General features: G+C 54.6%; 51 protein-coding genes, 2 pseudogenes and 2 riboswitches. Of the genes and pseudogenes, 22 read left to right on the forward strand and 31 right to left on the reverse strand.

Translation table 11 applies throughout. From position 1 onward, the window contains the following. Positions 1 to 259: 259 nt before the first annotated feature. From AC3WQH_RS19135 to AC3WQH_RS19145, 3 genes are all read right to left on the reverse strand, one after another. Positions 260 to 1,906, reverse strand: coding sequence for a peptide ABC transporter substrate-binding protein (locus tag AC3WQH_RS19135; protein WP_005835494.1), 1,647 nt, complete (start codon positions 1,904 to 1,906; stop codon positions 260 to 262). Between the two features lie 432 nt (positions 1,907 to 2,338). Continuing rightward, positions 2,339 to 3,964, reverse strand: coding sequence for a peptide ABC transporter substrate-binding protein (locus tag AC3WQH_RS19140; RefSeq protein ID WP_007776885.1), 1,626 nt, complete (start codon positions 3,962 to 3,964; stop codon positions 2,339 to 2,341). 281 nt (positions 3,965 to 4,245) lie between these two features. After that, a complete protein-coding gene (locus AC3WQH_RS19145; protein ID WP_122953223.1) occupies positions 4,246 to 5,052 on the reverse strand; it encodes a helix-turn-helix domain-containing protein in 807 nt (268 codons plus the stop codon). A 117-nt stretch (positions 5,053 to 5,169) separates the two neighbouring features. Here AC3WQH_RS19145 and AC3WQH_RS19150 point away from each other — a divergent pair, with 117 nt between their 5' ends. After that, a complete protein-coding gene (locus tag AC3WQH_RS19150; RefSeq protein ID WP_005835528.1) occupies positions 5,170 to 5,619 on the forward strand; it encodes an SRPBCC family protein in 450 nt (149 codons plus the stop codon). A gap of 71 nt (positions 5,620 to 5,690) precedes the next feature. Here the strand turns inward: AC3WQH_RS19150 and AC3WQH_RS19155 are convergent, their stop codons facing one another. From AC3WQH_RS19155 to AC3WQH_RS19185, 7 genes are all read right to left on the reverse strand, one after another. After that, the gene (locus AC3WQH_RS19155) at positions 5,691 to 7,337 is read right to left on the reverse strand and encodes a peptide ABC transporter substrate-binding protein (protein ID WP_122953221.1); all 1,647 of its coding nucleotides are present in this window, start codon (positions 7,335 to 7,337) and stop codon (positions 5,691 to 5,693) included. Between the two features lie 189 nt (positions 7,338 to 7,526). Continuing rightward, a complete protein-coding gene (locus AC3WQH_RS19160) occupies positions 7,527 to 8,366 on the reverse strand; it encodes a MetQ/NlpA family ABC transporter substrate-binding protein (protein WP_005835530.1) in 840 nt (279 codons plus the stop codon). Positions 8,367 to 8,425: 59 nt separating this feature from the next. Continuing rightward, positions 8,426 to 9,091 (reverse strand): methionine ABC transporter permease, encoded by a 666-nt coding sequence (locus AC3WQH_RS19165; RefSeq protein WP_005835531.1) that lies wholly within the window; start codon positions 9,089 to 9,091, stop codon positions 8,426 to 8,428. After that, entirely contained in the window at positions 9,092 to 10,105 is a 1,014-nt protein-coding gene (locus AC3WQH_RS19170) for a methionine ABC transporter ATP-binding protein (protein WP_005835532.1), read from the reverse strand. Positions 10,106 to 10,204: 99 nt separating this feature from the next. Continuing rightward, positions 10,205 to 10,322, reverse strand: a riboswitch (SAM riboswitch). A 105-nt stretch (positions 10,323 to 10,427) separates the two neighbouring features. Then, on the reverse strand, positions 10,428 to 10,691 hold the full coding sequence (locus tag AC3WQH_RS19175) for a hypothetical protein (protein ID WP_025845724.1): 264 nt from the start codon (positions 10,689 to 10,691) through the stop codon (positions 10,428 to 10,430). A 145-nt stretch (positions 10,692 to 10,836) separates the two neighbouring features. Continuing rightward, complete coding sequence (locus AC3WQH_RS19180) at positions 10,837 to 10,986, reverse strand: hypothetical protein (protein WP_005835534.1); 150 nt, start codon at positions 10,984 to 10,986, stop codon at positions 10,837 to 10,839. A 65-nt stretch (positions 10,987 to 11,051) separates the two neighbouring features. Continuing rightward, positions 11,052 to 12,059, reverse strand: coding sequence for an LCP family protein (locus AC3WQH_RS19185; protein WP_005835535.1), 1,008 nt, complete (start codon positions 12,057 to 12,059; stop codon positions 11,052 to 11,054). A 189-nt stretch (positions 12,060 to 12,248) separates the two neighbouring features. Between AC3WQH_RS19185 and AC3WQH_RS19190 the strand changes: the two genes are divergently transcribed. After that, the gene (locus tag AC3WQH_RS19190) at positions 12,249 to 12,422 is read left to right on the forward strand and encodes a hypothetical protein (RefSeq protein ID WP_286085932.1); all 174 of its coding nucleotides are present in this window, start codon (positions 12,249 to 12,251) and stop codon (positions 12,420 to 12,422) included. A gap of 12 nt (positions 12,423 to 12,434) precedes the next feature. Continuing rightward, complete coding sequence (locus tag AC3WQH_RS19195; protein ID WP_290426669.1) at positions 12,435 to 12,839, forward strand: MFS transporter; 405 nt, start codon at positions 12,435 to 12,437, stop codon at positions 12,837 to 12,839. A 129-nt stretch (positions 12,840 to 12,968) separates the two neighbouring features. On the opposite strand, the gene AC3WQH_RS19200 is transcribed toward AC3WQH_RS19195, so the two are convergent. From AC3WQH_RS19200 to AC3WQH_RS19215, 4 genes are all read right to left on the reverse strand, one after another. Next, positions 12,969 to 13,841, reverse strand: coding sequence for an aldo/keto reductase (locus AC3WQH_RS19200; RefSeq protein WP_007776867.1), 873 nt, complete (start codon positions 13,839 to 13,841; stop codon positions 12,969 to 12,971). 81 nt (positions 13,842 to 13,922) lie between these two features. Next, complete coding sequence (locus tag AC3WQH_RS19205; protein WP_005835537.1) at positions 13,923 to 14,351, reverse strand: BrxA/BrxB family bacilliredoxin; 429 nt, start codon at positions 14,349 to 14,351, stop codon at positions 13,923 to 13,925. Positions 14,352 to 14,439: 88 nt separating this feature from the next. Then, positions 14,440 to 16,110, reverse strand: a complete 1,671-nt coding sequence (rnjA, locus tag AC3WQH_RS19210; protein WP_035316672.1) for a ribonuclease J1 — start codon at positions 16,108 to 16,110, stop codon at positions 14,440 to 14,442. A gap of 98 nt (positions 16,111 to 16,208) precedes the next feature. Next, complete coding sequence (locus AC3WQH_RS19215; RefSeq protein ID WP_007776861.1) at positions 16,209 to 16,985, reverse strand: hypothetical protein; 777 nt, start codon at positions 16,983 to 16,985, stop codon at positions 16,209 to 16,211. 110 nt (positions 16,986 to 17,095) lie between these two features. On the opposite strand from AC3WQH_RS19215, the gene AC3WQH_RS19220 reads away from it, so the two are divergent. Continuing rightward, positions 17,096 to 17,434 (forward strand): YqzG/YhdC family protein, encoded by a 339-nt coding sequence (locus AC3WQH_RS19220; RefSeq protein WP_005835540.1) that lies wholly within the window; start codon positions 17,096 to 17,098, stop codon positions 17,432 to 17,434. On the opposite strand, the gene AC3WQH_RS19225 is transcribed toward AC3WQH_RS19220, so the two are convergent. Together AC3WQH_RS19225 and AC3WQH_RS19230 are read right to left on the reverse strand one after the other, a co-directional pair. Continuing rightward, complete coding sequence (locus tag AC3WQH_RS19225) at positions 17,435 to 18,058, reverse strand: SCO family protein (RefSeq protein ID WP_005835541.1); 624 nt, start codon at positions 18,056 to 18,058, stop codon at positions 17,435 to 17,437. A 125-nt stretch (positions 18,059 to 18,183) separates the two neighbouring features. Next, positions 18,184 to 18,495, reverse strand: coding sequence for a rhodanese-like domain-containing protein (locus tag AC3WQH_RS19230; RefSeq protein ID WP_005835542.1), 312 nt, complete (start codon positions 18,493 to 18,495; stop codon positions 18,184 to 18,186). A 494-nt stretch (positions 18,496 to 18,989) separates the two neighbouring features. After that, positions 18,990 to 19,098: riboswitch (SAM riboswitch) on the forward strand. Positions 19,099 to 19,187: 89 nt separating this feature from the next. Here AC3WQH_RS19230 and AC3WQH_RS19235 point away from each other — a divergent pair. From AC3WQH_RS19235 to AC3WQH_RS19295, 13 genes and pseudogenes are all read left to right on the forward strand, one after another. Continuing rightward, the gene (locus AC3WQH_RS19235; protein WP_492332207.1) at positions 19,188 to 20,492 is read left to right on the forward strand and encodes a homocysteine synthase; all 1,305 of its coding nucleotides are present in this window, start codon (positions 19,188 to 19,190) and stop codon (positions 20,490 to 20,492) included. A gap of 234 nt (positions 20,493 to 20,726) precedes the next feature. Further along, on the forward strand, positions 20,727 to 21,782 hold the full coding sequence (locus AC3WQH_RS19240; RefSeq protein ID WP_005835546.1) for an ArsR/SmtB family transcription factor: 1,056 nt from the start codon (positions 20,727 to 20,729) through the stop codon (positions 21,780 to 21,782). Next, positions 21,782 to 22,093 (forward strand): annotated as a pseudogene (locus AC3WQH_RS19245) (MFS transporter); the annotation flags it as partial. The gene AC3WQH_RS19240 and the pseudogene AC3WQH_RS19245, both read left to right, overlap by 1 nt. 109 nt (positions 22,094 to 22,202) lie before the next feature. Next, entirely contained in the window at positions 22,203 to 23,009 is an 807-nt protein-coding gene (locus AC3WQH_RS19250; RefSeq protein ID WP_492332208.1) for an MFS transporter, read from the forward strand. 50 nt (positions 23,010 to 23,059) lie between these two features. Continuing rightward, positions 23,060 to 23,998 (forward strand): AAA family ATPase, encoded by a 939-nt coding sequence (locus AC3WQH_RS19255; protein WP_007776845.1) that lies wholly within the window; start codon positions 23,060 to 23,062, stop codon positions 23,996 to 23,998. Between the two features lie 4 nt (positions 23,999 to 24,002). Continuing rightward, the gene (locus tag AC3WQH_RS19260; RefSeq protein ID WP_005835549.1) at positions 24,003 to 25,193 is read left to right on the forward strand and encodes a DUF58 domain-containing protein; all 1,191 of its coding nucleotides are present in this window, start codon (positions 24,003 to 24,005) and stop codon (positions 25,191 to 25,193) included. Positions 25,194 to 25,204: 11 nt separating this feature from the next. Further along, on the forward strand, positions 25,205 to 26,539 hold the full coding sequence (locus tag AC3WQH_RS19265; protein ID WP_286085933.1) for a DUF4129 domain-containing protein: 1,335 nt from the start codon (positions 25,205 to 25,207) through the stop codon (positions 26,537 to 26,539). Between the two features lie 155 nt (positions 26,540 to 26,694). Beyond that, on the forward strand, positions 26,695 to 27,786 hold the full coding sequence (locus tag AC3WQH_RS19270) for an ArsR/SmtB family transcription factor (protein WP_005835551.1): 1,092 nt from the start codon (positions 26,695 to 26,697) through the stop codon (positions 27,784 to 27,786). Between the two features lies 1 nt (position 27,787). Next, entirely contained in the window at positions 27,788 to 28,597 is an 810-nt protein-coding gene (locus tag AC3WQH_RS19275) for an ABC transporter permease (RefSeq protein WP_007776835.1), read from the forward strand. A gap of 16 nt (positions 28,598 to 28,613) precedes the next feature. Continuing rightward, the gene (locus tag AC3WQH_RS19280; protein ID WP_007776833.1) at positions 28,614 to 29,600 is read left to right on the forward strand and encodes an ABC transporter ATP-binding protein; all 987 of its coding nucleotides are present in this window, start codon (positions 28,614 to 28,616) and stop codon (positions 29,598 to 29,600) included. Then, on the forward strand, positions 29,597 to 30,412 hold the full coding sequence (locus tag AC3WQH_RS19285) for an ABC transporter permease (RefSeq protein WP_197187075.1): 816 nt from the start codon (positions 29,597 to 29,599) through the stop codon (positions 30,410 to 30,412). Before AC3WQH_RS19280 ends, AC3WQH_RS19285 begins: the two co-directional genes overlap by 4 nt. Positions 30,413 to 30,577: 165 nt before the next feature. Next, a complete protein-coding gene (locus AC3WQH_RS19290) occupies positions 30,578 to 30,883 on the forward strand; it encodes a hypothetical protein (protein ID WP_005835555.1) in 306 nt (101 codons plus the stop codon). 113 nt (positions 30,884 to 30,996) lie between these two features. Continuing rightward, positions 30,997 to 31,125 carry a putative holin-like toxin gene (locus tag AC3WQH_RS19295; protein WP_206740896.1) on the forward strand — a complete coding sequence of 43 codons (129 nt, stop codon included), beginning with the start codon at positions 30,997 to 30,999 and terminating at the stop codon, positions 31,123 to 31,125. A 374-nt stretch (positions 31,126 to 31,499) separates the two neighbouring features. On the opposite strand, the gene pdxR is transcribed toward AC3WQH_RS19295, so the two are convergent. The 6 genes and pseudogenes from pdxR to AC3WQH_RS19325 all read right to left on the reverse strand — a co-directional run bounded on the left by pdxR (position 31,500) and on the right by AC3WQH_RS19325 (position 38,494). Next, entirely contained in the window at positions 31,500 to 32,879 is a 1,380-nt protein-coding gene (gene pdxR / locus AC3WQH_RS19300; protein WP_005835559.1) for a MocR-like pyridoxine biosynthesis transcription factor PdxR, read from the reverse strand. 69 nt (positions 32,880 to 32,948) lie between these two features. Beyond that, a pseudogene (locus AC3WQH_RS19305) lies at positions 32,949 to 34,028 on the reverse strand (MFS transporter); the annotation flags it as partial. Positions 34,029 to 34,064: 36 nt separating this feature from the next. Next, positions 34,065 to 34,652: a TetR/AcrR family transcriptional regulator gene (locus tag AC3WQH_RS19310; RefSeq protein WP_025845752.1), complete on the reverse strand. Its 588-nt coding sequence runs from the start codon at positions 34,650 to 34,652 to the stop codon at positions 34,065 to 34,067. Between the two features lie 158 nt (positions 34,653 to 34,810). Continuing rightward, positions 34,811 to 35,839, reverse strand: a complete 1,029-nt coding sequence (locus AC3WQH_RS19315; protein ID WP_005834020.1) for an NADH:flavin oxidoreductase/NADH oxidase — start codon at positions 35,837 to 35,839, stop codon at positions 34,811 to 34,813. A 510-nt stretch (positions 35,840 to 36,349) separates the two neighbouring features. Then, positions 36,350 to 37,453, reverse strand: a complete 1,104-nt coding sequence (locus AC3WQH_RS19320) for a citrate synthase/methylcitrate synthase (RefSeq protein WP_026558284.1) — start codon at positions 37,451 to 37,453, stop codon at positions 36,350 to 36,352. 123 nt (positions 37,454 to 37,576) lie between these two features. Further along, positions 37,577 to 38,494 carry a LysR family transcriptional regulator gene (locus AC3WQH_RS19325; RefSeq protein ID WP_005834015.1) on the reverse strand — a complete coding sequence of 306 codons (918 nt, stop codon included), beginning with the start codon at positions 38,492 to 38,494 and terminating at the stop codon, positions 37,577 to 37,579. Between the two features lie 287 nt (positions 38,495 to 38,781). Here AC3WQH_RS19325 and AC3WQH_RS19330 point away from each other — a divergent pair, with 287 nt between their 5' ends. Beyond that, positions 38,782 to 40,428 carry a DUF6583 family protein gene (locus tag AC3WQH_RS19330; protein WP_005834013.1) on the forward strand — a complete coding sequence of 549 codons (1,647 nt, stop codon included), beginning with the start codon at positions 38,782 to 38,784 and terminating at the stop codon, positions 40,426 to 40,428. A gap of 53 nt (positions 40,429 to 40,481) precedes the next feature. Here AC3WQH_RS19330 and AC3WQH_RS19335 read toward each other — a convergent pair whose 3' ends face one another. The 4 genes from AC3WQH_RS19335 to AC3WQH_RS19350 all read right to left on the reverse strand — a co-directional run bounded on the left by AC3WQH_RS19335 (position 40,482) and on the right by AC3WQH_RS19350 (position 43,322). After that, positions 40,482 to 40,928: a metal-dependent hydrolase gene (locus AC3WQH_RS19335; protein ID WP_237716571.1), complete on the reverse strand. Its 447-nt coding sequence runs from the start codon at positions 40,926 to 40,928 to the stop codon at positions 40,482 to 40,484. 51 nt (positions 40,929 to 40,979) lie between these two features. After that, on the reverse strand, positions 40,980 to 41,342 hold the full coding sequence (locus AC3WQH_RS19340) for a cupin domain-containing protein (RefSeq protein WP_005834010.1): 363 nt from the start codon (positions 41,340 to 41,342) through the stop codon (positions 40,980 to 40,982). A gap of 157 nt (positions 41,343 to 41,499) precedes the next feature. Then, entirely contained in the window at positions 41,500 to 42,072 is a 573-nt protein-coding gene (locus AC3WQH_RS19345) for a periplasmic substrate-binding domain-containing protein (RefSeq protein WP_327953338.1), read from the reverse strand. Continuing rightward, on the reverse strand, positions 42,057 to 43,322 hold the full coding sequence (locus tag AC3WQH_RS19350) for an ABC transporter substrate-binding protein (RefSeq protein WP_492332209.1): 1,266 nt from the start codon (positions 43,320 to 43,322) through the stop codon (positions 42,057 to 42,059). The genes AC3WQH_RS19345 and AC3WQH_RS19350 overlap by 16 nt, the downstream gene beginning before the upstream one ends. A gap of 102 nt (positions 43,323 to 43,424) precedes the next feature. On the opposite strand from AC3WQH_RS19350, the gene AC3WQH_RS19355 reads away from it, so the two are divergent. Then, entirely contained in the window at positions 43,425 to 44,672 is a 1,248-nt protein-coding gene (locus AC3WQH_RS19355; protein WP_448792478.1) for an MFS transporter, read from the forward strand. Between the two features lie 221 nt (positions 44,673 to 44,893). Here the strand turns inward: AC3WQH_RS19355 and AC3WQH_RS19360 are convergent, their stop codons facing one another. From AC3WQH_RS19360 to AC3WQH_RS19380, 5 genes are all read right to left on the reverse strand, one after another. After that, the gene (locus tag AC3WQH_RS19360; RefSeq protein ID WP_429776663.1) at positions 44,894 to 46,582 is read right to left on the reverse strand and encodes a methyl-accepting chemotaxis protein; all 1,689 of its coding nucleotides are present in this window, start codon (positions 46,580 to 46,582) and stop codon (positions 44,894 to 44,896) included. A gap of 187 nt (positions 46,583 to 46,769) precedes the next feature. Beyond that, the gene (gene clpP / locus AC3WQH_RS19365; protein WP_025845767.1) at positions 46,770 to 47,351 is read right to left on the reverse strand and encodes an ATP-dependent Clp endopeptidase proteolytic subunit ClpP; all 582 of its coding nucleotides are present in this window, start codon (positions 47,349 to 47,351) and stop codon (positions 46,770 to 46,772) included. Between the two features lie 40 nt (positions 47,352 to 47,391). Continuing rightward, positions 47,392 to 47,655, reverse strand: a complete 264-nt coding sequence (locus AC3WQH_RS19370) for a hypothetical protein (RefSeq protein ID WP_026558292.1) — start codon at positions 47,653 to 47,655, stop codon at positions 47,392 to 47,394. Then, positions 47,652 to 48,245 carry a helix-turn-helix domain-containing protein gene (locus tag AC3WQH_RS19375; RefSeq protein WP_197187082.1) on the reverse strand — a complete coding sequence of 198 codons (594 nt, stop codon included), beginning with the start codon at positions 48,243 to 48,245 and terminating at the stop codon, positions 47,652 to 47,654. Before AC3WQH_RS19375 ends, AC3WQH_RS19370 begins: the two co-directional genes overlap by 4 nt. A gap of 156 nt (positions 48,246 to 48,401) precedes the next feature. Further along, positions 48,402 to 49,169, reverse strand: a complete 768-nt coding sequence (locus tag AC3WQH_RS19380; protein WP_492332210.1) for an MBL fold metallo-hydrolase — start codon at positions 49,167 to 49,169, stop codon at positions 48,402 to 48,404. 122 nt (positions 49,170 to 49,291) lie between these two features. Here AC3WQH_RS19380 and AC3WQH_RS19385 point away from each other — a divergent pair, with 122 nt between their 5' ends. From AC3WQH_RS19385 to AC3WQH_RS19395, 3 genes are all read left to right on the forward strand, one after another. Further along, entirely contained in the window at positions 49,292 to 49,705 is a 414-nt protein-coding gene (locus AC3WQH_RS19385; RefSeq protein WP_026558294.1) for an Lrp/AsnC family transcriptional regulator, read from the forward strand. Between the two features lie 98 nt (positions 49,706 to 49,803). Further along, entirely contained in the window at positions 49,804 to 50,091 is a 288-nt protein-coding gene (locus tag AC3WQH_RS19390) for a hypothetical protein (protein WP_007780905.1), read from the forward strand. Positions 50,092 to 50,117: 26 nt separating this feature from the next. Further along, a complete protein-coding gene (locus AC3WQH_RS19395; protein ID WP_005833986.1) occupies positions 50,118 to 50,252 on the forward strand; it encodes a hypothetical protein in 135 nt (44 codons plus the stop codon). Positions 50,253 to 50,374: the final 122 nt, after the last annotated feature.

A 50,374-nucleotide genomic window follows, 5' to 3' on the forward strand; every position in this document is an offset into this window, starting at 1 on the left:
GATGGTCAGGACAACTTTCACGATAGAGGAACATCTACGTTTTTTCAATGTCTAGCACGGGTTATGGTGATGAATCAGAAAAAGGGATTTTTGGATGTTTTTTCTTTTAGTTAGTTTTGATGCAACTCGACTAGGAAAAAAATGGTTCGCCCCTTTTCGGGTGAGAATTTTCAGCCCCGATCAACACCCGCTTTTCAAACAAAAAAGAAGAGAAGCGTCAAAAACGCCCCTCTTCCTTAAATCGGTTGCTTTGCTTCTATTATTGTTTGATGTCAGCGTATTTGTAGTCAACAGCACCCAGACCGTCGATGATTACGCCGTCAACCTTGTCGTTTTTCACCCAAGATTGCGTGTAGAAGTAGATTGGCATGACTGGCATTTCATCCATCAGGATTTGCTCAGCTTCAGCCAGGATCGCTTTCCGTTTTTCCGGATCTGTTTCCAGAGCGGATTGGTTCAGCAGCTCTTTGTACTTCGGATTTTCCCAACGAGTATCGTTGTTTCCGCCGTCTTTTTCCTTGAACATTTCCAGGAAGTTGATCGGATCGTTGAAGTCACCCAGCCAACCAGCGCGAGCTACTTGGTATTTACCTTGGTGTACGTCATCCAGGTATACTTTCCACTCTTTGTTTTCCAGCTTCACGTCTACACCGAGGTTTTTCTTCCATTGGTCTTGGATTGCTTCTGCGATCTTTTTGTGACCTTCGGAAGTGTTGTAGGACAGAGTCAGAGTTGGCAGCTTGCTGATGCCAGCTTCTTTCATACCTTCTTCCAGCAATTTTTTCGCTGTTTCGAGGTCTTTGTCCTTGAAGTAGCCATCTTTGTTCAGAGCCATGCTCGGTGGTACATAACCGGTTGCTGGCAACTGACCTGCCTGGAGGATGTTGTCGATCAGGCTTTGACGGTCGATCGCGTAAGCAAACGCTTTACGGATTTTCGCGTTGTTGAATGGCGCTTTTTCTGTGTTGAAGCGGTAGAAGTAAGTACCCGCGATTGGTTGGGTTGTCATTTTTCCAGACTCTTTCAGAGCAGGAATCGCGTCAGTTGGCAATGCGGAAGTTGGAGCACCTGCCCAATCCAGCTCGCCGTTTTCAAACATGGACAGCTCAGTGTTCTCATCCTCTACCATGGAGAACTCGATTTTGTCCAGTTTTACGTTGTCTTTATCCCAGTAGTTCTCGTTTTTCACGACAACCAGTTTGCTCTTGTGTTCCCATGTTTCCATTTTGAATGGACCGTTACCCACGATTGTTTTCGCGTCAGTAGCCCATTTGTCGTTGGCTTCAACTGTTTTTTGGTGAACCGGGAAGTATGTTTTGAACGCTACCAGCTCCAGGAAGAACGGAGTTGGGTTTGTCAGTTCCACTTCCAGTGTTTTGTCGTCGAGCGCTTTTACGCCAACGTCTTCTACTTTACCAGTACCTTTGTTGAATGCTTCCGCACCCTTCACATAGTACAGTTGGTAAGCGTAGTTGGAAGCTGTTTTCGGATCGAGCGCGCGTTTCCAGGCGAATTCGAAGTCTTTCGCTGTTACAGGATCGCCGTTGCTCCATTTTGCATCGCGAATTTTGAATGTATATTTTTTACCGTCTTCAGATACGGTATAGCTTTCTGCTGCTGCTTCATGCACTTTGTTGTCTTTGCCTACGCGAGTCAGACCTTCGAAGGTAGCAGTGATGATTGTGCTGGAAGTAGTGTCTTCCGCGATACCTGGGTCTGCTGTTGGCGGCTCGGAGTGCAGGTTCAATTTCAGTACTTTTGGTCCCGCTGCTGGTGCAGTGGTTTCTGTTTTATTGCCTGCTGCGTTGTTATCTGCTGGCGCTGCTTGGTTGCCGCCGCCGCATCCTGCGAGTGCCGCACCAAGAACGAGGATAGAACTCATTGCTACGAAAACATTCTTTTTCATACAAGTAATCCCCCTTTTCTAAATCTTTTTTCAATATACATGCTTTTATATTATTTTTAAATATGTTTTAGAATGATTTAATAAATTTTTATTTATTTATAAAGATGATTAATGATTTATAAAAAATAATTTATTGATAAAACTCGATGGAAAATGATTCTCGTTAGTATAGACAGCTTGAAAATGTTGATTTATCGCGGTTTTCTCCATGGACCTCCCACCTTTTTCTTTGCTGCACACAAGATTACCATGAGACAGCGTCAGTGAGAGGCTTGTCCCACGCCTCGTTTGAATTTTACAAATATTTATAGTTGCGAACAGCTCTCCTCCCCATTTTGTTGATAGATGAAGAATCTCCCATCCTTTGCGCTTTATTTTTCGCAAAAAAAAGAAGGGCTATTCGCCCTTCTTCTTATCGTTCGCTTGGCTTTCTTATTTAATGTCTGCCCATTTCCAGTCTACGAAGCCGAGACCGTCGAGCACAACGCCTTGTACTTTGTCGCTCTTCACATAGGAATGCGTGTAGTAGTAAATTGGCGCGGCTGGCATTTCGTCCATGAGCAGCGCTTCCGCTTGCGCCAGGATTTGTTTGCGTTTTTCCGGGTCTTTTTCCACCGCGGATTGGTTCAGCAGCTCTTGATACTTGGGATTTTCCCAGTTGGTATCGTTGTTGCTGCCTTTTTTCAGTTTGAACAGATCCAGGAAGGTGTACGGATCGTTGTAGTCGCCAGTCCAGCTAGAGCGAGCGATCTGGAACTTGCCTTGGTGCAGGTCGTCCAGGAATACTTTCCACTCTTTGTTTTCCAGCTTCACTTCTACGCCGAGCGCTTTTTTCCATTGGTCTTGGATAGCTTCCGCGATTTTCTTGTGACCTTCGGACGTATTATAGGAAAGAGTCAGAGTTGGCAGCTTGGTGATGCCTTCTTCCTTCATCCCTTCCTCCAGCAGTTTTTTCGCTGTTTCCACGTCGCCGTCCTTGAAGTACGGGCTAGTTGCCACAGCCATTGTTGGAGGTACCAGACCCATTGCCGGCTCCTGGTTCGCTTGCGTTACGTTGTCGATGATCGTTTTGCGGTCAATCGCATAAGCGAACGCTTTACGGATTTTCGCGTTGTTGAACGGCGGTTTCTCCGTGTTGAATTTGTACAGGTACGTACCCGCAATCGCACGGGTTTGCATTTTGCCGGACTCTTTCAGTGCCGGGATTGCATCTGTTGGGAGTGCGCTTGTAGGAGCACCTGCCCAATCGAGGTCGCCGTTGTCAAACATGGATAGCTCGGTGTTTTCATCCTCTACCATGGAGAAGTCGATCTTGTCCAGTTTTACAGCATCTTTATCCCAGTAGTTTTCGTTTTTCGCGAGAATGAGCTTGCTCTTATGCTCCCAAGTCTCGATCTTGAACGGACCGTTACCTACGTGCGTTTTGGCGTCACCCGCCCAGTTTTGTGTGGATTCGACCACTTTTTGGTTCACCGGGTAGTAGGTGTAGAAAGCAGTCAGCTCCAGGAAGAACGGAGTCGGGTTTTTCAACGTAACAACCAATGTTTTGTCATCGGTTGCTTTCACGCCCACATCTTCTGCTTTCGCTTTTCCGGTGTTGTACTCCTCAGCGTTTTTCAGGTAGTACAATTGGTAAGCATAAGTGGAGCCGAGCTTCGGATCGAGCGCTCGCTTCCACGCGTATTCAAAGTCTTTCGCTGTTACCGGGTCACCGTTGCTCCATTTGCTGTCGCGCAGGTGGAATGTATAAGTAAGTCCATCTTCAGAAACGTCGATTTTTTCCGCTACGGATTCATGCGGTTTGCCATCTTCACCGATACGAGTCAAACCATCAAAAGTCGCACGCAAAACAGCACCGGATGTGGAATCTTCAGCCAAGCCAGGGTCAGCCGTCGGCGGCTCACTCTTCATGTTCATGCGCAGAACTTTTGGACCGCTAGTTTGTTCACTTCCAGCAGAATTTCCTTGCTCTCCTGCTTTCTCGCCGCCGCCACAGCCAGCCAGCGCCGCACTCAGAACCAGGATGGAACTCATCGCTGCAAATACGCTTTTTTTCATTAGTGTTGACCCCCTTTGTATGTGTAACACTCCATGGAAAGCTACTTCAACAAATATACTGCATTTTTAGTAATATTGAAGACATTTTAAGCAAGTTTAATTATGTTTTATCCAAAGATCAAATTATATTAAGGGAAATAAATTCACATTCTTCATTACATGAAGTATGCCTCGCACAAGAAAAACTATGCAAATCTTAGGAGTATCGCCGCTCACCGAGGCAAAACAAAAAGCCCCCTCCCATCGCGAAAAAGCGACGTCACAGGGGACTTTGTTTACAATTATAAAGTTTGGGTCTGCCGGTATTCTTGCGGCGATACACCGACAATCGCCCGGAAGTCGCGGATAAAATGCGAGTGGTCGTAGTAGCCGAGCGCGATGGACAAGTCCAGCCAGTCGCTGACGGCTCCCTGGTCGATCATCTGCGCCGCTTCGTGCAGTCGGTAGCGCTGGATTACCGATTTCGGACTGACGCCAACATAGCGGTCAAACAAGCGCTGCATCGTCCGGATGCTCATTCCGGACAGTCGGCTCGCATCCTCTACCTTCAGCACCGTCCGATCTGCCTGAATCAAGCCGACCAGCTCGCTTACTCTCTTTACATTCGGATCGCGCTCCGGCAGACGCTCGCCCAAAAACGCTTCGATGCGGCGAACCATCTGGGCGTCTTCCGGCATGGCAAGCATCTCGGCTTCCAGCGGGGCTGTCTCCACCTGAAACACTTCTTCCAACGTAGTAACCGTGCCGTACAACTGTGAAACCGGCTTTTGCCAAAATGGATAAAAGCCGCCTGGTTTGAACTTCACTCCGAACACATGGCCTTGGCCAGCCAGCAAATGCGAGGACGTGGACAAAGCGACACCGAATATGCCTGTGGCGCCCTCTTCAAACACCAGATTCACATTGGGGTGGGCCAAAACGGTTTGGGAGTAAGGAGCTTGCCCGCGCAAATCCCACCTGACCACCCAGTAATGCTGGACGAAGTAACCGACGTCGCCGCCTGGTTCATACCTTTGCAGCGAAAACTTTTTTCCGCCAAGCATGGCATGCAGCACACCTTTTGGCAGCATGTCCTGCTTTTTTTCCATAGCGCCGCCTCCTGTCGCATTTTTACAATACGCCCCTCCATTATCTGCCTATACTAAGAGTAGTAGCAACAGCAAACGATTACAATTTGAAAATGAATGGAAACAGGAGGCACTGCTATGGAACTGCGTTTCGATTTTTACATCGGGGCCACCCCGGAGCACGTCTGGCACGTTCTTACCTCGGAAGAAGGAGTCAAGCATACGTTTTTTGGCTCTGTCATCCGCTCTACTTTTCAGGTAGGGGACGATCTCGCTTATGTCGGTCCCGGAAATGATGGCGACGAAACTGTCCATGTGTACGGCAAGGTTTTGGCGTTTGAGCCGCAGCAAACCTTCAGCTTCCTGGAACATCCCGGCCCTTCGTACCACGCCAACCACGCCGAGCTTCAATCGCGCGTAACTTTCCAATTGGAGCCTGTTGGCGGATGCACGCGGCTGACGCTGATTAACGACCAGTGGACCGAAGATCACCCTTCCTTCGCCAACGCGAGCAACCATTGGCCGATGATTCTCTCCAACATCAAAACATATGCAGAAACCGGAAAAACGTTGGATTTTGGCTATTAATTCCGGGCAAAAAGGAAGGAAAACCCCAGCAGCGAGCTGCCTCGGCACTTCGCCTCTGGGGTTTTTGCCTGTTACTCGACCATTTCCGCCCACTTCAGATCAATAAAGCCCAGTCCGTCCACTTGCACGCCTTTTACCTTATCACTCTGCACCCAGACATCCACGTCCGTAAACAGCGGGATTACAGGCATGGCATCCATGAAAATTTGCTCGGCTTCCGCAAAAAGCTGCTTGCGCTTCTCCGGATCGCTCTCCATGGCCGACTGTTGCAGCAGCTCCTTGTAGCGCGCGTTCTCCCAGCCTGTGTCGTTGTTTCCGGTCTTCGCATCGCGGAACATCTCCAGGTAGTTGATCGGATCGTTAAAATCGGCATTCCAGCCCAAACGGCCAATCTCGTAATTCAGTTCATGCAAATCTTGCAAATGCACCTTAAATTCCTTGATCGCCAGCTTCACGTCGATGCCAAGGTTGCGCTTCCACTGGTCCTGCATGGCTTCGGCGATTTTTTTGTGGCGGTCTGTCGGGTTGTACGACATGGTGATGGTCGGAAACTGACTCAGCCCCAACTCCTGCATGCCTTCCGCCAGCAGCTTTTTCGCTGTCTCCACGTCGTTGTCGCGGAAGTAGCCCTCCGGCTTGATAATCATGGATTGCGGCAGCATCCCCATCGTAGGCACCTGGCCGACCTGTGTGATGTTGTCCACGATGCTTTGGCGATCAACCGCATAAGCGAGTGCTTTGCGAATTTTTACGTTTTGCAGCACTCCTTTGGTGGTATTGATTTTGTACCAATACATCGTCGCCTTTGGATGAACGACGAGTTTGCCTGCTTCTTTCAGGGACGGAATCGCATCGGTTGGCAGGCCGCCAAGCGGTTGACCCGCCCAGTCCAGCTCGCCGTTTTCAAACATGGACAGCGCTGTGTTATCATCCTCAATCATGGCAAACTCGATCCGGTCCAGCTTGACAGCGTCTTTGTCCCAATAGTTTTCGTTCTTCTCCAAAACGATCTTGCTCTTGTGCTCCCAGCCCGTCATCTTGAATGGCCCGTTGCTCACGTGTGTTGCTGCTTCATTCGCCCAGTTCGGATTGGCCTCTACGACCTTTTTGTCTACAGGATAATACGTGTAAAATGCCGTCAGTTCCAGGAAGAACGGTGTCGGGTTTTCCAATGTTACTTCCAGCGTCTTGTCATCCAGAGCTTTTACCCCCAGCTCGTCTGCTTGCGCCTTGCCTGTGTGTACTTTTTCCGCATTTTTGATGTAGTAGAGCTGATACGCATACTCGGCTCCCAGCTTTGGATCGAGGACGCGTTTCCAGGCAAATTCAAAGTCGTGCGCCGTCACCGGATCGCCGTTGCTCCACTTGGAGTCGCGAATCGTGAACGTGTACACCCGTTTGTCGTCGGATATTTTCACATCAGACGCAACCGAGTTCATCGGCTTCGCGTCTTTGTCCAGCCTGGTCAAGCCGTCAAAAGTGGCACGGACGATCGCCCCTGAGGTAGTGTCCTTGGCGAGCCCAGGGTCTGCCGTCGATGGCTCGCTGGTCAGATTGGCCCGAAACACTTGCGGCTTTGTGCTGGCAGGCGCGCCAGACGAAGCCTCACCCGCAGGAGCAGCAGCAGGTGCAGTCGAAGTCGGACTGCCTCCACAGCCTGCCAAAAGACTTCCGACCACCAATGTCAGGCCGACAAACATTTTGAATGTTCCCTTCATCAGAATTTTCCCCCTTATCAAATTTTTTCTATCGCCACCACAATATACTCGACGACAGATTTCTTGAAAATGGGGTTCGGTGATATTTAATTAAATTTTATGAATATTCATTCTTTTGTAAACAGAAATAAACCCAACAGCCTTAAAGGGCCAATTGGGTTTATTTGTTGATCCATCAATTACTTTTCCTTAGAATGCCGGGATGATGGAACCTTTGTATTCGTCTTCAATGAATTTTTTCACTTCAGGGGAGTTCAGTTCCTTCGCCAGCTTTTGGATGGCTTCGGAGTCTTTGTTGTCAGGACGAGCTACCAGGAAGTTCGCATATGGAGATTCCTTGTCTTCGATGAACAGAGCGTCTTTGGTTGGCACGAGCTTCGCTTCGAGCGCGTAGTTGGTGTTAATCAGCGCCAGGTCCACTTCTTCCAGAACGCGCGGCAGCATCGCTGCTTCAACCTCTTTGAACTTCAGGTTTTTCTTGTTTTCCACAATGTCTTTCACAGTTCCGCTGATGCCAGCGCCTTCTTTGAGCTTGATGACGCCGTTTTTCTCCAGGAGAGCGAGGGCGCGGCCGCTATTGGTCGGGTCGTTTGGCAGCGCGATAGTTGCGCCTTCCGCCAGTTCGTCAACCGATTTCACTTTTTTGCTGTAAGCGCCAAATGGCTCGATGTGAACCGCAACTACAGGTTGCAGATCCATGTTTTGTCCTTTATTGAAGTCTTCCAGGTAAGGCTTGTGCTGGAAGAAGTTTGCGTCGAGTTGTTTTTCGTTGAGCTGTACGTTTGGTTGTACGTAGTCGGTGAACTCTTGTACTTCCAGGTTTACGCCTTGTTCTTTCAGTTTTGGTGCGATGTGCTTCAGGATTGCTGCGTGTGGAACCGGAGAAGCGCCTACTTTCAATGTCACTTCTTGTTGTCCGCCTTGTGCGCCGCCTTCGGCTGGAGCTGGAGCAGTCTCCGTTTTGCCTCCGCACGCTGCCAAAGAAAATGCCAATACGGTAGAAAGTACAGATACGACTAGCTTTTTCATAAATGATTTCCCCCTACTTTTTTTGATCTTTGTACTTGCAAACTTCTATGGGAAAGACCTTACTTGCGGCTGAAACGCAATACCAGGCGATCACCCAGCGACTGTAAGATCTGCACCAACACGAGCAAAATGACGACAGTGACAATCATGACATCGGTCTGGAAGCGCTGATAACCGTAACGGATAGCCAAGTCGCCCAGACCGCCGCCGCCGATTACCCCGGACATGGCCGTGTAGGACACGAGCGCAACGGTCGTAATCGTAATTCCGGCCACCAGTCCCGGACGAGACTCTGGCAGCAGGACGTTCCAGATGATTTGCCAATTGGACGCCCCCATCGACTGGGCGGCCTCAATGACTCCGCGATCTACCTCGCGCAGAGAGGTTTCCACCAGCCGCGCAAAAAACGGGGCGGCCCCGATCACGAGCGGCGGAATCGCTCCGAGTACGCCGAGCGAAGTGCCGACGATCAGTTTCGTGACCGGAATCAGCAAGATCATCAGAATGATGAACGGCACGGAACGCAATACGTTGACGATGAATGAAGCAACCGAGTAAAACGCCTTGTTTTGCAGCAACTGTCCACGTGAAGTAAGGAATAAAATGATTCCCAGCGGCAAGCCGATCAGGATCGTAAACAACGTGGAGAAACCCAGCATCGTCAGTGTGTCTAGTGTACCCTCAGCGATCTCCGACCAATCCACATTTTCCATTGTCCAGTCCATCTATATCACCTCTACTTCCAAGCCACGCTGACGCAACGTCTCGATGGTTTTTTCGTTTTGACGGACATCGCCTTCCAGTTCGACGACCAGTTGGCCGTACGGCGTATCCTTCATGCGGGAAATCGTTCCCTGCAAAATGCTGAATACTGTGCCTGTCTCCTGCATCGTCTGGAACAAAATCGGCTGGTACGTCTTTTCTCCCAGGAAGGTGACGCGCGCAATCGTGCGGTTCCCCGCTGCTTTTTCGTGCGCGACAGCTTCGCGCAGCTCGGTGGAATCTGCCACCTGCTCGACAAATTCCTGCGTAGTCGGATGCTGCGGCTTGAGGAACACGTCCAGCACCTCACCCGACTCGACGATTTTTCCGCCGTCGATCACGCCTACGCGGTCGCAAATGGAGCGGATGACGTGCATCTCGTGCGTAATCAGCACGATGGTCAATCCCAGCTTGCGGTTGATGTCCAAAAGCAGCGCCAAAATCGAGTTGGTCGTCTGCGGATCGAGCGCCGAGGTCGCTTCGTCACACAGCAGCACTTTCGGATCGTTTGCCAGCGCCCGCGCGATGCCGACGCGCTGCTTCTGGCCGCCGGACAACTGGGACGGGTATTTGTCCCGGTGCGCTTCCAGCCCTACCAGCTTGAGCAGATCGTCCACTTTTTTCTGAATCTCCGCCTTCGGACGCTTGGCCAGCTTGAGCGGAAACGCGACATTTTCCCCGACGGTGGACGAGGACAGCAGGTTGAAGTGCTGGAAAATCATCCCGATCTCGCGGCGCTTTTCCTGCAGCTTGACGTCGTCGAGCTTGGTCAGGTCGACCCCATCGACGATGACTTGTCCCGACGTAGGGCGCTCCAGCAGGTTGATGCAGCGGATCAAGGTACTTTTCCCCGCCCCGGAATGGCCGATAATCCCGTAAATTTCCCCTTTATCTATAGAAAGATCAATCCCGAGCAACGCCGGAATCGTCTTGCCCTGCACTTGATAGCTTTTATGCAAATTTTTCAATTGAATCAACGCATCCACCTCCCAGCAAAATCCTTGTGAAAAACGTAAAAACCCCTTTTTCATAAACGAAAAAGGGGCTGCAACGCATGTATACGTTCGCATCCACCCTTCTCATCTATCAAGATCCAACCAATCTTGTAGGAATTGGCACCGCGACGTCCATTTCAAAAAATGAACCGGTTGCCGGGCTTCATCGGGCCTGTCCCTCCGCCTCTCTTGATAAGAAAGATTTCCACGTATATTATGTTCGTTTTTCATATTTTCATGATACAAACCGGATTATATCCTTTTTGAAAATATCCCGTCAATAGCAATCACAGGAAAAACTTTTTTAATCCATTACTCCGTTGCGAATGATGGTGGCATTGACGTGAAAATGAAACGTCGCTTTCTCAAGGATTCTCGCCTTCAAGCGTATGCGAATATCGAACACCGGCGGCGATACTTGCTCCAGCTTGATTCGGGCGTTGCTGGAAATCGTGTCAAAAGCAAGGTGCACCATATCCTTGGGATTGCCGCGGTTCTTGTCGGTCTTCCCGAAAATTTGCGCCGGGACGGACGTGTCGTAGCTGCCAATCCGGAATTTCCCGTGCACGAGCTTGATGAGAAACGCTTCCTTGGGCGATAGCCTTCGAGCAGGCGCTGAATCGCCTCCTGGGTGTGATAGACCCGATTGCTCCCGGCTCCCCCGAGCTGCCGCTCCACTTCCCCTATGCTTGCCTCAGCCAGACAAATTTCTCTCAGCTTCGGGATGAGCTCGCTGTAAACGACTTGGCATCCGCCATGCTGGTCAAAAAATACAGCCGCATGCGGCCGTCCGGCTCGTCGATATGTTCCGTTCGCAAGTCCCCTGTATGGGAAAACCATTTACGCGCAATCTCCTGGTCCATTCCCCTCACCCCCATACATAGCAAATCATGGTTAGTCTGCCCGAAAACACAAAAAAACAGCACGCTCAATTTGGCGTGCTGTTTTCGTTGCTATCGGTCGTGCTATTCGTTTGCGAAACCGCTTCTTCTGCTGGCGGTTCCAGCTTTTCCTTGATAAAAGACTGGATCTGGTCGACATCCGGAATGAGCACCGCGCCTGCCCGATGGGATTCGCGGAACATCCCCATTGGCGGCAATTGGTAGTTGCCTGGCTCCGCGGTGTTTAATTTCAGCCCAAGCGCAGACAGCCTCAGCATATCCATGGAACTGATATTCGTCTGGATATACGGCGTCACTTCTTTCAGGATGGACGGCAATTGAATCAAGGTCGTGCCGCTCTTCATCTGGCTCACCACAGCCGTCAGCAGCTTGCGCTGACGCTCTGTGCGCGTGTAGTCCGATGTGGCGTCATGGCGAAAACGAACGTATTGCAGAGCCTTGTTGCCATCCAGTTGCTGCAGTCCCTTTTTCAAATTGATGTCGTAGATGCCTTTATCGGTCGGGTCGTGATAGTACATATTTTTTTCCACATCAATCTCGACACCACCGACAGAGTCAATCAAAGCCTTGAAGCCTTCAAAGTCGGTGATGACGTAGCGGTCCACCGGAAGCCCTGTAAACTGGCTGACGGTCTTCATCGCCAGTTCCGGTCCGCCCTCCACGATCGCCGAGTTGATGCGCGAGCTGCCGTTCCCCGGAATGTCTACGTACGTGTCGCGCAAAATGGAAAATACGTCGTAGCGCTTGGAGGCCGGGTCGATACTGACGAGCATCATCGAGTCCGAACGGGGGAGCCCGTTATTTTTCATTCCCCTGCGGTCCACACCCATCAACAGGATGTTCACCCGCTCTTCGCCATCCCATTCCGGAATCTCCGCCGCTTTCGTCGCGGCACCGCCATCCGGCGGGGCTGGCCGAATGACATTCGGCTCTTGAATATTGTGAGCAAACTGATAAAAAGAGTATCCGTAATAACCTGCTGTCGCGGCAATCGCGACAAACATCAGGAGCAACACCCGTTTCCACATTCGCATAAAGAACTACTCCACCTTTTATTCTCTGTATCACATGAACTCATCTCACCACTTGTTTAGTATACTCGAATCTATAGGATGTGGAGCAGCCTTTATTTGGGTGCTTTTCACTTTTTATATTTTTATGTTTGCAATGTTTAAAATATTCGTTATACTACAAGCAACACAATCCCAAAGGGGTGACCGGCCGTGATTTCTCCCACTTCCTTTTTGCAGCGGTATCCACGAGTAGCCCTGTTCTTCCTGGTTGCGAGCTTCATCAACTCTTCCGGCAGCGCTTTCATGTTGCCGCTTACCACTTTGTACGTACATACGATTTTGCAACGCTCCATGACCGAGGCAGGCTTTGTGCTGATGGTTTAATCGCTGGCAGGAATTGTGGGGCAGTTCGTCGGCGGGACGCTTTTTCACCGCCTGGGCGCCAAACGGCTGATTGTCGGGGCCTTGCTGGTTCAAGGACTCATCCAGTTGTCGATTCCGCTCACGAATAGCTGGCTTGTTTACATCGCGCTGATGACCGGGCTTGGCTTTACCTTCAACCTGTCGTTCCCGGCGATTCAGGCGTTCATCGGCTTTCGCTGGAAAGAGCAGCGCCGAGAGCTGTTCAACATCGTATATGTCGCGAACAACCTGGGAATGGCCATCGGCACCTCGCTGGCCGGGGTCATTGCCACTTCCTGCGGCGAGCAGGAACGCAGCATGGAGGTGTCAATACTGCCGCCCGGATCGAGCGCCACGGCCGAACGGCCACAGCCTGCCACGCTCCAGCCTGCTTCGTGAAATCGCTCTGCCATCGACCTGCCCAATCCTCGCGTAGCTCCGGTTATGACCACCAGCTTGTTTCCAGCCACGCTCTAAAAAACAAAAAGAAAGCCCCTTCCAGAAAATCAGAAGAGACTTTCGCTTTTGTCAAAAAGACAGCTCCGGCAACTGATACCATTCGCCAGCCATCCATTCGCGCGCCTTCCAGCGCAGCACGTCCGGGCGCACCAGCGGCATGATCTGTTGAAACAGCTCCACGCGTTCGATGTCCGTCATCGGCACGAAGGCGTTGGCCGCGGCCAAGTCCGCTTCCAGCTCGTCCATTCTGCTCACGCCGAGGATCGCCGTCGAAACGGGGAGACTCCACGTATAGCGCAGCGCTTGCTCTGTCCACGGAGCCAGCTTGCCCAGCCCCATCACTTTCATGCCGATGACCGCGACGCCTTTTTCCACCGCTTGCGGAACGAAATCGTGCGCAAAGCTGTAGATGAAATGATCGAGAGCAGACAAAGCGACGAGGGCGCTGTCAAAAGGAAAGCGGCGAATCGCTTCTGCCAGCAGGCGCGGGTCTGTGTGCCCGCTGATGCTGATTTTGCGGATCAAGCCTTGCTCTCGCGCTTCCAGCATCGCTTCCAGCGCGCCTCCTTTTGCAAAAATCGCCTCCAGATCGTGCGGCTGCATGATGTTGTGCATCCGCCACTCGTCGACGTAATCGGTCTGCAGCCGCTTCAAGCTGCCCTCCAAATCTTTCAGGGCCAGGTCGCGCGTGCGTCCTCCCGTCTTCGTCGCGATCCACACGCGGTCGCGCAAGCCTGCAAGCCCCAGTCCTACCCGTGTCTCCGACTGTCCAGCGCTGTATGTAGGGGCTGTATCAAAGTAATTGACTCCTGCTTCTACGGCGCGCCGAATGATGGCGATTGCCTGCTCCTCGGTGCAATCGTGCTCGTCCACAATTCGCTGGGCGCCGAAGCCGAGCAAAGAGACTTGATGCGGATCTCGTCCAAACGATCGGGTCTGCATGCTGCGGGCAGCTCCTTTCAGGTTCATCGGGATGTGAAACAAGACGCCCGTTCGCGAGCGTCTTGTCATGGCCATGCTAGCTTATTTGTACGTGTCGTAAGCGGTAGTCAACAGGTTGGAGATCGTTTGCAGGTCGTTGTTCTCAATCTGATGACGCTCGATCATCGTCATGATTTTGCCGTCCTTCATGATCGCAAAAGACGGGGAAGATGGCGCGTAGCCTTCAAAGTACTCGCGGGCTTTCGCTGTCGCTTCCTTGTCTTGTCCTGCAAATACAGTGTAAATGTTGTCTGGCTTGGTGGAATGGTTCAAGGAATGAACCACTGCCGGACGAGCCAGCCCTGCCGCGCAGCCGCAAACCGAGTTTACGACTACCAGCGTCAGACCTTTTGCGTTTGGCAGCGTCTGCTCAACCTCTTCTGCTGTGCGCAGCTCTACAAATCCGTTGCGCGTCAGTTCGTCGCGCATCGGTTGAATTACTTGGCTCATATATGCTTCATAAGACATCATGGGGCAACCTCTCCTTTGTATCACGTATCCATTTACGTATTATTATAACCCGATCGCGTCCCCGGGAGAACGAAGAAGTGCTCCAGTCCTACACTTCCATCAAAATGGTGAGAATCATCGGATTGCGGCCCGTCTTTTCGTAAATAAAAGGCTTGATGACTTCGTTGATCTGGGACTTCAACTCCGACCATTCCTTGATCTTCTTGTCCAACGCTTCCTGGAGGCGCTGGCGAACCAACAGCGTCGCTTCCTGGATGAGCGATTCCGAACCGCGCACGTACACAAAGCCGCGGCTGACAATGTCAGGTCCGGTGAGAATCTTGAAGTTTTTCATATCGAGGCTGACGACCACGACCATCAGGCCATCCTCTGCCAAATGCTTGCGGTCGCGCAGGACGATGTTGCCCACGTCGCCGATGCCGCTGCCGTCGATCAGGACGATGCCGGCGTGAACTTTGCTGAGCCATGCCTTTTCGCGGTTGCAGTTCAGCACCTCGCCGTTGTCCATGAGGAAAATGTTGCTCTCCTCAATTCCTACCTGCTGCGCCAGCTTCGCGTGCGTCTTCAACATCCGGTACTCCCCGTGAATCGGGATAAAGTACTTGGGACGAATGAAGTTGAGCATGAGCTTCAACTCCTCGCTGCTGCCGTGACCGGACGCGTGAATGTCAAACACGTGGCTGAGCACGACGTTCGCGCCCGCGCGGTACAGCTTGTCAATCGTCCTGCTGACATTGATCGTGTTGCCTGGAATCGGGGAAGCCGAGATAATGACGGTATCCTCCGGGTAGATCGACACGGTCCGGTGCGATCCGGAAGCGATTCGGGTCAATGCCGCCATCGGCTCGCCTTGGCTTCCGGTGCAAATAATCAGCACCTGATTGTCGGCGTAGTTGTCAATGTGCTTGATATCAATCAGCATGCCCTCCGGCATCTGGATGTAGCCCAGTTCTTGTCCGATCAGGAACACTTTTTCCATGCTGCGGCCAATCACCGCTACTTTGCGATTGCACTGCTCGGCAGCGTCTACTACTTGCTGCAGGCGATGCACGTTGGACGCGAATGTCGCCAGGATGATCCGCCCGCGCGCTTTGCGCACCACGTCGAGAATCCCTTCGCCAACGGTGCGCTCCGACATGGTGAAGCCGTAGCGCTCGCTGTTCGTACTGTCAGAGAGCAGCGCCAAAACGTCGCCGCTCGCCCCGATTTTCGCAATCTTGCCGTACTCGGTCGTCTGTCCGACTGGCGTCATATCGAATTTGAAGTCACCTGTATGAATGACCATCCCTTCCGGCGTATGAATCACAACCCCGAACGAATCCGGAATGCTGTGATTCGTGCGGAAAAAGGACGCTTTCAGGCGGTTGAAGGGGATTTCCGTATCTTCTGAGATCGGAATCATCTTCACGTCATTTTGCATGCGATGCTCTTCCAGCTTCGCCTTGACCAAGCCCAGGGTCAGACGACCACCGTAGATCGGCACGTTAATTTGCTTGAAAATATAAGGAATCGCTCCGATGTGATCCTCATGTCCGTGCGTTAACAAAAGTGCTTTAATCTTGTGCTGGTTGTCCACCAAATAGGAAATATCGGGGATGACCAGATCAATACCGAACATTTCATTCTCGGGGAACTTCACCCCGCAGTCAATGATGATAATTTCGTCCTCATACTCGACGCAATACATATTTTTTCCGATCTCGCCGAGGCCGCCCATCGCGAAAATCTTAACGTCGCTCAAACTCTTTCCTCCTAACATCATCGTGCATGATTTTGGGAACCCGAACCAAGCATGCCATTCTTATTGTAACACAACGCGAGGCGTTCGTTTCATCCAGTCTTGACAATTCGACACATTCATCTTCGGTCAATAATAGAAAACTGATACGCAATCGCCGCTACTCTCTCATCCGTGACCGTACTGACCCGCTCCCAAAAGTTTTCTTCCATGTTTGTATCTTCTGTCCATACCGGCGCGATTTCCCCCGCAGCGAGCTTGAGCGGCAACGCCTGTTTGTCTTCGATGACGGCCCCACTTTCGTTTTGCAGGCGAACCAAAAGCTCAATGCCCAGCGGCTGCCCCGACTGGTTCCGGACCAAAATCAGGCTGTCGTAAGGTTGGCCAGCACACCTTTTCAGACAGTCCCTTTTGCTGTAGACGAGCGTGACGTCAATCGGCTTATTGCTCGACGCCTGCACGGGCACGGCCTGCCACTTGTTTTTTACACTCTGCACAACCGAGACGTACTCCACCTTCGACATAAACGGCCCCATGCCTAAAAAAGCCCCGGCAAACAGGAGAAACAGACCAGACGACGTGGCGAGAAACAACAGATTCATTTTCCAGAACGGTTTGCGCATCACAAAGAAAAAGACGAGGTACATAATAAAAAACACGAAGACGAGGAACAGGCAAAAATAAAGAAACAGCTCCAGATCGGCTTTGGTCGGAAGCACCGGAATGCCGTACTGTACTTGCCAATACACGTTGGCAGCGAGGCAGCCTCCGTAAATCAGCAGCGCTGACACGACAGGCGGCCACCATTTTTTCCAGAAGCCGCTCCGGCGAGAGCGCAGCGCAAAAATCGCCAGGATGAGCGGAACACCAAATAAGGGAATGAGCAAGTAGTACATGAAATCCCCCGCTTTCCAAATTGTAAATATTTTCTACGAATGACATGAAAAAAAGGCTTCAAAATAGAGGGCAAGCTTGTTTTCCAATACAAAAAAGGGGGTCTTACGCCATGCAAGCCTCTGTATCCGTTCGCCTCGCGCGAAGCGTCCTGACCGCCATCGCAGCAAGCCTGCTGTTATTCTTCTTCCAGTATGCCCCTGCCTGCGCCCAGCCGCCATATGCCAAATGGGGCAGATTGGCGATGCAGGAGACGATGAAAAAATATCCGCATGCCCAGATCGTCGACTACCTGCACGTCGGGCGCACAGCAAAAACGCCCACCACGTCAGAGGAGACGTTCAAACTCTTGCTCCAGGAGGGCAATCGCAGGTGGGCGTTACTCGTGCATATTGAATTTGAAAATCAAACCGAGCATGTCGTGCAGATCACGTACGAGGAATCAGCCTGATTAGTCCGCAAGCTGCTCCATTTCCTTCAGCATCTGCTCCATGTCCATGTCGGCTGCCATGCCGTAGGCGCGGCGCATGTTTCCATCGCCATCGACGAGGAACATGCGGGCGGTATGGGCAAAGGAACCGTCAGGCTGCTTCAATACGGCAATCCCGAAATCCTTCGTCACCTTTTCCACCGCCTGGGCATCGCCGCGCAAAAACTTCCAGCCGCTCTGATCCGCCTTGAACTTCGCCGCGTACTGCTGCAACACTTCTGGCGTGTCGAAATCCGGGTCAAAGGTGATGGAAATGAACTCGACCTTGTCGCCGAACAGCTTTTTCTCCTTGAGCTGCTCTTGCAGCTTGGACATGTTGTACGTCGTCGCCGGGCAAATGTCAGGGCAGTTGGTGAACATGAACTCGACCAGCCGCACCTTGCCTTTGCCTTCCGAAAACGTAAACGAAGTGCCGTCACTGTTGTCCAACGTAAAATCGGCAATCGGCTTCATCACGGGAATCGGCTCTTTTGCCATGTATTTGTAGCCCAACACGCCTACAATCGCGAGGATAATCACGCCTGCGAGCACCGTAAACCAATGGCGCTGCAACGCGGATCCTTGTTGCTGTGCTCCCTCACTCACGATTTTCTTCCTCCCCTGCTTCTCTCATGCGTCCGCCGCTATACCGCGTAAAAGCGCATGTTTCTTTTTGTGTGGAAAACGTCTCGGCGTTGCCAGTGCGGTCGTGACCGTATGGACCGTACGGCTTACACTTCCTTCTCGCCAGGCCAAGCCAGCATGCCGCCGACCATATTGGCAGCGTCAAAGCCAAGCTCACACAAATATTCGGTCGCTCTGTGGCTGCGCGCACCGCTGCGGCACACCATGACGACCGGGATCTCCTTGTCCAGCTCGTCGATGCGATGCGGCAAAAAGCCGAGCGGAATCAGCTTGGCTTCTTTGATATGGCCTTCGTTCCACTCCTCCACCTCACGCACGTCAATCACCTGAAGCTTTTCGTTGGCCGCGAGCTTTTCCAGCAGCTCCTGCGGGGTAATTTCCTTCACGCCATGGCTCATCGCGTATGTTCCTCCTATATGTACAATCGTTTGGTCGTTTTCTGCCACTCCCATCATATCATAGGGCCATGCCATTTTCTAACGACGCGGGCGGCGAAAGCGCGGAGATATAGGGACAAATTTGTGACAGTGTGAGGGTGGGTTTGTTTTTGGACAGGGAGATGGTTGGTCGGTACAGGCGGGTGACACATTTACAAAAATAACCATTCTATATATGAAGACTACTATACAAAACAGCATTCTCTTTTTGGTTTGGAAAAAGGCGGGTGCAAGAAACGCAGAGCACCCTTGGAGTGCGGGGCATCAGCCTGCAAACCACGTCAACAAGGCGTATCACACAGGTACTTTGGACGTCATGGGAAACAGCATGAACGGGTGAGCATGAACAAATCTCTCAACGCCTCAATCCCACCAAATCCAACCTGATAACTCATTATTGATTATTGACAGCGAAGTGTGGTTTTTCATACAATTATGACAACAACTGAAGCAACAGTTCATCAAGAGCGGTGGAGGGACAGGCCCTGTGAAACCCGGCAACCAGCAAGCGTGCCTTGCGCGGTGCTAATTCCTGCAGAATCCATAGATTCTGAGAGATGAGTGCACACCCGTGTATAGCCGGAGCCTTCTTCTCCTCAGAGGAATGCTCCGTTTTTTTATCCCTAATCCCCATATATAAAGGAGAGATAAGCATGTCTGACCAGCAACAATGGAAACCGGAAACCCTCGCTGTACATGGTGGACAAGAAGTAGATCCCGTAACAGGCTCGCGCGCCGTTCCGATCTATCAGACGACTTCCTACGTCTTCCGCGACACGGAGCACGCCGCCAACCTGTTTGGCTTAAAAGAGTTCGGCAACATTTACACCCGCATCATGAATCCGACCCAGGACGCCTTTGAAAAGCGCGTGGCACTCCTGGAAGGCGGCGTCGGTGCTCTGGCAACTTCCTCTGGTCAGGCAGCGATCACCTTTTCCATTTTGAACATCGCCCAAGCCGGGGATGAAATTGTCGCATCCAGCAGCTTGTACGGCGGTACGTACAACCTTTTTGCGCACACTTTGCCGCGTCTTGGCATCAAGGTTCACTTTGTCGATCAGTCCAATCCGGAAAACTTCCGGGCGTTCATCAATGAGAAAACAAAGGCGCTCTTTTGCGAGACGATCGGCAACCCTCGCATTGACGTGGCGGACTTGCAGGCAATCGCTGACATCGCGCACGAAAACGGCGTGCCGCTGATCGTGGACAACACGTTCGCTTCGCCGATCCTGTGCCGTCCATTCGAGCATGGCGCAGACATCGTCGTCCACTCCACGACCAAGTTCATCGGCGGGCACGGCACAGCGATCGGCGGCATCATCGTCGATTCCGGCAAGTTCGACTGGAACAACGGCAAATTCCCGGGCCTGACGACACCAGACCCGAGCTACCACGGCGTCGTCTATACGGAAGCAGTCGGACCGCTCGCCTACATCATCAAGGCGCGCGTCCAACTGCAGCGCGACATCGGCGCAGCCGTGGCCCCGATCAACTCCTTCCTGTTCCTGCAAGGTCTGGAGACGCTGCACCTGCGCATGGAACGCCACAGCCAGAACGCCCTGGCCGTAGCCCAATTCCTCGCCGCGCATCCAGCGGTCGAGTGGGTCAGCTACCCTGGCCTGGAAGGTGACGCCCACTACGCCCTTGCGCAAAAATATTTGCCAAAAGGCGCTGGCGCCATCCTCACCTTTGGCATTCGCGGCGGTGTCGAGGCAGGCAAAACACTGATCGAATCCGTGAAGTTGTTCTCTCATCTGGCAAACGTAGGCGATTCCAAGTCGCTCATCATCCATCCGGCCAGCACGACGCACCAGCAACTGACGGAGGAAGAACAGGCAGCCGCCGGGGTAACGCCAGGACTGATCCGGCTGTCGGTGGGCACAGAAGCGATCGACGACATCATCGGCGATCTGGAGCAGGCATTGCAACGCGCCGTTCAACCTTCTACTGTCAACTAAGTTTGCTTTTGTCTCGTAAAAAGTGGCACGCAACTCTCGCGGGAGAGGCGTGCCGCTTTTCTTTTTTCGGGTGCTGTCTTCTGCTTGCTGCTTTCAGGCGCTCGCCCCTCTTCCTGCCACACTCAACGATTCTGGTTCGAAATCCATCTAACCAATCATACGGAAAATATTGAATTTACAATTCAAAACATTTAAAATGAGACGTACTACAAATACTGGAAGGATGATCCCCTCTTGAAAGTATGGAACATCGGGAGCGAACGCACGACCTACGAGGTGCAATTCGCCTTTTCGCCGCTTTTTGAAGCAGCGCTGGGCATCGCCGTTGCCACTTACGAGCAGATTCATCACACGCTGGAGCAGCCGCCCGCCCACTGGCGCGAGCTAATCGAGGCGCTGCCTCCTGCTGTCCAGCGCGAGGTCGCTTACGCCAAGGCGCACAACACATGGAAGACGCTTTTGCATCTGCTTCACCAGTACCGCCAGCAGCCTTTTTCCGAGCTGGAGGCGTTTCTTGGCTACGTCAGGCAGTTGCCAGAGGAAGAGCTGCGCTACCAGGCACTGCCTTTTTTGGGCGAAGCGCAGCAAGCTTCCCGGCGAAAAGCCGCGCAAGGAAGCAGCGCCGATCGCGAACTGTTGCAGGCGGCCTGTCGCAGCCATCTCTTTTTCGAACGGTACATCGCCCATATTACTTCGGTGGACGCGGAGGAATTGCGCCAGCACCTGCTCGTGCTGATGGAAGGCTGGTATCAGGCGCACATCGAGCCGCAGGAGGAGCGCATCTGCCGCATGCTCGAACGGGAGATTGCCCAAAAGCGCGGCATGCAAGAAAAGCTCGACCCGGAAGCGCTGGTGGAATGGGCGACCGGAGCAAGCTATCCGCCTGAGCCGACTGTCACCCGCGTCCTGCTGATTCCGCAGGCGGTCTATCGCCCCTGGACGGTGCAGGCCGATGACGCAGGCTGCAAAATTTTTTACTACCCGGTTGCCGATGAAAACTTGCGCGAGCAAATCGACCCGTATCAGCCGCCGCAGACGCTGGTCCAATCCTTCAAGGCGCTCGGAGACGAGCAGCGGCTCCGCATGGCGAAAATGCTCGCAAAACAGGAGCTGACGCTGCAAGAACTGACAGAAGCGCTCCAGATGGCCAAATCGACGGTGCATCATCACTTGTCGATGCTGCGCTCCGCCCGGCTGGTCGAGACGAGCGGAACCCGCTATCGCCTGCGCAGCCAAGCGCTCTCGCAACTCCCGCTGCTACTCGGGCAGTTTCTCGACACGGACAAATGATGACAGCAGCCACGAGCACATCCGCCCTCTGGAAAGACCGCTCCTACCGCTACATCCTGCTCGGCCAGCTCACCTCCGAGCTGGGCGCCTCGCTCGGCACGCTCGCCAATAGCTGGATCATCTACCAGGTGACCGGCTCGCAGGCAGCCGTCGGGCAGATGTGGCTGCTCTACTTTGTACCATCGCTCGTCGTGCAGCTTGTGGCCGGACCGTATCTCGACCGCTATGACAAAAAACGCGTCATGCTGTTTTCGCAATGGATGCGCAGCATCGCGTTCGGCTGTTCCTTCGCCGCGATTGCGACCACGCCCGGCTCCTTGTGGCCGCTCTACTTGACCGCGCTCGTGAACGGCCTCGTCCAGCCGCTAGTACGTCCCGGCAAGCCAGTCATTGCTTCCTGCTCTCGTCCCAAAAGAACAGTTGCTACAAGCAAACGCCTATCTGGACAGCGCGCTGCGCATCGCTATGATCGCAGGTCCGCCGCTGGGCGGGATTCTCGTCGCCAGCATCGGTGGCGATCAGGTGCTGGCATTGGTCGCCGTCGGCTATGCGCTCAGTGGAGCTTTTCTTCTCCCGTGCAAAAACGCTCCCGCCCTCCCTGCCCGGGTGGCCGAATCGTGGTTTTCCATGTTCAAAGCCGGCCTCGCGATTTTTTGGGAAAAGCCGCTGCTTCTCTATCTGAGTCTGTATTCGGCTCTCGTACAGTTTGCGGTAGGGGTCACGCTCGTGCTCAACCTTCCGTTTGTGGCGGGAGAGCTGCACGGAACTGCCTTTCACGTCGGGTTGTTTTTGGCCAGCTATCCGTTCGGCTACTTGTTTGGGACGTTTCTCGTGCCGCGGCTGCGCAATGGACGGGAACAGCCGCTCATCATGCTAGGCTCTCTGGTCGCAGGCGGGGCGAGCTTCGTCACTCTAGGGTTTACCCATATGATCGAACTGGCGATTTTGATAGAAGTGCTGGCGGGTGTCGCCGCGCCGTTTTTCCAGTTGCACAGCACCCGTCTCTATCAGCTCCACGTCCCGCCCGCCATGATGGGGCGCGTCTTCTCCGTGCGCCTGCTGATCGTCCGCACGACCATGCCCGCAGGCATCTGGCTGGGCGGAACACTCAGCGACAGCGTCGGCGTTCGGCCCCTCTACGTCGCCATCGGCGCGTTAATTGTCGTCGCTGCCGTCGGCGGGATTACTTTACAAAAATTTGTAAAATATAGGATATTCCATGTATAATGAAATCCAGCAACTGCCTCTCCATCCTATCTACTTAAAGGAGAATTTCCATGACTCATCCCGCTCTGGATAGCCTTTTGACTTCCGTAAATCGCGTAATCGTAGGAAAAGAAGAGCAGGTTCGCCTGCTGGTGACCGCTCTGTTGGCGCGCGGGCACGTGCTGCTGGAAGACTTGCCTGGCATGGGCAAGACCGTGCTTGCCAAAACGTTGGCGCAGGCCATCGGCGGGACGTACAACCGCCTGCAGTTCACCGCTGATCTGCTGCCTTCCGATGTAGTCGGACTGCACGTGTTCAACCAGCGGACGAGCGAATTTGAACTGCGCAAAGGACCTGTTTTCGCGGACGTTTTGCTCGCGGATGAAATCAACCGCGCAACGCCCCGCACCCAATCCGGTCTGCTCGAATGCATGGAAGAACGCCAGGTCACCATCGAAGGCGTCACGCTGCCGCTGCCCTCAACGATGCTGGTGATCGCCACCCAAAACCCAATTGAATCGGAGGGGACCTATCCCCTGCCCGAAGCCCAGTTGGACCGCTTCCTGTTCCGCCTGTCACTCGGCTACGGCACGCGCGAGGACGCCAAGGAAATACTCCGCAGATTCCGCAGCACCTCTCCTCTGGAGACGGTGCAGCCAGTGATCTCGGTGGAACAAATCGCCGCCCTGCAAAAAGAAGTGACGGCCGTCCATGTCAGTCAGGCGGTAGAAGATTACGTCATCGACCTGACGGAATCGACGCGCAGCCACCGCTCCGTCGATGTCGGCATCAGTCCGCGCGCCATGCTCGCCCTCTTGCGCGCAGCCCAGGCTTACGCTTTTGTCTCGGGCCGCGCCTATGTATTGCCGGACGACGTGAAGGCTGTTTTCCCGAGCCTCGCCGTCCATCGCATCCGCCTGTCCATGGAAGCGGAGCTGCATGTAACCGAGCAGGAAGTGGTAGCGCAGATCATGTCGAGCGTGCCAGCCCCCGTCGAGGAAAGCGTGTAGCCGGATGGATACGAAGCAAACTTTTCATGTGATCGGCTTTGTGCTTCTGCTTTTCGCGCTGTTTTCCGGCAGTTGGTTTCTTTGGCTGCTCGGCGGGTTTTTCTTTTTCATGCCTGCCGCCCAAAAGTGGTGGGCCGAGTCGCTCCCCAAATGGATCAAGCTGGAGTGGACAAGCGATCAAACCCGCGTCATGCCTGGTACGCCTGTGACGATTACCGTGCGCCTGTACAATCGCTCCTGGCTGCCGTTGCCCTCGACATGGCTGCGCTTTTCCTTGCCTGAGCACGTCACGGCCGACGGCGGGGACGAAGTGAAAACGAGCAACCAGCGGACGATTGTGCGACTGCGCTTCGACTTGCCCATGCGCCAGAGCGCAGCCCGAACCTTGACGCTTACTCCCCACAAGCGCGGCACCGTCTGGCTGACGGAGATTCAATCGGAGACATTGCCGCTGTTCGCCGGGGAAGTCACTTCCTTGCCGTTGTCGCTATCGTTTTCCCTGCTCGTCTACCCGTTGCCGCTGCCGCTGCCTCCGCTGTCACTGGAAGAGACGCAGCCGGACGGAGGCAGGCTCTCGCGCCAACGGCAACAGGAGGATGTCACTTTTTTGCGGGGAGCGCGGCCGTATATGCCCGGGGATCGGTTCAAGCATATTCATTGGAAAGCGACTGCCAAGACGGGCACGCTCGAGACAAGGCTGTTCGAGCACACCGCCCATCCAAACTGGCGGATCGTCGGCCATATTTTGCCGTCCTATGAACCGTTGCAGCAGCGGCATAACGATGTCGTCAATGAACGGATTATATCCAGCCTTGCTGCGCTGTCCATGCTGTGCCGGAAAAAGTCGATTGGCTACGAGCTGCTTCTCACCGTCAAGCAGCGCGGCCGCGAGCATTTTCACATGCCTGCCGGCAGCGGCAAGACGCACCATCTGCACGTCATGACCCAACTCGCGCAAATGCACCATTATGTGACGACGCCGCTAGCCAGCCTGCTCCGCCGTCTGGAGGAAAGTCCGGCCAAGGAAGCGATCATCCTCGTGACGGCGCGGCCGGAGGAATTGCCCCAGACGACTTTGGAGCGATTGGTGCGGCGCGGACACAACATTGCCGTGCTCGACGTATCCGGGGAACAGGCTACGGTCAGGCGGTATGAACAGGCGCGTCTGGAAAAAAGGAGCGTGATGGCGCGATGAGCTTTTCCCTCGTGAGCCGATGGACGCTTACTTTTTGGCTGGAGGCGCTGCTCGTTGGCGGTTCGCTGATGATGCTTGGCTGGATGACGGCAGACTTTGGCGCGCTGCTGTTCTTTTGCCTCGCTGGCTGTCTGCTCCTGATCGCGGGAAGCTGGCTGTATCACCACGGCGGCCGCCATACCGTGTTGCATCTCTTGCTCTATCCGTTTGTGCTTGGCGTCGGGGTGCTCAGCTTTGTTCTGTTCGGCTCGTGGCTGATCGCCCTCGCCCTGGCAGGCGTCTTTTTTTGGCGGATTCAGGGAGCGGCTGCAAACGGGATCAACCATGTCAGTCTGCTGCGGCGGTTCGTTCTGGCCTTTATGGTTTGCCTGATCCAGTTGGTTGTCGCGGCTCTGTACGGAACTGCCGTTGATTCGGAGACGTTTTCGCCTGCCCCTTACTTCGGCATGCTCGCCCTCGTGACCGCAAGCTACGTGCTGATCGCGGTCGGGGCTTACCTGCTGCGGGAGGAAGCCCTTCCCATCCGCCTGCCTGCCCGCCTCCGCCTGATGCTCGCGGGTCAGGTGCTGGGGACGCGCCTGCTTGTGACAGTTGGCTATGTGGCGGCTGCCTCTGCCCTGCTCGGTTTGTTGAGCCTGCTCTGGTCGTGGGTGAAAGGACCGCTTGGCACCGGGCTTTACATGCTGATCGAGCCTGCCTTGCAGATGCTGGCGGAGTGGATTTCCGGGCTGTCGCAAGTATTGGACAAAGACCAGCGCGTTCATAATGTGCTGAACAACGAAGGGCAAGGCGGCAATCCTCCCCTGGAACCCGTCAGTCAGGGCGAACCGCTCTTTTCCTTGCTGGAGCCTTATCTGATCTCGCTTTTCGTCGTCGTAGCGCTGTTTCTGTTGGGCAGGTACATGTGGAAACGGCGCAATCGCAACTGGCAGGCGGAGCCAAAAGCAGTCACGGCAGCCCCGGCGATTGATCTGGCCCCGCTGCCCCCCGCTGCTGAAGGCGAAGCGGCGGAATGGGATGTCTCCAAATGGTTCAAAAAACCGCTTGGCCCCGCAGACGACGCGACCCGCTACGCCTACTTCCAGTTTTTGCAGACGATGGGCAAGCAAGGTGTCACGATCCACCCGCATGAAACGACGCAGGAGTTTTTGCAGCGGCTGCAAAAGCATCCTGCGCTGACGGCGGCACAACTGGAGCTGGCAGGCAAAATCACCGACTTTTACGAGCAGTATCGTTACCAGGAACATCCCTTGTCGCAGCAAGAACTTGCGGACATGCAGCAAGCTGTCCAGGCGCTGGTGGCCTATGAGCAGACCAGCAGTCCGAGTGAACCAAAAGAAGTGTAACGGGCACGATCATGAAGCAACCACGCGCTCCCGGCGTCTGTGGTTGCTTTTTTTCGCTTGACAACCGTTTCTTCCTCTTGCATAATTTTTTCACTTTTGCCCACTCGTAAATTCAATTCACCAAACGGTTAATCAAAAAGAAAGGAGGCTTCGCAATGCAAGACCTGGCTGCCTGGCTGCAAAAGCATTTGTCGATTGCGTACGTGCCGGGTCACGAGTTTTTTCTCAGCCTGCACGTGCTCGCCAACCCTGACCACCACACGAGCCGTCTTGGCTGGGCGCAGGAGTCTCTCTCCGCGCTTCCCGCATCGCTTGTGAAAAAGCTGCACCAGTTCAGCAACATGTCCAACCAGTTTCTCGATGCAATGGACTTCCTGGTGCCGTGGGAGGAGCGATACGAGCATTCCGTCGAGGCCAGCCTGGAGCAGTTGCAGGCAATGGATGCGGCACAGTTTGCCCAGTTGATGCTGGGGCCTGTCTATCACCCCCGGCAACTGCAACAGTGGATGCAAGGGCACACGGACGATCTGTTTGAGCAGCTCAAGCCGGAGCATCGGGAGTTACTGCGGCATCCCTTGTCCACAAAACGCCGTTTTCTTGAGTTTTGCCACGCCTACCTCCCTTTTTTCCGGGCAGAGGAACGGCGCATCGAACCTTGGCTGGTACGCGCGGTCCACGAGGGACAGGAGCGGATTGCCGCGGATCCGGTCGGCTTTTTGGCGCAGGTGCATCCTCGGCTGAAGGTGCATGAGAACTTTTTGCAGTTTCACAAAGCGCAGACGTACACCTTCGCCTACTCCGAGCTGGCGGGCATCCACCTGCGCGCCTCTACCTTCGTCTCGCCCCACCTGCTGCTCGGCATTTGCGGGGAGCATATTTCCGTCGGCTTTGCGGTCGACGTTCCGGGCATCTCTACAGCCTCAACCATTCCCGCGGACTTCACGCTGAAAATGAAGGTGTTCAGCGACCCGACGCGGACGGCCATTCTCAAGTCGCTGCTCGATCACCCTTACTGCACGCAGCAGTTGGCAGACTTGCACGGCATCAGCGAGCCAGCCGTCAACAAGCATTTGAAGCTGCTGGTAGAGGCGGGCTTCGTCTGGAGCGAGCGGCGCGGTCGGTACGTGTTTTACCGCGGCATCACTTCCCGGCTGGAACAACTGGCTGTCGATCTTCACGAGTTCATCGACATGCCTGCCCCTGGCCTTGCACTCTCGCCGCCAAAACCATCTGAACGGAGGAACTGACGTGTTTCGAGTTGCCAAAGCAACCTTTGTCCGCAATACGCTGGTGATGATGCGCGCCTACCCGTGGTCGTTCGTCATCGGCCACATCCTGTCTGGCGTGTACACCGTGCTGTTCGCCTACTTTGCCTATCATTACGTATTTGCCGGGCAGTTGGACGGCCGTTTCCTGCATTTGACGGGGACAGACGATTATTTGTCCTACGCCATTTTGGGCGGCGCCTTCTACGCTTTTGCCGTCTCCACGCTGATGAATGTCAGCCGCTCGCTCATTACCGAGCTGCGGGAAGGAACACTGGAGGCGGTATTGCTCACCCCGTCCCTACGCAGAGGATACTTTTTGGGCAACGTTGCCCAACAGCTCATGCGCACAGTGTTTGAATTTTCCGTCATCGTCATCGTCGGCGCCTTGTTCGGGCTTACGCTTGTCCACGCCCACATCGGGAGCGCTATCGTTGTCTGGCTTTTGTCTACCGGGGCGTTTTTCTGTCAGGCGCTCGTCTTGGGCAGCCTGATGCTGCGCTTTCGCGATACGTACATCACGCAAAACACGCTGTTTGTCATCATGGCGTTTGTATCCGGCGTCACGTTTCCCATCCCGTACTTGCCGGAATGGCTGCAGCCGCTGGGCGCGATCATGCCGCTTGCCCCTGCGCTGGACGCTTTTCGCCAATGCGTGATCCAGGGCAAGCCGCTGATCGCCGTTTCCCCACAGCTTTTCCACATGGCGGCTCTGTCGCTCGTCTACCTCGCGATCGGCGTGTGGGGCATGCGGCGGATGGAAAAGCGCGTCGTCGAATCAATCTTTGGATAACAGGAGGTTTTTTCTCATGCTGATTGTGGAAAATGTGCGGAAAGTATATCGGGTGAAGGAGAAAAAAGGCTGGCTCCGGCAGCAATGGAAACAGGTCGAGGCGGTCTCCGACGTTTCGTTTCGGATGGTGCCCGGCAAAATCATCGGGCTGTTGGGCATCAACGGCGCGGGAAAGACGACGACGATCAAAATGTGCTCCACGCTGCTCACCCCGACCAGCGGCACGATTACGGTTGACGGATATGACGCGGTAAAAGACGATCGGTTCGTGAAGGCCAAGGTCAACATGATTGCGGGCGGCGAACGGATGCTGTACTGGCGGTTGACCGGGCGGGAAAACTTGCAGTATTTCGGCAGCTTGTACGGACTGCACGGCCAGGCGCTGCGCAGCCGGATTGACGCCTTGCTTTTGCAGGTCGGACTGCTGGACGCGGCCGATACGCCTGTCGAGCGCTACTCCAAAGGGATGAAGCAACGGCTGCAAATCGCCCGCGGACTCATCAACGACCCGCGCTACCTGTTCCTGGATGAGCCGACGCTGGGGCTGGACGCGCCCATCGCCAGACAGCTTCGCAAGCATGTCAAGGAACTGGCTGTAGAGCACGGAAAAGCGATTCTTTTGACCAGCCACTACATCCACGAGGTCGAGGAACTGTGTGACGAGGTGTACATCATCGACAAAGGAAAGCTCGTCGCCCACGACACGCCCGAGCAGTTGACTCGCTCGCTCCACCTGGAGACGGCTTTGCACGTCGTGATCCCCGCCCTCTCCGACACGCTGGACACCGATCTGCAAAAGCTCGCCCTGCGCCACGGCGGCACGCGGGAAATCGCGGAGACGGACGAACAGACATGGGAAGTGACCTTGCGCGGCAAAACCGATATGACGACTCCGCTGCTCTCGCTTTTGGCCGCCCACCAATCGCCTGTCCTGCGCCTGCACACCGAGCAGCCGTCGCTGGAGGACGTCATCCTGCACATGGCGGAAAGGAGAGGCGCATGAAACAGCTCGCTTCCTTGCTGTGGGCGGAAATGGTGAAGGAGCACCGCCATTCTTTTCACAGCAAAATGGTGTACTTCAGCCTGCTCATCTGGCCAGCCATCATGTTTGTGACCGCGTATTATTCTTTTGCCCCTTTTCGCCTGGGGGCTGACTCGCCGCTTGCCCGCTTTCTCTCGCCGGAACAACTGCCCCTGTTTTTGCTGACCGGGTATCTCGGCTATATTTTTTTCTGGTGCCTGGTGCAGTCTGCCTGGCAAATGAGCTTTGAGCGGGAGGCGGGGACGATGGAGATGATTTTTATCAGCCCGGTCAATCGTCTGGCCTTTCTATACGGACGCTCGCTGTCTTCGCTCGTCGAGGGGGTCTGGCTGTTCTTTTGCTTCACGCTGCTTGCGCTTTTGTTCGTCGGCGGCGTTCACCTGAGCGGATGGTGGGCAGTGCCGCTCGCCTTTGTCGTCCTGCTCGGCTCGGCGATCGTCTGGGGTGGATTTTTGAGCGTCCTGTTTCTGTTTTCCCGCGATTCCAGCTTTTTGTACACCGTGCTGGATGAGCCGATGCTGATTTTCTCCGGCGTCCGCCTCCCGCCCATGGCTTATCCGCTCTGGGCCAAGGCGATTTCCTTTTGCTTTCCGTTGACCTACGCTCTCCAGCTCGTGCGCGGTTTGCTGATGGAAGGGGCTTCGCTCGCGTCCTTGCTGCCCGAATTGGCGCTTTTGGTCGGTGTCTTGCTTGTGCTGGTGATGGCGACGGTCCTGCTGTTGAAAAAAGCGGAAAGGCATATGAAAGAGACGGGGAATATGGTGATGTATTGAGGTTTTTCTGGAAAATCAAGGATGGGTAGCCTATATTGGGGACATGAAGGTACAAGCTGGTATGACGACAATCGCTGGTTCTGAGTAACGAACGTCAGTCGGCCCGCTCCAATGAAGGGTGGGCTGGCTAGTACCATGCGGAAAGGGAAAGGCAGGTGGTCATGCATGAAAAAGTATGTAGCCATGTGCTGTTTGTCAGTCGTATATACTTTTTTTGGAGAAATGCTCGTATTTTTGCTAGCCGATCCCCATGCCCTTGGCGATACTACTATTTATCACTTTTTGAAAAATGGTTATTACATCATGGGGTTTGTTATTGTCGTGTGGACTGTGAAAGTGATATATAGGAAAGGTTTTCATAGAAATAAAAAGGAGCTTGTACTCGATTATGCGATATATGCTGTGATGGTTATGTTGGCGTACACTTGCACAAATATTGTAATTGATAGGTATTTTGCGCATTTGGTCTGATAATACTTGGGGCCAGTCTGGATCGCTCTTTGCCGCTGGCGGATTTCTTCTTTCAGCCGTTCAAAGCTGAGTTAGATGGTCGGCTCATCTCCCGCGTCGGAAACGGAAGGAGCGTGGGAGCGTGGCAAGTACGTCCTGAAACGCTTTCGCTCATGCTCCAGTTTGGCGGTTTTCTTGTCGGACTGTTGAGCCTTGTCGTAGCAATCGTCGTTGCCCTGACCAAACGAAATGACCGCCCTTAAAGCTTTGACAGGCTAAGGCGGTCATTTTGTCAGTCGTGCAATAAACTTGAGCCGATCCCCTGAAAGGGGCCGTCTTGTACTGCCGACATAGTGTTCCCGCACCGTGTCGGTTTCTTTTTAGTGTTCCCGTTGCATCAGTCGAAATACTGATAACTTTTCTATTTCCATCCTAGCACCCTTCCCGCTTCACTGACAACGGGCTTTGGAGATCGGCTGGCCTTTGAAGCAGATTGTCCCGTCCAGATCGAATATAAATCTCATCTCGTGTTTGTCCCCTTTGCTTTGTCGCTTTCTTGTCCATCATAGAGGGTCAAGGGCCACTGCTTGAAGGGACAGATGGAACAAGGTGAGCGGGACAGAAAAAAAGGGTACAGTCACCCGAACCAGGCAGAAGCGAGCAGGCGAATGCCTTCCTCGATCTCCTGCTCGCTCAAAGCGCCGTACCCAAGCAATACCGTCGCATACTGCCGCGTGTCATGCACCCAGTACCTTGCTGTTCCGTACACCTTCACGCCGCACCGCGCAGCACGCTCCATCCACTCCGCTTCGCTGCCCTTTTTCTGCACGGTCAAAAAAGCGTGCAGTCCCGTGTCCTTCCCTTCCACTTCCACGCGCTCGCCCATCCAGCGGGAGACGGCCTGAAGAAATGCCTTGCGCTTGTCAGCGTAGCTTTTGCGCATGGCCTGCACGTGCCTGTGCCAATAGCCGTCCGACAAATATGCAGCCAAAGTCAACTGATCGAGCCTGGAAACGGGTTGATCGTATTCCGGCACCCGCTGGTGAAAGCGCGCCAACAGCTCATACGGCAGGACGAGATAGCTGACGTTGCAGACAGGCAGCAGCGCTTTGGACAGGCGTCCGATGTAGACCACCTTTTGCGGAGACAGGCTCTGGATCGCGGGGAGAAAGCTTTCCTCGTACTTGAACTCCCACTCGTAGTCATCCTCCACGATATACGCCCGGGACTGCACCCATTCGCTCAACGCATGCCGTTTTTCGAGCGGCATGACCAGCTTGTGGATGAACTGCTGCGACGGACTCACGTACATGACATCGGCCCCGCTATCGACCAGCTCCTGCATAGAAACGCCGTCCGCTCCAAGCGATATCCCCCGCACCTGATAGCCGCCGTTTGCAAACGTGTTTCGCGCCCCGTCATAGCCGGGGTTTTCCACGCCGATGACCTGCTTTTCCCTGTCCAGCAACTGAACGAGAACCGACACAAGCTGCTGTGGAGTCGCGCCGACGATGATCTGCTCCGGCGCAGCCGCGACTTTGCGCGTCTCGTGCAGCAGCTTCACCAGCTCTTTGCGCAGGGCAAACTCGCCCTGTGGCTGCTCCTCGACCATATAGCGCTGCTGGTGGTCAGCGATTACGCGGTTGCGAAGTTTGTTCCACTGCTGAAACGAAAAACGCCCCAATTCGATATCGCCGTAGCGAAAATCTATGCGAATGTCCGCCGCTTGCGCTTCCCCCGGACTTGCGGCTGGCGTGATCGAAGGACGCTCTGCCTGATACACGACCTGGTAGCCTTTTTTCGGGATGCTCCTGGCGTAGCCTTCCGAGACGAGCAACTGGTATGCGACTTCCACCGTATTTTTGCTGACGCCAAGCGATTGCGCGCAACTGCGGATCGAAGGCAGAAATTCCTCGTCCTGCACATGGCCGTGCCTGATTTCGTCTTTTAGATAATGATAAATTTGCGTAAAAAGCGGTTCCTTTTCACGAAACCGGATGGCAGACAGCTCCCGCAAACCGCCTCCCCTTTTCCAGCCGTCCTTTTTTCCTTAGTCTACCATACTGGCCGTTTTGGGGGATTCGCTTCAACTGTTGGCCTGCAAGCCGGAGCTACGGGTTTTGCCGAAGCGGAAATAGTAGAACAGGAAAATCAGCGCGTGCAAAGCGGCAAGCACCAGGTAGATATTGCTGTAAACAAAGCCGGCCGGATACGGGTTCACAGGATTCCACTGGGTCGTTGCGCCAAGATCAATCACTTTACTGTAAATCCCCGAAGCAATCCCCATGGAGATGAAGTTCAGCATCGAAAAAATCCCCCTCCCTACTCCCGCCTGCTCCTTCGCCAAGGTTGCGGAAATCGAATTTGCCAGCGTAATTTGCATGAACGACTGGCCCACATTGCCAAAGATCAAAAAGCAGGCAATCCCGATGACCGCTATGCCCGTAAAAGTAGAGAGCAGTCCGAAGCAGACGAGCAGCAAGCCGGACGCCAGAAAAAACAGGTACGCGTTCCCTTTCCGGTCTGCGAGCTTCCCGCCCACTCTGCCGAGAAGCGCCGAGGCAACGGCTGCCGGGACCATGACAAAGCCGATCCAGTTTGTCGACAGCTCTTGCACGGACGAAAGCAGCAGCGGGCTGACGTAGTACAGCGAGATCCCCATTCCGTTGATAAGAACCGCGAGTACAAGTCCTGCCGTGTAGCGTTTGTTGGCAAAAATTTTCGGCTGCACAAACGGATCGGCAGCCCGGCGAATCCGCACGATGAACAGCGCCAGTGTAAGCAGGCTGCCAAGTAGGAACCACCACGTACCGTTCGTGACTCCGAGAAGGAACAGCGCGACCGAAACGCCGAGCAGAGCGCCGCCCAGCCAATCAAAAGACCCGCGCGAGAGCGTATCTTCCTCTGCCAAATATTTGCGGTAAAACGGCAGCGGCGCGAGAATCAAAAGCGGCACGGCGAACAGCCAGCGCCAATGCGCAAAGCTGACGATGAGCGCCGACAGCACAGGCCCAAGCGCCCCGCCGAGCGCCAGCCCGACTGCCGTCATGCCCAGTACGGAGCCACGCCTCTCTGGCGGGAAATAACGGACGGGAATGAGCATCGCCGTAGCCGGAATGGCCGCCGCCCCTGCCGCCTGCAAAATTCTGCCGAAGAGCGCCAGCGCAAACGATTGCTGACTGACATTCGCTTGATAAAAAAACTAGGGAGTCAACGCCCTAGCAAAAATCTCCACGCTTTCCGCGATCAGCGCCTCCAGCGAGACACCCGAAAAGTTGTCCGGCCCATCCAGATTGTTCATGAACGCTCCGAAGTTCATCATCATGAAAGCCGTTGCCTGTGCCTCCGGGTTGGTTCGAACCATTTTGCCCCTTTTGCCCATCTCTGCGAAGTAATTCGTCAACCCGGTCAAAAGCTGGCGGGGATGCTTTTGCGTGCGCTCGCGGAAGCCTGGCAGTTGTCCTTCGTCTTTGATGCTGATCCAGATCATTTTCCGGTTTCGGTTCATCAGCTCATGGTACGTCCGGCTGACCAAAAGCAGGTCTGCGCGCAAATCCCACACGAGCCGCTCCGCAAACAGCTTTGTCATCTCCTCCGTATAATGAAAACGGTCAAAAGCGCTCTCCAGCAGATTGCGCTTGCTGCCGAACTGGCGGAACAGCGTCTTTTCACTCAAACCTGCCGCGGCCGCGATTTCTTGCGTCGTGACACCGTTGTAGCCTTTTTCCGCGATAAGATCAATGGCTGCCATCATCAGTCGTTCACTGCTGCTGAGACGATTGCTGTCCATGCTTCCCTCATCCTCAAAAACGACTGTCAGTACTGACTGACATTTATCTTATACGTCTTTCCAGGTTGTGTAATCCCTGCACAAGAAAAAGGGCTTCCCCCCATGTCCGCCACATCGCGGCATGAAAGGTTGCCCCGCTTTCTTCTGAAAAATGTCATTTAGAACGCGCGCGCATACTGCTTGGGCGGCTGGGCTTCTTCAGCCGACAGCGCGTGGATTGCATGCAGCGCCCAGTACGGATCGCGCAGCATGCCGCGGCCTACTGCAACCAAATCCGTGTCGCCGTTGCCAATCACTGCTTCTGCCAGCTTCGGATCGTCGAGGTTCCCTACCGCGATGACCGGAACATCGAGCGCCTGCTTGATCGCCCGGGCAAGCGGAACCTGATAGCCAGGGTGGATTCCCGGACGTCCGCCGGAGCCGATCGGGCCCTCGCCGCCACTCGACAGGTGGAAAATGTCGACGCCTGCTTCCTTGTATCTGCGGCACAGCTCTGTGCTGTAGTCCAGGCCGTATCCGCCATCTACGTATTCCACGGCAGAGACGCGCATGATGAGCGGCATGTCTGCTGGAATCACTTCTTTGATGGCGGCGATGACTTCCACGCCAAACAAAGCTTTGTCGCGTCCGTACTCATCTTCCCGCACGTTTGTCAGTGGGGAGTGGAACTGGTGGATCAAGTAGCCGTGAGCGCCGTGAATCTCTATCGTGTCCATGCCTGCTTCCACCGCGCGTCTTGCCGCTTCCTGAAACTTGACGACCATCGCTTTGACTTCTTCTGTGGTCAGTGCTCGCGGCGTTTTGTAGCGGGAGCCTGGAAACGCAATCGCGGATGCAGACACGGGAACTTCCGCGTCTTCCGCTTTGCGGCCCGCATGCCCGATCTGGATGCCGATTTTCGCGCCGTATTTGTGAACTTCCGAGACGATTCGCTTGTACGCGGGAATCTGCTCGTCGGACCACAGTCCGAGGTCGTAGTTGGAAATGCGGCCGTCCGGCTCTACGTCTGTCATCTCTACGATGATGAGGCCTGTGCCTCCTACCGCGCGGGACACGTAATGAACGAAGTGCCAGTCTGTCGGCGTACCGTCCTGCGCTTCCACGGAGTATTGGCACATCGGCGGCATGACTACGCGATTTTTCAAGGTCAATCCTTTGAACTGAAACGGGGTAGACAACAAAGCCATTTGTTCCACTCCTTACTTTTTTTCATTATCATGCCAAAAGTTAGCGTGCTCTGCAATCCCTTGGCTGCACTTTGGGGATTTTCTGGTGGGGCGGTTGGAAAAGGTCAGCATGGTTTGTTTTGTCGGTGCTTTTGTTGGGGGAAGGAATGAGACGAGATGGCTGGAGCTTCTTGGGATACCCGCTGGGGGTTAGACTGCCCGGTCTCCCTTCATTTAACGCGTTTTCCCTCCACCCATACGAAGCAGACAGCCCCAACTCCCTTACCGGAAGCCAAAGCACCTAAACCGTTTCCTCTTATTTTCTCCGTCCATCGCTACGACCACAATTAACCGTCAGCGCACGGTGTCTCGCTTACGAAAACTGCCGTCTTATCACCTCACCTGCACAAGCAAGCCCTGCCTGATCTGACCCGGCGTACAGCCTTGCCCCAACTCATTTCTGCAGCAAAAAAAGCCACCCGCGCCAACGGATAGCTTTTCTCCAAAACAAAAGACAAGACGCCTTCTCTATTATTCCGGCATGGTGCCGATGTAATTCGATTGAGGACGGATGATCCGGTTTTTCGCGGCTTGCTCCAAAATGTGAGCGGTCCAGCCAACCACGCGGCTGACGGCGAACGTCGGCGTGAACAGGTTGTCGTCCAGCCCTACCGCGCGCATCACTGCGGCGGCAAAGAACTCGACGTTTGTATTGAGCTTGCGGCCTGGCTTGTATTCTTCCAGCAGTTGCAGGCCGACCTTTTCTACGTGTGTCGCGAGGTCAAACCACGGATCGTTGGCCGACAGCTCGGAAGCGACGACGCGCAAAGCGGTTGCCCGCGGGTCGACGGTTTTGTAGACGCGGTGTCCGAATCCCATCAGGCGGCCGCCGTTTTCCAGCTTGTTGCGAATCCACGGCTCCGCGTTTTCCTTCGTGCCGATCGCTTCGATCATCTCGGTCACTTCGGACGGAGCGCCACCGTGCAAAGGACCTTTCAAGGTGCCGATGGCCGCCGTAACCGCAGAAATCAGGTCAGACTCTGTAGAGCTGACGACGCGGCCTGCGAAGGTAGAGGCATTCATGCCGTGCTCCTGCGTCAAAATCAGGTACGCATCCAGCGCCCGCACATGAGCCGGATTCGGCTTTTCCCCTTTTAACATGTACAGGTAGTTTGCCGTGTGATCCAGCTCCGGATTCGGGTCGAGCGGCTCGCGGCCTTCCAGACAGGCGAAGCGGTACGCGACAATCGTCGGCATTTTCGCTGCCAGCGCGATGACCTCATCAATGGTTGGCGGGAAGCCGTGGGAGGAACTGCCCAGAGCGGAAACACCCGTGCGCAGCACGCTCATCATATCGACATCTGCCGGAATCAGCTTCAGGATTCCTTTGACATGTTCCGGCAGTTCGCGGTTTGCTTTGAGCTTGTTCTTCAATTCTGTAAGCTCCTGCTCGCTTGGCATATGTCCGAACCAGAGCAGGTGTGCGACTTCTTCAAATGTGTGATGAATAGCGAGATCGCGTGCCCAATGCCCGCGGTAAACAAGCAGTCCGTTAATTCCATCGACCAGGCTCAGGTCTGTTTCTGCTACGGCGATTCCATCCAGACCAATTGCCAAAGGATGTTGTTTTGTCATGATCGCCACTCCTTTTTCATCTCTTTTCCCTCCAGTATATCGATTATCAATATGAAAGGGAAATAGAATTAAAACCCGCTATTAATCACATTTCGTAATCATTCGGGTTTGCAGCAGCCCAAGCTATGCCTTGCTTCCTCCTTGCATGACCGGAGACATCGGCGGATACAGCGCCTGCAAAATCTCCATGAAGTGCTTCGCAGGCTCGCTGATCCCGGCTTTGGGCACGAGCAGGTAGGAGGCGACCTTTGGCAACACAAGTCCCGGCGTAGGCAGCTCGATAAAGCGATTTTCGAACAAATCCCGGCTCACGGCCGAACGTGGCAAAAAAGAGACGCCAAGCCCGTCTTCAATGAAGCGTTTGGTAATGTCCACCTGCGAGACAGCCATCGTGCGCAAGGCCAGCCCTCTCTGGCGCAAAAGCAGCAGCAGCTCGTCCCAGTAGCCCGGGTGATTGTGGGTCAGCAAACGGTTGGACTGCACCTCCTGCTCCCAATCGGGCAGCGGTGCGTCTATGTCCCCGCCGCTGTGCGGTACCGCAAATACAACCGGGTCCTCGTACAGCATGTACGTGTCCAACTGGAACTCTCCGGGCACCATCCGGGTCAGTCCCAGGTCTACTTGTCCACTCTGAACCAGCGGGCCGATCTCGACGGAGTCGGCAATTTTGATCGAGATGTCGACATCGGGATACTGCCTGGTAAAACGGTGAAGCAAATGGGAGAAGCGGGCACGGGCAATGATCGGCGAGACTGCCACCTGGAGCTTTTCCCGATACCCTTGGCGCCACGCCTGCAAATCCTCCATGCTGTGGTGCCACTGTTCCAAAAGCCCTTTTGCATGCGGCAGATAGCGCTTGCCTGCTGCCGTCAGCCGAACGCGCTTGCCGACGCGTTCAAACAGCTTGATCCCCAGCTCCTTTTCCAATTGCCGGATATGTTGGCTGACAGTGGGCTGAGCGATAAACAACGCCTCAGCCGTCTGATGAAAATTTTCGGTTGTAGCCGCCACCAGAAACGTTTGCAGCACGCGAAAGTCCACACGATCTCCTCCTATCCATCTCTTGTCTCTATAGCCCCCAAAAACCTGCTTGTACCATCCATTTTCGTCGATTCCCACCGAAAACGAAAGAAAGGATCAGACAAAACGGTCCCAGGGTGAATTTGCATAACAGCCTGCCCTATTTTTGGGTCTTTCTTCCTCTTTTTTGAAATATTTTACTGGAAATCACTTTCATCCATCCTCCTTATGGTACAATACAAAATCGAGTGCGAAAAACCATTTGCATTCGCACGCCAAAGAGAGATAGTCACAAAGGGGAGGAACTCATGGAAACCACAACAAACGTGAACCCGCCACGCAAAAGCTTGAAAAAGCCGCTGTTAATTGCCGGAGCGGCTGCTGTCGTAATTTTGGGCGGGCTTGGAACAGCCTACGCCAAATTCGACTTGTTCAAAAGCGCGAAAACGATCTACCTGCAATCCGAAGCTGAGAGCATGCTGAAGTTCTCATCTGACATGTCCAAGGCTTATGGGGAATACGAAGACTACATGAAGCCATATCTGGAAAAACCTGTACACTCCACTACGGAGCTGTCTGACATTACAGTAGATGCTGCCCTCCCGGACCCGCAAGCCCAGAAGGTACTCGAACTGTTGAAAAGTGCAAAAATTGTGATGCAAAGCAACATCGACGAGCAAAAAAACCAGCAGCAAGGCAACTTCGAAGTCCATCTCAAGGACAAGAAGCTGGCTACTATTGAATATTTCCTGAACGACACCCAGTTCGGTTTCCGTCTGCCTGAGTTTTACTCCAAGTATGGCTATATGGATTTGAAAGACCGCGATGCGCTCAACCAAAAGTTCGGCCAAGAGCTGCCGAAGCGCTTCCTCACTTATCGTGACCTGATGGAAGCTGTCCGCATCAGCCAGGATGAAGTGAAAAGCACGCTGACGCCTTACGCGATGCTGTACGCGGAATCGATCAAGGACAGCCAGGTGACCATCAACAAGGACGCTTCCTTCACGGAAGAAGGCTTCAAGGAAAGCGCGCGTGAAATCACCGTAACCTTTACCGAAGAAGAAGCGAAAGCCCTCGCAACGAAGCTCGCGGAGAAGGCAAAAGCGGACCAAAAGCTGTTTGACCTGATCTACACCCGCTACCACAATGTTTCGACATTGATGGCTGACAGCGGCTACGCCGTAGAGGAAATTTCCAAGGAAGAATTCAAGAAAAACTACGACCAAGGCTTCGACGACTTGCTGAAAGACATCAACGACTCCACTACAGAAAGCAAGGAACAGCTCAAAATGGTCGTGCTCGTAGACGGCGATCACCAAATTCTGTCCCGCAAGCTGATGTTTACCGGAAAAGACAACAAGGAAGAGCAACTGTTCTTCAGCGGCATCGCTTACCAAAAAGGCGCAGACAGATTCTATCGCTACGCCCTGCACAATCCGGAAGACCCGAAAAACGGCGAGCTGTCCTACACGTACAAAGCGACCGAGCAAAACGGCAAAACAAACGGCAAGCTGAGCGTGATGGTCAAAGACAACGAGCAGCCTGCTCTGGATCTGGCTACCACGTTCGAATCCGTGAAGGAAGGCCAAAAAGTAACAGGCAAATACGACTTCGCTCTCGTCGTAGCGGATGAATACTCCGAGCCAGTCGCTTTGAACGGGAACATCACCGTATCCGAAACGACGACAGACAACGGCCGCGATTCCGATGGCAGCGTGAAAATCAACTTCGACAATCCGACTCCTGACATGCCAAAAGGATTCAGCCTGAAAGTGAAGTCCAAGCAAGAATTCGGAAAAGCGCTGGAGATTCCGGCGATGACGGCTGATAATGCCATCAACCTCGCAAACCTCACCGACGAGCAAATGATGGAAATTCAGCAGGAAGCAGGAACCGCAGCGCAAAAATTCATGCAAGAAAACGCCGAGCTGGTGCAGCAATTCATGATGCCGTAAGCCGCGCACCTGCGATAAGCAAAGAACCCTGTCCACAAGGCAGGGTTTTTTTTCTACCGATATCCCATGTAGATGATGAATCCGATCGCCGCGTAAAAGACGAGCCGGTCTACCGTGCGATAGAGCGTCTTCGACAGCCGCAGGCCGATCCACCCCGTCCGCAGCGGCCAAAAAAGCTGAATACGCCCCACCAGCATATCGCTGACCAGATGCGACAGCACCCCCCAAAGAGCAGCCCAGCCCGCTGGCGTATCGCCCCAAAAAAGGGCCGGCAGCAGCAGGATGACCCAGGAATGAGTGATCGTCCGGTGGCCCAGTCCTCTTTGCAGCATTTTCGAAAAAGGGCCGAAAAGATGCCCCAGCTTGCTTCGCGCCTGATCGATATCCGGCACCAGCGCCATCGTGGCTCCAATCACGCTGCCCTCCCAGGAGGGGTACGCCCAGTAGCCCGCGATTGCGCCCAGAAGCATGTGTGTCTTCCACGTCATTTGCTGTTTCACACCGACTTTCCAAGATGTTCTCGTTCGCTTTTGCCCAGTTGGCGTGAAGAGCTATGCTTCCAAGAGCGGCATGAAACTTTGCGGATCGAGCCGCTCGCCTTCGATGACGATCGCCGTCATGCCGGACTCGGTTCCCGATTCGTGCCCTTCTCCCGTCTCCCAAAAAGCCGCCTGTCCCGCCTGAATCGGAATGCGCTGGTCATCCTCTCCCCGCACCCAGCCTTCTCCGCTGACCACGAGAAAAAGCTGCGGGCAAACAGCCGGATGGTAGCCCACTACTCCGCCAGCCTGCAGATGAATGCAGCCGATGGACACTGGCTCGTCTGTGCGCACGATACGGGAAAACACAGCGCTGACAGAATCAAAACGTTCGATCTCCTTGCCTGCCTGTCTGTCGAACCGGAAACGTTTCATAGCCTCTCCCCCAGCTTTTGTCATTGAACCCCTATCTTAGCGCAATTGCCGCCTCGCGGACAGACTCCGATTTCCCTCAGCTTTATGTTATAATAGAAGCAGGAGGAACTAGCCAATACACCTCCTCTTTTTTATGCCCGCGCGCATGCGTGTTCCGTCAATCTGTACCGGCAGCATGCTCCTGTTTGAACCAGATGTCTTTGTAGTTGGCCTGTCCGAGCGCATTCAGCGAGACTCCGGCAAGCGCCGAGTTGTAGACCGAATGCTGCCGCGTATGGTACAGGTACAAGAGAGCCGATTGCTGTTCGAGCAACTGCTCGATATCGCGCAGCCTCCTTTGCTGGCACTCCCCGGACTGCTCCTCCATCAACTGCTCCAGCTCGCGGTCGATTTGCTCGCGCAAGGCCGGACTCCACAGTTGACGCACAAAGCTGATATCCGAACGGAAAAACTCGACCATGCCCAAAATCCACTGTTCATCAAAAACTTCGCCCGCCAAAACGAGATCGGCTTGCCGCAACACGTCCGGCTTTTTCAACTCCTCGATCGGCACGACAGTCACCTCTACATCCACGCCGCATTCCGCCAAATGCCGCTGTACCCACTCCGCGTTGTTTTCGTTTCCCGCTCCTTCGTATGTAAACAGCTTCAAGCACTCTCCGCGGTAGCCGCTTTGCATGACGGCAGTCCGTTTTTTCTCGCAGCTCTGCTCGGCTAACGCTGGCTCCACTCCGGCGACCTCGGGGAAAAAGCTGAAGGCACGCCCGTAACGATTTCCGCGATCATTTGCTTGCGCGAAAGGATGCGATCGAGCGCCTGGCGGAAAGCGGGAATTTGCTGCGGTCCTTGCCGATTCAGGTTAAAGGCGAGATAAGTCGCTCCCCGCTCTACCTGCTTCAGCTCCTGCCATCTGCCCAGCGGCTTCGGCATGCTCCACGCTGTCTGGAAGTGCACCTCTTTCGCTGTGGCGAAAAATTTTTCGCTGCGCTTGTCGAATGGCGGCACCACCCAGATTTCCACCCGATCCAAATGGGCCCTCCCGAGAAAATAAGTCGGAAATGCCTCCAGCACAAACATCTGCTCGTCGTTTTCCACCAGGTGAAAAGGCCCGCTCCCGACTGGCAGACGGCTGTACTCTTCCCCTTTTTGCTGCACCACGTCCCAAGGAACGATGGACAGCCGATCCGAGGCCAAATAGGCGGGCAGCAAACAGTTTGGGCGGCGCAGCTCGATTTGCAGTACGGTGTCCCGCAGCGCAGTCATGCGCACGACATCCTGCAGCATCCACCAATACGGCGATTTCGTCTTTGGGTCAGCTACCCGCTCCAGCGTCCAGATCACATCATGAGCCGTAAGCTCGCGCCCGTGATGGAAAGACACGCCTTTTCGCAAATAAAACGTCCAGCTCGTCCCGTCCTCATTCGTCTCCCAGTAATGGGCCAGGTGCGGCTTGTACGTGTTTTGCTTCTCGTCGTACCGAATGAGCGTATCGAAAATTTGCCTGACCATGTGCGATTCGGTCCGTCGGTTGACAAACGCCGGGTCGAGAAAAGGAATTGTCCGGTAAAAGGCCATGCGCAGCGTGTCCAATGTGCGCGTTTCCACTGTTTGACTGCGAAAGCCAAACTGACCGGAGAGCCAGTCGAAAAAGCGTTCCCTGCCCCTTGCAGACAGCTCCGACTCATGGAGAAGCTGCATGGCCCGCTCCAGGTCGCCGTGCTGGATATGCGCCTTGGCGAGCGGGATGACGATCTGCTCCGCACTGCGCACGAAGACGAGCCGCGATCCTCGCCCGCGCCCCCGGCCCGGCATCCACTCAATCCAGCCTTGCTCCGAGAATTGCTTCAAAATGTTTTTGACATTGCGAACCGTACAGCAAAAAATCTCGGCCAACTCGCTCAACGTAATCTCCAGCGCCTCGCCCTCCGGCCTGTCGGCAAAATGCTGGCGCAAGCGCAAGTAATGATAAACAATCTGCATCGTCCGCTCACTCTTTTCGTTAAAAGGGGAACTTGTTCTCTTATTACTCTACCCTTTTTCTTCCCCTTTTTCCAACTACAATGGAGTACAAAGAGGGGGGTTATGATGTCCATGCTGGTCAGCCAAACAAAACCGAAGGCCAATCCGCAATCGCCGCAGAGCGCCTCGCTCTGGCGCAACCGGCCGTTTCTCGTCCTGTTTTGCACCTCGACTTTGCTCGCTTGCGGCAGCAAAGTGTACGAACTCGCCTTGCCGCTTATTTTGTACGACATGACCCAGTCACCCGTGGCGATGACGACGATGAAAAGCATCGAGTTTTTGCCCAATTTGCTGCTCGCCATGTTCATTGGCGTATGGGTCGACCGCTTTTCCAAAAAGCGCTGGTCGCAATGGATGGTGTTCGGGCAAATGGTGCTGCTGTTTTTGCTGTACGGCTTGTCAGCGGCGGGGCAGGCCCAGATCATGCACTACTACGTGGCCGGATTTTTGCTGATGGCCCTGCACTACGGCTTTCAAAATGCCCGGGTCAGCATGCTCAAGCAGGTTGTCCCCACACCGCTGCTCACCTCGGCAAACGCCCGCTTTTCCTTCATGACTACGTTCATCGAGATCATGGGTCCGGCGCTCACGGGCTTTATCCTGCTGCTCGCCAGCCTGCACGCGGGTTTGTTGATTACAGGCTTCGCCTATTTGCTGGCTTTTGTCGCCATCTCGTTTCTGGAAAAGACCGATACGCCCCCGGCGCCAAAAACAGGCTTCTGGCAGGAGCTGAAGGCCGGCTGGATCGAGCTTTTGCGCAATCAGGCGCTGTGGCGCATCAGCCTGCTCGTCATTTTTCTCAACGCGACTTCCGGCATGTACGACGCGATGATTATTTTCTTTGCCAAAGACCAGTTGCGGCTGGACACGTCTACGCTCGGGCTGGTTCTGTCCGCGGCCGGTCTCGGCGGCCTTGTTGGCAGCTCGGCGGTAGCCTCCCTGCGGCGGCGCTTTCCGATTGGGCAGTTGATGGGCACGACGATTTTGTTGCTCGGCTTCTCCTACCTGCTCATGGTTTTTGCCAGCAGTACGTGGTTGCTCTGTCTGTCGCTGTTTCTCACCGGGCTGGTTTCTACCGTTGAAAATGTGTGCATCTGGACGTTTCGCCAGGAGACTACCCCGGCCCATTTGATCGGGCGGATCAGCGGCATTACCGGCTCCATCTTCAAGCTGGGCATCGTCTTTTCCATCTACGGCTCCGGCTTCATGACGGTATCGTTCGGCCCGTGGGCGGTATTTCTCGCCGCAGCCGTCGGCAATGGGCTGATTTTTTTGCTCTATCGCAAGCTCGCCCTGTGGCGGCTGGCATGATTGCGGGCAGCGAGGCTCAGGGGGGTGGGGGTGCTTTCCGGCTTTCTTGGCTGGCTCGGCCCTCTCCGCTGGCCCAACTCTATCAGCTTGCCCCGCCCCCTCAGCTTACCCGACTCTCTCCGCTGTCCCGGCTCCCTCGTCGTCTTGCCCGTCAAAAAAGCCACCCGCAGGTTGTTCACGCCTGCAAGTGGCTTTTCCGCTTTCCAGCTACTCCCTTATCCTCACGCCTTGAAACGGCTGATTAACTTCTCCAAATCCTCTGCGAGATTGGCCAGCGAGGCCGCCGAAGAGTGGATTTCCTGCATGGAGGCCAACTGCTGTTCGGTGGCGGCGGACACATCCAGCGTCCGTGTCACGGCCGTTTGCGTGACGGAGGCGATCAGTTCCATCGACGACGCGACTTTTCCTGTGCTCTCGGTCAGGGCGCGGGAAGCGGCCGAGACATTTTCCACGTCGTTTGCCACGCCGACAACGGCATCGCGAATGTGCGAAAAGACTTCGCCTGCCTGCGCTACGCCCTCCATCCCGGCCGCCACTTCTTGCGAGCCTTTTTGCATGGACGAGACTGCTTCGAGCGTCTCTGCGCGTATGGCCGTAACCAGTTGCGTGATCTCCTGAGCGGACGCGGAAGCCTGCTCGGCCAGCTTTCGCACTTCATCGGCGACAACCGCAAAGCCTCTGCCCTGCTCACCCGCCCGTGCCGCCTCGATCGCGGCATTGAGCGCCAGCAGGTTCGTCTGACCAGCGATTTGCGTGATGACCTCGACAATTTGCCCGATTTGCTCGGAACGGCTTCCCAGTCCGCTGACTGCATGCGCAAGCTGCTCCATAGTCTCGCCTACGCCATTCATCTGCTCCACCGCAAGCTGAACCGTCCGGGTTCCGCCAGTAGCCAGCTCTGAGGCGTTCATCGCGGCAGCGGAAACGTTTTGGGCGCGGGCGGCAATACGCTCGATGCCCGCAGCCATTTCCTGCACTTCCTTGTCGCCCTCTTCTACTTGATGCGACTGTGTGTCCGCACCTGCTGCCATTTCCTGAATCGTTTCTGCGATCTGCTCGGTCGCTTTGCTCGTCTGCTCCGAGCTGGCCGTCAACTGCTCTGCCGCCGCCGCTACCTGCTGGGCGTGCCCGCGAATGAGCGAAACGAGCTGGCGCAGATTCGCCAGCATCCGATTGAACGACGCAGCTAACTGTCCGATCTCATCGTTGGATGATACCGTAAGCTCATGGGTCAGGTCACCTTCTCCGTCCGCTATGGCCGCAAGCTGGGCATTCACCCGGTTCAGCGGACGAATGATCGCCCGAACCAGCAGTCCCCCGATTACGAAAGCGATGAGAAAGCCCGCGACACTAAACGCAATCTGAATGTTCACAGACACAGCTTCCTGCGCTGCCAGCTCCTGCGTGTCCGCCTCTTTTTCCTGGCGCACGTCCTCCATCAGTCCGCTCACCGTCGAGTCGAGCGTCTTCCGCGATTGGCGCTCGATGCCGAAATGATGGCTCAGCGCCTCTTCCCGCTTGCCTTGGTCAAGCGCTTCTACCGCTTTGTTGCTCGCCGCCAAATATGCCTCGTATAGCTGCTGCGCTTTTTGCAGCGTCTCTTTTTGCTTGGCGGTAATGTCCTCATACTCGTTCATTTTTTGGAACAAGGCTTCCACTTTGCCCGCCTTTTCCTTCAGTTCCTCGCGAAATTCCTCGTCTCCGGTGAGCAAATACCCGCGCTCGTCATTGTTTCGGCCCGTGATCGTAAACTGCATCTCCCGCAAGTCGGTCAAAAGGTCCCCGTCATCGAGCATTTCTTCATAAGCAGCTTTCAATGTTTTCGTATGAATATACATATATGTACCTGAGCTAAACATGATGGCCAAAATCACGCCAAAAGCGAGAATAAATTTCGTTCTAATCTTCATCAGAGCGCCTCTTTCTGTCGAAATAAACAAATTTATGTCGAAAATACTCGGCTGCCACCCTTTTTCTTTCCCCGTCGCCATCGGTCCTAAACTAGTCGGAAAATTCATGCACCATTGCTTGCCAAAAAGAAAAAGCACCCGCGGAGCAGTCCGTGGATGCGTTGCAAGCATATGATCTTTTTATCGGCTACAGCTTTTCGATTACTTTATCAATCAAGCCGTATTCAAGCGCTTCGGCTGCCGACATGAAGTAGTCGCGGTCGGCATCTTTTTCGATTTTCTCGACTGGCTTGCCTGTACGCTCCGAGATAATCGAGTAGAGCATGCTGCGATGCTTGAGGATTCGCTCTGCGGCGATCTTGATGTCGCTCGCCTGCCCCTGGCTGCCGCCCCACGGCTGATGAATCATGACTTCCGCGTTTGGCAGGGCGTAGCGTTTGCCCGGCGCTCCCGCTACCAGCAGCATCGCGCCCATGGAGGCCGCCATTCCCGTGCAAATTGTGGACACGTCCGGGGCGACGAACTGCATCGTGTCGATGATCGCCATTCCCGCTGTCACCGAGCCGCCAGGCGAGTTGATGTACAGATGGATGTCTTTTTTCGGGTCTTCCGCCGCAAGAAACAGCAGTTGGGCCACCACCGCATTCGCAACCTGGTCGTCAATGGCGCTGCCCAGAAAAATGATGCGGTCTTTCAGCAAACGGGAGTAAATATCGTACGAACGCTCTCCATAACTCGTCTGCTCCACCACTACCGGAATCAGATTCATGCAAAACCCTCCTTTATTATTTGTTCACGGATGGAATGGATTACGCTGCCAGCCTCATGCTGTTGGCCTGTGGCGTCGCAACAGCCGCCTTGCTTTTGCCAAACCCGGAGGAGACTTGCGTGACGATAGCCGGGTTGTCGCTTGGCCCCACTGTCCACGCGGTCACAGCGGCTTCCCTGTCGACAGCGTCACTGCCGCCGTCTCTCGCAGGCAGCGCAATGACATTGCCCCGCTTTGATTCGGTCCGACTTTCCCACACGACGACTGGCCTTGGTTGGCCTGCTGCTTTGGCTTCAGCCTTCATGACTGATCGCCTCCTTCTTTTGGATAAACCGCGAGAATGACCTGATACGTCTCCTGCCCCTGCGCTGCTGTCTGATACTTTTTGACCAACTGATTCACCAACTGCACGTATTCCTCGACAAAAGCGCTCCGCTCCTCCGCGCTGGCGAGGCGAATGCTGGTATCGAGTGTGGCACTCGGAATTTCTTTTTCCTGATCCGAGCGCTCCAGCAAGAACAGGGCATCGCGCTTGATCCGCTCCGCCGTATGGATCAAATGCGACAAAGCCCCCTGGTCCTTCATCTGCTGCACCGTGTCGTTTGCCCAGTTCAGCCCTTCGGAGAGCACGTAAGTCCGGGCAATCGCCAAATACAGCACCTCGACCAGATTGCGAACCTGCCGACTGCCCACCCGTCTGACCAGCCCGACTTTTTCCAGCGCCTTCAAGTGATAATTGACGCGCTGCGGAATCTCATTGATTGCCCGCGCCACTTCCGCCGCCGAAGCAGGCTCCACCAGTCGGCTCAAAATCTCCGCCCGGAGCGGATTCAGCAGCGCCATCGCCTGCTCCGGCGTCTCGACGATATACGTATCCAGTTGTTCGTGCGCCACAACAACACCTCATGACATTAATCATTTACGTAAAAACAGTTTATTACATGAGATTCGATTTGTCAAATGCTGGACAAGCCCGAAAAAGGACCGTACGAAAAAAAGCAGCTCCGCCCGTTCGCGAAGCTGCTGTATCTGTCTTTTTCCGTCGGGATTTTACCGGGGAGCAGGGTAGGCGATTCTCTCTCCATCTGCGGGTATCCGCACGCGGTCCTGAAGCTTTCTTTTCGCCAAAAACTTATGCAGCTCGGCGCGTGACAACAGGCAGTGATTCCACGTCTCCATGTGCGCAACGAACAGGTGGCTGTCCGGTGCGGCGGCCGCTACAAGAGCGATGTCCTCCCCCGTCATGGTGATCGGATCGCCCGTCAAAAACCGGGCCGCTCCGGCAAACACGACAATCACTTCGGGAGCAAACCGCCCGATGGCCTCCTCCACCTCGGCGCACCAGACCGTATCCCCTGCCACGTACAGCGTCGGCTCGCCAGGTGCCTGCAACACAAAGCCGGACACTGGCCCCATCTGTTTCCCGATCTCGCCTGTCCCGTGCCTTCCGCCTGTGCGGTAGAGGCGAATCCCTTGCCATTCCTGCTCGCCTTCGATCGCGTTTACATGGGAAAAGCCCTCCTGGTGCAGCATGTCCGCATCCGGCGGCTGGCAAAAAACAGGCAGGTCGGCGGGCAGCAAGCGGAGTGCTTTTTCGTCCAGATGATCTCTGTGCGTATGCGTCACCAAAACCGCCTCCACACCATCCAGCACTTCTTCCGTGGAAAAAGGCAGCTCCACCAGCGGATTCGCTCGCTGATGCGGCGTATTTGGCACAGCAGACAGCTCCCCCGCCGCGCTGAACATCGGGTCGATCAAAAACGTGCGGCCGCCGTAGGTCACTTTGAGCGTAGCATGTCGAACAAGTTGGATGTGCATGTCTTCTCTTTCCTCCAATCGCAGGCGTATAATCGTGGTAACTTGCTTTTATTGTAAAAGACGCACGCAGGTAGCCGCGAAACAAATCCGGCGCCTCACTTTCACCGCGAAAGGAGATTTTCATGCTCGACCAAACCGACCATGCCATTCTGGCTTTGCTGCGTCAAAACAGCCGTCTTTTGTGGAAAGACATCGGCGAGCAGGTCCATCTGAGCGGGCAAGCCGTCGGCAACCGGATCAGAAGACTGGAGGAGCAAGGCGTCATTATCGGCTACACGACCATCGTCGACGAGGCAAAGCTGACTCCTTCGCTCACCGCGATGGTCACGATGTTCATGAAGACGACCGACCATTCGCGCTTTGCCCGCTTCGTCGCAAGCCGCAGCGAAGTCATCGAAGCTCATCGCATTAGCGGGGAAGGCTGCTACACGCTGAAAATCAACGTCGCGGACCACACCGCCTTAAACCGCTTTTTGGACGATCTCCTGCCCTTTGGCAACTACCGCGTCAACCTGTCTATCGGCCAACTCAAATAGTGCAGCGATTGTGACCAGAAGCAATCTCCCTTCTTTTACGTATTGCCTGATGATGTGAACAAGAGTAGAATGATGGGTACGAAAGGAGGGGAATCGCCATGGAAGATATGCTGTTGCTGCTTTCGCTGGAGGATTTCTTCGCCTTGCTCGCCCTTTTTGTGGGCTGCTTTACGTCTGCTTTTTGTCTCAGACGTTGTCATCGCCCGCAAATACAGGCGTTTCGTTGGAGTTCCAGTGACACCTATCGACCTTCCATCAATCCTTGCCTGGTTGAGACTTATCCGATGGCAGCAAGGCAACCGCTGCGCTTCCGCATGCTCCGGCGCGCGCGGCATGCGAATGGCGACAAGGATACATACCGCTCCCTTTTGGATCTGGCTGTTTGAACAAAATCCAAAAGGAGGTAGATCATATGATCGCCAAGTACATCGGAGAAGCTTTGTTGTTTGTGGTAGGTTTGCCGCTTTTCGCTTACCAGACCGGAGAAAGCCTGCACGCTTTGGCAGACGCTTTCGCGCAAATGTCCGATTTCGTTAACTGGAAATAAGCACGCCGTTTTTGGGCGGAAAAAAGTAATAAGCCTGGCTGTCTGTGGTCATAGCCCCGTCAAGTAGACACTAAAAAAAGACGCTATCTTAAGCGGCGATCGATTCCCGGTATTGGACTGGG

The sequence above is a fragment of the Brevibacillus sp. FW301-21C12A genome (assembly GCF_058788915.1).

Bases quoted from the DNA above. Each gene is read 5' to 3' on its own strand.
- AC3WQH_RS19155 (WP_122953221.1), bottom strand. From the start codon at position 7,337: ATGAAGGGAACATTCAAAATGTTTGTCGGCCTGACATTGGTGGTCGGA.
- AC3WQH_RS19355 (WP_448792478.1), top strand. From the start codon at position 43,425: ATGATGTCCATGCTGGTCAGCCAAACAAAACCGAAGGCCAATCCGCAA.
- clpP (WP_025845767.1), bottom strand. From the start codon at position 47,351: ATGAATCTGATTCCGGTAGTGGTGGAGCAGACGAGTTATGGAGAGCGT.
- AC3WQH_RS19235 (WP_492332207.1), top strand. From the start codon at position 19,188: ATGTCTGACCAGCAACAATGGAAACCGGAAACCCTCGCTGTACATGGT.
- AC3WQH_RS19395 (WP_005833986.1), top strand. From the start codon at position 50,118: ATGATCGCCAAGTACATCGGAGAAGCTTTGTTGTTTGTGGTAGGTTTG.
- AC3WQH_RS19140 (WP_007776885.1), bottom strand. From the start codon at position 3,964: ATGAAAAAAAGCGTATTTGCAGCGATGAGTTCCATCCTGGTTCTGAGT.
- AC3WQH_RS19270 (WP_005835551.1), top strand. From the start codon at position 26,695: ATGCAAGACCTGGCTGCCTGGCTGCAAAAGCATTTGTCGATTGCGTAC.
- AC3WQH_RS19185 (WP_005835535.1), bottom strand. From the start codon at position 12,059: ATGCGAATGTGGAAACGGGTGTTGCTCCTGATGTTTGTCGCGATTGCC.
- AC3WQH_RS19385 (WP_026558294.1), top strand. From the start codon at position 49,292: ATGCTCGACCAAACCGACCATGCCATTCTGGCTTTGCTGCGTCAAAAC.
- AC3WQH_RS19205 (WP_005835537.1), bottom strand. From the start codon at position 14,351: ATGATGTCTTATGAAGCATATATGAGCCAAGTAATTCAACCGATGCGC.
- AC3WQH_RS19310 (WP_025845752.1), bottom strand. From the start codon at position 34,652: ATGGACAGCAATCGTCTCAGCAGCAGTGAACGACTGATGATGGCAGCC.
- AC3WQH_RS19390 (WP_007780905.1), top strand. From the start codon at position 49,804: ATGGAAGATATGCTGTTGCTGCTTTCGCTGGAGGATTTCTTCGCCTTG.
- AC3WQH_RS19230 (WP_005835542.1), bottom strand. From the start codon at position 18,495: ATGAGCCATGGCGTGAAGGAAATTACCCCGCAGGAGCTGCTGGAAAAG.
- AC3WQH_RS19135 (WP_005835494.1), bottom strand. From the start codon at position 1,906: ATGAAAAAGAATGTTTTCGTAGCAATGAGTTCTATCCTCGTTCTTGGT.
- AC3WQH_RS19145 (WP_122953223.1), bottom strand. From the start codon at position 5,052: ATGGAAAAAAAGCAGGACATGCTGCCAAAAGGTGTGCTGCATGCCATG.
- AC3WQH_RS19260 (WP_005835549.1), top strand. From the start codon at position 24,003: ATGGATACGAAGCAAACTTTTCATGTGATCGGCTTTGTGCTTCTGCTT.
- AC3WQH_RS19340 (WP_005834010.1), bottom strand. From the start codon at position 41,342: ATGAAACGTTTCCGGTTCGACAGACAGGCAGGCAAGGAGATCGAACGT.
- AC3WQH_RS19315 (WP_005834020.1), bottom strand. From the start codon at position 35,839: ATGGCTTTGTTGTCTACCCCGTTTCAGTTCAAAGGATTGACCTTGAAA.
- AC3WQH_RS19320 (WP_026558284.1), bottom strand. From the start codon at position 37,453: ATGACAAAACAACATCCTTTGGCAATTGGTCTGGATGGAATCGCCGTA.
- AC3WQH_RS19360 (WP_429776663.1), bottom strand. From the start codon at position 46,582: ATGAAGATTAGAACGAAATTTATTCTCGCTTTTGGCGTGATTTTGGCC.
- AC3WQH_RS19220 (WP_005835540.1), top strand. From the start codon at position 17,096: ATGCAAGCCTCTGTATCCGTTCGCCTCGCGCGAAGCGTCCTGACCGCC.
- AC3WQH_RS19255 (WP_007776845.1), top strand. From the start codon at position 23,060: ATGACTCATCCCGCTCTGGATAGCCTTTTGACTTCCGTAAATCGCGTA.
- AC3WQH_RS19180 (WP_005835534.1), bottom strand. From the start codon at position 10,986: ATGGACCAGGAGATTGCGCGTAAATGGTTTTCCCATACAGGGGACTTG.
- AC3WQH_RS19330 (WP_005834013.1), top strand. From the start codon at position 38,782: ATGGAAACCACAACAAACGTGAACCCGCCACGCAAAAGCTTGAAAAAG.
- rnjA (WP_035316672.1), bottom strand. From the start codon at position 16,110: ATGTTAGGAGGAAAGAGTTTGAGCGACGTTAAGATTTTCGCGATGGGC.
- AC3WQH_RS19165 (WP_005835531.1), bottom strand. From the start codon at position 9,091: ATGGACTGGACAATGGAAAATGTGGATTGGTCGGAGATCGCTGAGGGT.
- AC3WQH_RS19290 (WP_005835555.1), top strand. From the start codon at position 30,578: ATGAAAAAGTATGTAGCCATGTGCTGTTTGTCAGTCGTATATACTTTT.
- AC3WQH_RS19150 (WP_005835528.1), top strand. From the start codon at position 5,170: ATGGAACTGCGTTTCGATTTTTACATCGGGGCCACCCCGGAGCACGTC.
- AC3WQH_RS19280 (WP_007776833.1), top strand. From the start codon at position 28,614: ATGCTGATTGTGGAAAATGTGCGGAAAGTATATCGGGTGAAGGAGAAA.
- AC3WQH_RS19160 (WP_005835530.1), bottom strand. From the start codon at position 8,366: ATGAAAAAGCTAGTCGTATCTGTACTTTCTACCGTATTGGCATTTTCT.
- AC3WQH_RS19215 (WP_007776861.1), bottom strand. From the start codon at position 16,985: ATGTACTACTTGCTCATTCCCTTATTTGGTGTTCCGCTCATCCTGGCG.
- AC3WQH_RS19380 (WP_492332210.1), bottom strand. From the start codon at position 49,169: ATGCACATCCAACTTGTTCGACATGCTACGCTCAAAGTGACCTACGGC.
- AC3WQH_RS19200 (WP_007776867.1), bottom strand. From the start codon at position 13,841: ATGCAGACCCGATCGTTTGGACGAGATCCGCATCAAGTCTCTTTGCTC.
- AC3WQH_RS19350 (WP_492332209.1), bottom strand. From the start codon at position 43,322: ATGCAGATTGTTTATCATTACTTGCGCTTGCGCCAGCATTTTGCCGAC.
- AC3WQH_RS19370 (WP_026558292.1), bottom strand. From the start codon at position 47,655: ATGAAGGCTGAAGCCAAAGCAGCAGGCCAACCAAGGCCAGTCGTCGTG.
- AC3WQH_RS19285 (WP_197187075.1), top strand. From the start codon at position 29,597: ATGAAACAGCTCGCTTCCTTGCTGTGGGCGGAAATGGTGAAGGAGCAC.